This window comes from Methanococcus maripaludis (assembly GCF_002945325.1).
Taxonomy (GTDB): Archaea; AGJL01; Methanococci; order Methanococcales; family Methanococcaceae; genus Methanococcus; species Methanococcus maripaludis.
On record NZ_CP026606.1, the window covers coordinates 344,801 to 402,471 of the forward strand.

64 protein-coding genes (2 of these 64 running past the window's edge) are annotated in these 57,671 nt (G+C 32.4%); 39 read left to right on the top strand and 25 right to left on the bottom strand.

Annotation, left to right across the window (positions count from 1 at the left end):
* On the bottom strand, positions 1-659 hold the 5' portion of the coding sequence (locus tag MMJJ_RS01795; protein WP_104837416.1) for a TIGR00266 family protein. It extends 10 nt beyond the left edge of the window; only the first 659 of its 669 coding nucleotides appear in the window; its start codon is at positions 657-659; its stop codon lies beyond the left edge, outside the window.
* Between the two features lie 64 nt (positions 660-723).
* A complete protein-coding gene (locus MMJJ_RS01800) occupies positions 724-1,632 on the bottom strand; it encodes an ADP-ribosylglycohydrolase family protein (RefSeq protein WP_104837417.1) in 909 nt (302 codons plus the stop codon).
* A gap of 46 nt (positions 1,633-1,678) precedes the next feature.
* On the opposite strand from MMJJ_RS01800, the gene MMJJ_RS01805 reads away from it, so the two are divergent.
* Positions 1,679-2,488, top strand: a complete 810-nt coding sequence (locus tag MMJJ_RS01805; RefSeq protein ID WP_104837418.1) for a sugar phosphate isomerase/epimerase family protein — start codon at positions 1,679-1,681, stop codon at positions 2,486-2,488.
* 19 nt (positions 2,489-2,507) lie between these two features.
* On the opposite strand, the gene atwA is transcribed toward MMJJ_RS01805, so the two are convergent.
* The 5 genes from atwA to MMJJ_RS01830 all read right to left on the bottom strand — a co-directional run bounded on the left by atwA (position 2,508) and on the right by MMJJ_RS01830 (position 6,938).
* Positions 2,508-4,103: a methyl coenzyme M reductase system, component A2 gene (atwA, locus tag MMJJ_RS01810; RefSeq protein WP_011170564.1), complete on the bottom strand. Its 1,596-nt coding sequence runs from the start codon at positions 4,101-4,103 to the stop codon at positions 2,508-2,510.
* A gap of 22 nt (positions 4,104-4,125) precedes the next feature.
* Positions 4,126-4,521 (bottom strand): DUF134 domain-containing protein, encoded by a 396-nt coding sequence (locus MMJJ_RS01815; protein WP_011170563.1) that lies wholly within the window; start codon positions 4,519-4,521, stop codon positions 4,126-4,128.
* Between the two features lie 10 nt (positions 4,522-4,531).
* Complete coding sequence (locus MMJJ_RS01820; protein ID WP_011170562.1) at positions 4,532-4,861, bottom strand: MJ1244 family protein; 330 nt, start codon at positions 4,859-4,861, stop codon at positions 4,532-4,534.
* A gap of 105 nt (positions 4,862-4,966) precedes the next feature.
* The gene (gene radB / locus MMJJ_RS01825; protein ID WP_011170561.1) at positions 4,967-5,617 is read right to left on the bottom strand and encodes a DNA repair and recombination protein RadB; all 651 of its coding nucleotides are present in this window, start codon (positions 5,615-5,617) and stop codon (positions 4,967-4,969) included.
* Between the two features lie 46 nt (positions 5,618-5,663).
* Positions 5,664-6,938: a tRNA(Ile)(2)-agmatinylcytidine synthase gene (locus MMJJ_RS01830; RefSeq protein ID WP_104837419.1), complete on the bottom strand. Its 1,275-nt coding sequence runs from the start codon at positions 6,936-6,938 to the stop codon at positions 5,664-5,666.
* Between the two features lie 128 nt (positions 6,939-7,066).
* Between MMJJ_RS01830 and truD the strand changes: the two genes are divergently transcribed.
* The gene (gene truD, locus MMJJ_RS01835) at positions 7,067-8,359 is read left to right on the top strand and encodes a tRNA pseudouridine(13) synthase TruD (protein WP_104837420.1); all 1,293 of its coding nucleotides are present in this window, start codon (positions 7,067-7,069) and stop codon (positions 8,357-8,359) included.
* A 213-nt stretch (positions 8,360-8,572) separates the two neighbouring features.
* Here truD and MMJJ_RS01840 read toward each other — a convergent pair whose 3' ends face one another.
* Together MMJJ_RS01840 and budA are read right to left on the bottom strand one after the other, a co-directional pair.
* The gene (locus tag MMJJ_RS01840) at positions 8,573-9,148 is read right to left on the bottom strand and encodes a flavodoxin family protein (protein ID WP_104837421.1); all 576 of its coding nucleotides are present in this window, start codon (positions 9,146-9,148) and stop codon (positions 8,573-8,575) included.
* A 96-nt stretch (positions 9,149-9,244) separates the two neighbouring features.
* Positions 9,245-10,045, bottom strand: a complete 801-nt coding sequence (gene budA, locus MMJJ_RS01845) for an acetolactate decarboxylase (RefSeq protein ID WP_104837422.1) — start codon at positions 10,043-10,045, stop codon at positions 9,245-9,247.
* Between the two features lie 80 nt (positions 10,046-10,125).
* Between budA and MMJJ_RS09265 the strand changes: the two genes are divergently transcribed.
* Both MMJJ_RS09265 and thpR read left to right on the top strand, forming a co-directional pair.
* Positions 10,126-10,272 (top strand): Trm112 family protein, encoded by a 147-nt coding sequence (locus tag MMJJ_RS09265; RefSeq protein ID WP_158658956.1) that lies wholly within the window; start codon positions 10,126-10,128, stop codon positions 10,270-10,272.
* 8 nt (positions 10,273-10,280) lie between these two features.
* Positions 10,281-10,805 (top strand): RNA 2',3'-cyclic phosphodiesterase, encoded by a 525-nt coding sequence (thpR, locus tag MMJJ_RS01850; RefSeq protein WP_104837423.1) that lies wholly within the window; start codon positions 10,281-10,283, stop codon positions 10,803-10,805.
* Position 10,806: 1 nt separating this feature from the next.
* On the opposite strand, the gene MMJJ_RS01855 is transcribed toward thpR, so the two are convergent.
* Both MMJJ_RS01855 and tgtA read right to left on the bottom strand, forming a co-directional pair.
* Positions 10,807-11,358, bottom strand: coding sequence for an MBL fold metallo-hydrolase (locus MMJJ_RS01855; RefSeq protein WP_374057622.1), 552 nt, complete (start codon positions 11,356-11,358; stop codon positions 10,807-10,809).
* Positions 11,359-11,402: 44 nt separating this feature from the next.
* Complete coding sequence (tgtA, locus tag MMJJ_RS01860; protein ID WP_104837425.1) at positions 11,403-13,352, bottom strand: tRNA guanosine(15) transglycosylase TgtA; 1,950 nt, start codon at positions 13,350-13,352, stop codon at positions 11,403-11,405.
* 147 nt (positions 13,353-13,499) lie between these two features.
* On the opposite strand from tgtA, the gene pth2 reads away from it, so the two are divergent.
* The 4 genes from pth2 (at position 13,500) to MMJJ_RS01880 (ending at position 17,667) form a co-directional block, all read left to right on the top strand.
* Positions 13,500-13,850 (top strand): peptidyl-tRNA hydrolase Pth2, encoded by a 351-nt coding sequence (pth2, locus tag MMJJ_RS01865; protein ID WP_012193083.1) that lies wholly within the window; start codon positions 13,500-13,502, stop codon positions 13,848-13,850.
* Between the two features lie 135 nt (positions 13,851-13,985).
* The gene (locus MMJJ_RS01870) at positions 13,986-15,221 is read left to right on the top strand and encodes a methanogenesis marker 15 protein (RefSeq protein WP_104837426.1); all 1,236 of its coding nucleotides are present in this window, start codon (positions 13,986-13,988) and stop codon (positions 15,219-15,221) included.
* A 36-nt stretch (positions 15,222-15,257) separates the two neighbouring features.
* On the top strand, positions 15,258-16,868 hold the full coding sequence (nrpR, locus tag MMJJ_RS01875) for a global nitrogen regulator NrpR (RefSeq protein ID WP_104837427.1): 1,611 nt from the start codon (positions 15,258-15,260) through the stop codon (positions 16,866-16,868).
* 22 nt (positions 16,869-16,890) lie between these two features.
* Positions 16,891-17,667, top strand: a complete 777-nt coding sequence (locus MMJJ_RS01880; protein WP_104837428.1) for an RlmE family RNA methyltransferase — start codon at positions 16,891-16,893, stop codon at positions 17,665-17,667.
* Between the two features lie 52 nt (positions 17,668-17,719).
* On the opposite strand, the gene MMJJ_RS01885 is transcribed toward MMJJ_RS01880, so the two are convergent.
* The 3 genes from MMJJ_RS01885 to eif1A all read right to left on the bottom strand — a co-directional run bounded on the left by MMJJ_RS01885 (position 17,720) and on the right by eif1A (position 19,499).
* A complete protein-coding gene (locus MMJJ_RS01885; RefSeq protein ID WP_104837429.1) occupies positions 17,720-18,274 on the bottom strand; it encodes a KH domain-containing protein in 555 nt (184 codons plus the stop codon).
* Between the two features lie 80 nt (positions 18,275-18,354).
* The gene (locus tag MMJJ_RS01890) at positions 18,355-19,176 is read right to left on the bottom strand and encodes a serine protein kinase RIO (protein ID WP_104837430.1); all 822 of its coding nucleotides are present in this window, start codon (positions 19,174-19,176) and stop codon (positions 18,355-18,357) included.
* Positions 19,177-19,184: 8 nt separating this feature from the next.
* The gene (gene eif1A / locus MMJJ_RS01895; RefSeq protein WP_011170547.1) at positions 19,185-19,499 is read right to left on the bottom strand and encodes a translation initiation factor eIF-1A; all 315 of its coding nucleotides are present in this window, start codon (positions 19,497-19,499) and stop codon (positions 19,185-19,187) included.
* 144 nt (positions 19,500-19,643) lie between these two features.
* Here eif1A and pyrF point away from each other — a divergent pair, with 144 nt between their 5' ends.
* The 4 genes from pyrF (at position 19,644) to cobK (ending at position 22,599) form a co-directional block, all read left to right on the top strand.
* Positions 19,644-20,297 carry an orotidine-5'-phosphate decarboxylase gene (pyrF, locus tag MMJJ_RS01900; protein ID WP_181505062.1) on the top strand — a complete coding sequence of 218 codons (654 nt, stop codon included), beginning with the start codon at positions 19,644-19,646 and terminating at the stop codon, positions 20,295-20,297.
* A 120-nt stretch (positions 20,298-20,417) separates the two neighbouring features.
* Entirely contained in the window at positions 20,418-21,041 is a 624-nt protein-coding gene (locus tag MMJJ_RS09420; RefSeq protein WP_244901545.1) for a class III signal peptide-containing protein, read from the top strand.
* 93 nt (positions 21,042-21,134) lie between these two features.
* The gene (locus MMJJ_RS01910) at positions 21,135-21,818 is read left to right on the top strand and encodes a class III signal peptide-containing protein (protein WP_104837432.1); all 684 of its coding nucleotides are present in this window, start codon (positions 21,135-21,137) and stop codon (positions 21,816-21,818) included.
* A gap of 34 nt (positions 21,819-21,852) precedes the next feature.
* Complete coding sequence (gene cobK / locus MMJJ_RS01915) at positions 21,853-22,599, top strand: precorrin-6A reductase (RefSeq protein WP_104837433.1); 747 nt, start codon at positions 21,853-21,855, stop codon at positions 22,597-22,599.
* A gap of 4 nt (positions 22,600-22,603) precedes the next feature.
* Here the strand turns inward: cobK and MMJJ_RS01920 are convergent, their stop codons facing one another.
* From MMJJ_RS01920 to MMJJ_RS01930, 3 genes are all read right to left on the bottom strand, one after another.
* The gene (locus tag MMJJ_RS01920; RefSeq protein WP_104837434.1) at positions 22,604-23,890 is read right to left on the bottom strand and encodes an alkaline phosphatase family protein; all 1,287 of its coding nucleotides are present in this window, start codon (positions 23,888-23,890) and stop codon (positions 22,604-22,606) included.
* Positions 23,891-24,047: 157 nt separating this feature from the next.
* Entirely contained in the window at positions 24,048-24,740 is a 693-nt protein-coding gene (locus MMJJ_RS01925; RefSeq protein ID WP_013999053.1) for a fibrillarin-like rRNA/tRNA 2'-O-methyltransferase, read from the bottom strand.
* Between the two features lie 17 nt (positions 24,741-24,757).
* The gene (locus MMJJ_RS01930; RefSeq protein ID WP_104837435.1) at positions 24,758-26,188 is read right to left on the bottom strand and encodes a Pre-mRNA processing ribonucleoprotein; all 1,431 of its coding nucleotides are present in this window, start codon (positions 26,186-26,188) and stop codon (positions 24,758-24,760) included.
* Positions 26,189-26,381: 193 nt separating this feature from the next.
* On the opposite strand from MMJJ_RS01930, the gene spcS reads away from it, so the two are divergent.
* The 6 genes from spcS (at position 26,382) to MMJJ_RS01960 (ending at position 30,716) form a co-directional block, all read left to right on the top strand.
* A complete protein-coding gene (gene spcS, locus MMJJ_RS01935) occupies positions 26,382-27,692 on the top strand; it encodes an O-phosphoseryl-tRNA(Sec) selenium transferase (protein WP_104837436.1) in 1,311 nt (436 codons plus the stop codon).
* Positions 27,693-27,709: 17 nt separating this feature from the next.
* Positions 27,710-28,276 (top strand): hypothetical protein, encoded by a 567-nt coding sequence (locus tag MMJJ_RS01940; protein WP_104837437.1) that lies wholly within the window; start codon positions 27,710-27,712, stop codon positions 28,274-28,276.
* A gap of 76 nt (positions 28,277-28,352) precedes the next feature.
* Positions 28,353-29,138: a cell division ATPase MinD gene (gene minD / locus MMJJ_RS01945; protein WP_011170537.1), complete on the top strand. Its 786-nt coding sequence runs from the start codon at positions 28,353-28,355 to the stop codon at positions 29,136-29,138.
* Positions 29,135-29,317 (top strand): hypothetical protein, encoded by a 183-nt coding sequence (locus tag MMJJ_RS01950; RefSeq protein WP_104837438.1) that lies wholly within the window; start codon positions 29,135-29,137, stop codon positions 29,315-29,317. The genes minD and MMJJ_RS01950 overlap by 4 nt, the downstream gene beginning before the upstream one ends.
* 10 nt (positions 29,318-29,327) lie before the next feature.
* Complete coding sequence (locus tag MMJJ_RS01955; RefSeq protein ID WP_104837439.1) at positions 29,328-29,984, top strand: hypothetical protein; 657 nt, start codon at positions 29,328-29,330, stop codon at positions 29,982-29,984.
* A 36-nt stretch (positions 29,985-30,020) separates the two neighbouring features.
* Positions 30,021-30,716 (top strand): glycosyltransferase family 2 protein, encoded by a 696-nt coding sequence (locus tag MMJJ_RS01960; RefSeq protein ID WP_104838573.1) that lies wholly within the window; start codon positions 30,021-30,023, stop codon positions 30,714-30,716.
* Between the two features lie 4 nt (positions 30,717-30,720).
* Here MMJJ_RS01960 and MMJJ_RS01965 read toward each other — a convergent pair whose 3' ends face one another.
* Entirely contained in the window at positions 30,721-32,253 is a 1,533-nt protein-coding gene (locus tag MMJJ_RS01965; RefSeq protein WP_104837440.1) for a radical SAM protein, read from the bottom strand.
* Between the two features lie 252 nt (positions 32,254-32,505).
* Between MMJJ_RS01965 and MMJJ_RS01970 the strand changes: the two genes are divergently transcribed.
* Positions 32,506-32,715: a hypothetical protein gene (locus MMJJ_RS01970; RefSeq protein WP_244901546.1), complete on the top strand. Its 210-nt coding sequence runs from the start codon at positions 32,506-32,508 to the stop codon at positions 32,713-32,715.
* Between the two features lie 5 nt (positions 32,716-32,720).
* Here MMJJ_RS01970 and dph5 read toward each other — a convergent pair whose 3' ends face one another.
* The gene (gene dph5, locus MMJJ_RS01975) at positions 32,721-33,488 is read right to left on the bottom strand and encodes a diphthine synthase (protein ID WP_104837442.1); all 768 of its coding nucleotides are present in this window, start codon (positions 33,486-33,488) and stop codon (positions 32,721-32,723) included.
* A 116-nt stretch (positions 33,489-33,604) separates the two neighbouring features.
* Here dph5 and MMJJ_RS01980 point away from each other — a divergent pair, with 116 nt between their 5' ends.
* Together MMJJ_RS01980 and MMJJ_RS01985 are read left to right on the top strand one after the other, a co-directional pair.
* Positions 33,605-34,774: a cation:proton antiporter gene (locus MMJJ_RS01980; protein WP_104837443.1), complete on the top strand. Its 1,170-nt coding sequence runs from the start codon at positions 33,605-33,607 to the stop codon at positions 34,772-34,774.
* Between the two features lie 26 nt (positions 34,775-34,800).
* The gene (locus MMJJ_RS01985; protein ID WP_104837444.1) at positions 34,801-35,499 is read left to right on the top strand and encodes an endonuclease III domain-containing protein; all 699 of its coding nucleotides are present in this window, start codon (positions 34,801-34,803) and stop codon (positions 35,497-35,499) included.
* A 4-nt stretch (positions 35,500-35,503) separates the two neighbouring features.
* Here the strand turns inward: MMJJ_RS01985 and MMJJ_RS01990 are convergent, their stop codons facing one another.
* Complete coding sequence (locus MMJJ_RS01990; RefSeq protein ID WP_104837445.1) at positions 35,504-35,941, bottom strand: universal stress protein; 438 nt, start codon at positions 35,939-35,941, stop codon at positions 35,504-35,506.
* Between the two features lie 422 nt (positions 35,942-36,363).
* On the opposite strand from MMJJ_RS01990, the gene MMJJ_RS01995 reads away from it, so the two are divergent.
* Complete coding sequence (locus MMJJ_RS01995) at positions 36,364-39,024, top strand: valine--tRNA ligase (protein WP_104837446.1); 2,661 nt, start codon at positions 36,364-36,366, stop codon at positions 39,022-39,024.
* A 76-nt stretch (positions 39,025-39,100) separates the two neighbouring features.
* Here MMJJ_RS01995 and MMJJ_RS02000 read toward each other — a convergent pair whose 3' ends face one another.
* The 3 genes from MMJJ_RS02000 to MMJJ_RS02010 all read right to left on the bottom strand — a co-directional run bounded on the left by MMJJ_RS02000 (position 39,101) and on the right by MMJJ_RS02010 (position 41,046).
* The gene (locus MMJJ_RS02000) at positions 39,101-39,409 is read right to left on the bottom strand and encodes an AzlD domain-containing protein (RefSeq protein WP_104837447.1); all 309 of its coding nucleotides are present in this window, start codon (positions 39,407-39,409) and stop codon (positions 39,101-39,103) included.
* Positions 39,402-40,118, bottom strand: coding sequence for an AzlC family ABC transporter permease (locus tag MMJJ_RS02005; RefSeq protein ID WP_104837448.1), 717 nt, complete (start codon positions 40,116-40,118; stop codon positions 39,402-39,404). The genes MMJJ_RS02000 and MMJJ_RS02005 overlap by 8 nt, the downstream gene beginning before the upstream one ends.
* Before the next feature lie 145 nt (positions 40,119-40,263).
* On the bottom strand, positions 40,264-41,046 hold the full coding sequence (locus tag MMJJ_RS02010) for an MBL fold metallo-hydrolase (RefSeq protein ID WP_104837449.1): 783 nt from the start codon (positions 41,044-41,046) through the stop codon (positions 40,264-40,266).
* 94 nt (positions 41,047-41,140) lie between these two features.
* Here MMJJ_RS02010 and MMJJ_RS02015 point away from each other — a divergent pair, with 94 nt between their 5' ends.
* From MMJJ_RS02015 to gatC, 6 genes are all read left to right on the top strand, one after another.
* Entirely contained in the window at positions 41,141-41,851 is a 711-nt protein-coding gene (locus MMJJ_RS02015) for an anaerobic ribonucleoside-triphosphate reductase activating protein (protein WP_244901547.1), read from the top strand.
* Positions 41,852-41,860: 9 nt separating this feature from the next.
* Positions 41,861-42,577: a 6-hydroxymethylpterin diphosphokinase MptE-like protein gene (locus MMJJ_RS02020; RefSeq protein WP_104837451.1), complete on the top strand. Its 717-nt coding sequence runs from the start codon at positions 41,861-41,863 to the stop codon at positions 42,575-42,577.
* A gap of 99 nt (positions 42,578-42,676) precedes the next feature.
* A complete protein-coding gene (locus tag MMJJ_RS02025; RefSeq protein ID WP_104837452.1) occupies positions 42,677-42,967 on the top strand; it encodes a chorismate mutase in 291 nt (96 codons plus the stop codon).
* Between the two features lie 80 nt (positions 42,968-43,047).
* Positions 43,048-43,239 carry a 30S ribosomal protein S17e gene (locus tag MMJJ_RS02030; RefSeq protein ID WP_011170521.1) on the top strand — a complete coding sequence of 64 codons (192 nt, stop codon included), beginning with the start codon at positions 43,048-43,050 and terminating at the stop codon, positions 43,237-43,239.
* Between the two features lie 9 nt (positions 43,240-43,248).
* Positions 43,249-44,118 (top strand): 4-hydroxy-tetrahydrodipicolinate synthase, encoded by an 870-nt coding sequence (gene dapA / locus MMJJ_RS02035; protein ID WP_104837453.1) that lies wholly within the window; start codon positions 43,249-43,251, stop codon positions 44,116-44,118.
* A 17-nt stretch (positions 44,119-44,135) separates the two neighbouring features.
* Positions 44,136-44,375, top strand: a complete 240-nt coding sequence (gatC, locus tag MMJJ_RS02040; protein WP_104837454.1) for an Asp-tRNA(Asn) amidotransferase subunit GatC — start codon at positions 44,136-44,138, stop codon at positions 44,373-44,375.
* Positions 44,376-44,917: 542 nt separating this feature from the next.
* Here gatC and MMJJ_RS02045 read toward each other — a convergent pair.
* Positions 44,918-45,562, bottom strand: coding sequence for a molybdenum cofactor guanylyltransferase (locus tag MMJJ_RS02045; RefSeq protein WP_013999072.1), 645 nt, complete (start codon positions 45,560-45,562; stop codon positions 44,918-44,920).
* A 110-nt stretch (positions 45,563-45,672) separates the two neighbouring features.
* Here MMJJ_RS02045 and MMJJ_RS02050 point away from each other — a divergent pair, with 110 nt between their 5' ends.
* The 11 genes from MMJJ_RS02050 to MMJJ_RS02100 all read left to right on the top strand — a co-directional run bounded on the left by MMJJ_RS02050 (position 45,673) and on the right by MMJJ_RS02100 (position 55,265).
* A complete protein-coding gene (locus MMJJ_RS02050; RefSeq protein ID WP_104837455.1) occupies positions 45,673-46,359 on the top strand; it encodes a peptidylprolyl isomerase in 687 nt (228 codons plus the stop codon).
* A 132-nt stretch (positions 46,360-46,491) separates the two neighbouring features.
* Positions 46,492-47,385, top strand: coding sequence for a GTP 3',8-cyclase MoaA (moaA, locus tag MMJJ_RS02055; RefSeq protein ID WP_104837456.1), 894 nt, complete (start codon positions 46,492-46,494; stop codon positions 47,383-47,385).
* A gap of 8 nt (positions 47,386-47,393) precedes the next feature.
* Positions 47,394-47,894, top strand: coding sequence for a cupin domain-containing protein (locus tag MMJJ_RS02060; RefSeq protein WP_104837457.1), 501 nt, complete (start codon positions 47,394-47,396; stop codon positions 47,892-47,894).
* A gap of 73 nt (positions 47,895-47,967) precedes the next feature.
* Positions 47,968-49,554, top strand: a complete 1,587-nt coding sequence (locus MMJJ_RS02065) for an S-layer protein (RefSeq protein WP_104837458.1) — start codon at positions 47,968-47,970, stop codon at positions 49,552-49,554.
* Positions 49,555-49,704: 150 nt separating this feature from the next.
* Entirely contained in the window at positions 49,705-50,283 is a 579-nt protein-coding gene (locus MMJJ_RS02070) for a helix-turn-helix domain-containing protein (protein WP_104837459.1), read from the top strand.
* Positions 50,284-50,305: 22 nt separating this feature from the next.
* On the top strand, positions 50,306-50,713 hold the full coding sequence (locus MMJJ_RS02075) for an acyl-CoA thioesterase (RefSeq protein WP_104837460.1): 408 nt from the start codon (positions 50,306-50,308) through the stop codon (positions 50,711-50,713).
* A gap of 20 nt (positions 50,714-50,733) precedes the next feature.
* Complete coding sequence (locus MMJJ_RS02080) at positions 50,734-52,383, top strand: AMP-binding protein (protein WP_104837461.1); 1,650 nt, start codon at positions 50,734-50,736, stop codon at positions 52,381-52,383.
* 41 nt (positions 52,384-52,424) lie between these two features.
* Positions 52,425-53,348, top strand: coding sequence for a hypothetical protein (locus MMJJ_RS02085; RefSeq protein WP_104837462.1), 924 nt, complete (start codon positions 52,425-52,427; stop codon positions 53,346-53,348).
* A 19-nt stretch (positions 53,349-53,367) separates the two neighbouring features.
* The gene (gene mfnD, locus MMJJ_RS02090) at positions 53,368-54,276 is read left to right on the top strand and encodes a tyramine--L-glutamate ligase (protein ID WP_104837463.1); all 909 of its coding nucleotides are present in this window, start codon (positions 53,368-53,370) and stop codon (positions 54,274-54,276) included.
* A 64-nt stretch (positions 54,277-54,340) separates the two neighbouring features.
* On the top strand, positions 54,341-54,823 hold the full coding sequence (locus MMJJ_RS02095; RefSeq protein WP_104837464.1) for a DUF2124 family protein: 483 nt from the start codon (positions 54,341-54,343) through the stop codon (positions 54,821-54,823).
* 151 nt (positions 54,824-54,974) lie between these two features.
* On the top strand, positions 54,975-55,265 hold the full coding sequence (locus MMJJ_RS02100) for a hypothetical protein (protein WP_104837465.1): 291 nt from the start codon (positions 54,975-54,977) through the stop codon (positions 55,263-55,265).
* A gap of 59 nt (positions 55,266-55,324) precedes the next feature.
* Here MMJJ_RS02100 and MMJJ_RS02105 read toward each other — a convergent pair whose 3' ends face one another.
* On the bottom strand, positions 55,325-57,671 hold the 3' portion of the coding sequence (locus tag MMJJ_RS02105; protein WP_104837466.1) for a NosD domain-containing protein. The gene runs 806 nt beyond the window's last position; only the last 2,347 of its 3,153 coding nucleotides appear in the window; the start codon falls outside the window, past its right edge — the gene reads right to left on this strand; it ends in the stop codon at positions 55,325-55,327.

Below are 57,671 nucleotides of genomic sequence, written 5' to 3' on the forward strand. Positions count from 1 at the left end.
TTTGGCGTTGGAAGGTAAGGTGTTATAAAATCGATGAAACTTTCGATATTTCTAGTTTGAATATAAATTTTACCAGTTCCGCTGAAGTTGTAGACTAAACCTTCACCACCAAGAAGTGTTGATTTTAAACCGCCAACTTTTCCAAGATTATAACTTAAATCTCCAGTAAATGCAACCAAGTTTCCGTTGTCAACCATTATTGATTCGTTATTTAAGTCTATTTCTTCAACTGCGCCATATGATGATAAAAATACATCTCCAGAACCTTCAATTTTCATTAAAAATAGACCTTTTCCACCGAAAAATGTTTTACCGCCACCAAATTTGGTATCAATTGATAAATCTGATGAAGATGCTAAATATGCACCGCTACTTGCATATAATGTTCCATTGAGTTCGTGGTGAACAATATCTCCAGAATAACCGGGTGCAAGTGCAATTTTTCCTGAACCGCTTAATTTATTCATGAATATGCTTTCCCCAACAACAGCTCTTTTTAAAACTCCTAAAACTCCCCCCTTAGCAGAAGTTTCGATATTTACACCATTATCTTTATAAACCATCGAACCTGTTTCAGTCATTATTTCCTGATCTTTCAAGTTTATTTTTAAAAGAGAGTATGAAGGCCTGCTCGTTATTTCAAAATCGTAGTCTGCCATGATTTTCACCAATCTAGTTCTTTATATTAATATAAAAAGTATATTTTATATATCTTCGCTTTATTTATTTTTTAAATCTTAATTTGTAGAGTTTTTTAGATAAATCTACCAATAAATCTTTATTTTGAAGACCTGCTATCCAAAGTTCAGGAATATTCGATACCCCATAATAAGCTCCTGCAATTGCACCATACATGCTTCCCATGCTGTCAGTGTCCCCTCCAGCATTTACACATGAAATCATTCCATCTTTAAACGTATCAGTTCTTAAAAATGTTGCAATTGCTGATGGAACACATTCAATTGCAGGAAGGCCAGTATCAAATAACTCATAAGCATCATTTGCTGAATTTAAATCATTTATAAGAAGTATCTTTTCTGAAAAGTCGTAAGAAACATCTTCAATAAATTTTGCACATCTTTTGATGGATTTTTCCGATTTTACATTGTTTACAGATTCTGCAACAAAAAATGCAATCGAAAGAGCACCTGCAATTGCTTCATCATTATTGTGGGTTAATTTTGTAGCTTTAATTGTAATTTCTTTTAATTTATCATATTCTCCAAAATAAAAAAGTCCTAAAGGCCCAACTCTCATTGAAGAGCCACATGTTCTCGAATCACACCCCGTAGTGTCCCCATTAATTAATTTTTCGATTGCCTTTGTACTCGTTGGCCCCATTCCAACTGGATTATTGTTGTACCATTTTATAAGTTCTTTAATAAAAATATCGTTATTAAATCCCCTTACATCAAAAGAATTTAGTATTGCAATTGTTTGATCCGTATCGTCAGTATATTGTCCTGCTTTTAAAATTCCGTTAAATTTATTTTTGGGATCTACAAAATTGTCGATTAAACCATATTTTTCTGCGATTTCTTCTTTTGTAAACCATTCTGTTGGCATGCCGAGCGCATCGCCTATTGAAAGCCCCAAAATGCTTCCCTCAAACTTTTCAAGCATTTTGTCCATAATATCCCTCAAAACATTTATAATTAAAAATAACTATATTTAAATCATGGTAAAAATAGGTTGCTCATCGCTGTTTTTTTGGGAATATGATATTGGAGAAATTGTAGATATATTCTTAGAAATCGGCTTAAAAAATATGGAATTTTTTCCAGAAAATCCCGAATTTTGGAAAAAAAGAAATGATTTAGATTATATAAATAATGTTAAGACTGAACTATCAAAATTAGATGTAACTATCCATGCCCCATATATCGAGCTAAATTCCTCTTCGACAAACGAAAATATAAGGCTCGTTACGTTAATGGAAACATTTTGGGCAATTGATCTCTCAAAAAAATTTAAATCAGAACTTTTGACAATACATCCTGGAAAAAGACCCACAGCAAGAATTCCGACAGATGAAGAGTACAATAATTTCGATGATTATTTAGAAAAATCGATAAATTATGCATTAAAAAATGAAATAACCCTTTGTCTTGAAAATTCTCCTGAAAAAATAAACAATATCTGCCACAACATTGAATCGATGAAAAAAACGCTTGATAAATTTGAAAAACTGTACATGACTCTCGATATTGCGCATGCACGTGAAAATTCACTTGATTTTATCAAAAATTTCCACAAAAAAATTAAAAATATGCATATTTCAGGTGTAAATTCAAAAGACCACTACCCATTGAGTGAATCCAGAATAAATTTCGATGAAACACTAAATTCACTTTTAAATGAATATAATTACCAAGGGGCCTTGAATTTTGAATTAAACGATTTAATATATGATAAAACTCTTTTAAAACAGGAAAAAATAGATATTATAATTAATGAAGTTCAATACCTTGAAAAAATAATTGAATAAACTAAAAATTAAAATATTTTTAATGGCCGATCATTTCATCTTTTTCTTCTTCGGACAATATTTTTACGATTTCGTCAGGCTTTCCGGTTTTAATTATTTTTCCGCCCCTTACCAAAGCTGCCCGATCGCACACATTTAAAACAAAGTCCATATCGTGCGATACTATAACATATGTTTGATCGAGTTCACTTCTTGATTTTTGGATAGATTCTGCAACCTGATTTCTCGTTATTGGATCCATTGTTCCAGTTGGCTCGTCCAATAAAATCAGGTGAGGTTCACGGATTAAAACTTGTGCAAGAGCAACCCTGTGTTTTTCACCGACACTAAGTTCTGAAGGGTGTTTCTCAAGCATGTTTTCAGCTTCTTCTTCAGTAAATCCAACAGAAACTAAAGTGTGTTCTGCTTTCATTTTCGCAAATTCACCAGGCATTTCAAGTCCTATTGATTCTGTAAGGTTGTAAAGAATCGTTCTGTGCGGATAAAGACTGTATTCTTGGAATAACATTCCAATGTATCTTTTTGCACGTCCCCGATAAAGTGGACCTACTTTTGTCATGTCAACCCATTCATCCGCGAGCCTGAACTCGTAGTTTCCTTTTGATGGAGGAATTACTGCTGCAATTATTTTTGAAAGCGTGGTTTTACCAGCACCACTCACACCAACAAGCCCGAAAATTTCTTTTTCATTGATTGAAACGTCAATTCCGTCAACAGCTTTTACAATACCCCTGTCAACTGAAACATATCTTTTTTCAACATTTTCGAGTTTTAGAAGTTCATCTTTTACCTCAACTTTTTCAAATTCTTTCATTGAAGTAACAGTTTTCATAAATTCTTCTACAACATGTTTACTTTCGCCTACAAGCCTCATTTCTCCTTTATCGAGCCATATTGCTTTCTGACAAAGTTCTTCAATAACTTCTGGCCAGTGTGATGTAATAACCATTGCAATATTGTGTTTTATGACTGCCTCAGTAAGTGCATTGTGAACGAATTTTGCAGTTTTTGGGTCAAGTGTTCCGGTTGGTTCATCGGCAAGGAATATAACAGGATTTTTCGCAATTTGTCTTGCAAGAACAACTCTCTGTTTCTCACCACCACTCAAATCCCTTGAAATGTGTGCAACCCTGTGCTCAAGTTTTACCATTTTGATAAGATTTAATGCCCACTCAGTTGCATCTTTTCCTTCATATCCTGCGGCAGTTAAAGCTTCCATGATGTTTTCTGCAACAGTTTTTTCACCGTAAAGTGCAAATGTTCTTTGGAGCATTATCGCAATTTTTTTCTTTAATGCATAGGTAATTTCATTATTATTCCAAAAATCAACAGATTTTGCAACATATTCGGTTTCACATTCACATTTTTTTCCAACCTGAGATGGAGCTTCAACATTTTCACAATGTGGGCAGTATGCAACGTGATAAATTATCTGTCCAGAGGTAGGTTCATATCCTTCCATACCCCTTAACATGTGCAAAAGTACGGATTTTCCGGCACCACTCCTGCCCAGAACTCCCATAACGTCCCCTTCATTTAATTCAAAACTTACGTTTTTTAGTACTTCTGTGTCCCCATAACTCTTTGAAACATTTTTCACTTCCAAAAGTAACATTAATACCACCTAAGCGATGCAATTATTCACTATCTCTATTTTTTAATCTTAAACAGTTGGATACCCCGTATTTACAAAATTTACCCCTTTGACATTCGTCTTCATAGTTACAATCCCTTATTTTATAGTACCCGCCGCCAATATCAATCATTTTTCCATTTATTAATGCATCTGCAACTTTTTTTCTTGCAGATTTTAAAATATTCCAAAATACTCGTCTTGATATACCCATTTCGTCAGCAGCATCTTCATGAGGATGATTTAAATAATCTACAAGCCTAATGGACTCTAATTCTTCAAAAGTCAATACTTCCGATTCAAGATCAGTCCGGGGTATTCCAACAGGCTTAAATAATTTAAACTGCGGTTCTTCAGAGATAAGACGAAGTATTTTTGGTCTTCCTTTTCTAAATTTCATTTAAAATCACTTATTCTGGTGAATTGACTTCCATTCCTAGAACTGGGAGTTCAACTAATGTATATCTATCATTTTCAAGCTTTTTTCTAACAAGCTCTTTTATTTTTCCGAGGCATTCGATATTTACTATCGAATTTATAACCACTGTGTCCTGAGATAACTCATTAACTATTTTTATTGCCATTTCAGGTTCTTCTGCAAGCAAAAAACCTTTCCAATCATCGGGTGACATCCCCTGGTACTCCTTTAAGTAAAAACCAGAAATTCCACCTTCCGAAAGTGCATTAATGGCTTTTCCAAGATTTTGGCTTTCTACAAACAGCTTTAAAAGTATTCTCATGCGATTCCCCCCTTATAAAATGACTACTTACACATATGTGTGAAACATGATATATATAGTTTTTTTATAAAGCACAGGTTTAAATTAATATAATTAGAAAAAAGTTTATTGATAGGACTTATTTATTATTTCAAGACCATTCTGAAGTATTTTGAACCTTAAATTCTCACCTTCTTTTGCGTGTCGGTGTTTTTCTAAGGTAAGTTTTCTAATGGATTCACTTTTTTCAATCTTTATGATTGATTTACTCCAATACTCTAAAAGCCTCCCTCCAGCAGGTTCGATACCATTTATCGAGTCTTTCACCTGGTTCGTAATCAAAATTCCAGAATTTTTCTGTCGGGATACTTTTAAAAGATTTGAAATCTGTTTTCCAAGCATTCTATTTAATTTAGTATTTTCATTGATTTTGTCACAGAGTTCGAGCCTATAAAGCGAAACAATACCGTCAATTATAATAAGTCCAACGTTTTCAAGAAGAAATATCTTTTCTAAAGCTTCGGATTGTTCTTCAAATGAAGACGGTTCGTAAATTATTATATTTTTAAGTAATTCATCACAATCCTTTCCAGACAGCTGTTTTATTCTTTCAATAGATAAACTCCCTTCCGTATCGATGTAAACCACATTTTTGCCATTTTCAATTGCTTTTAACATTGAAATTATACAAATATTTGTCTTTCCAACACCAGGGGGCCCATAAATTTGAGTTATCGTCTTTTTTTCGATATTTCCATTCAAAAGTTCTTCAAGCATAAAATCACATTGATATAATGAAATGTATAATTATATAATAAATAATTTACTTTATATTTTCCAGATCAAAGTCATATAACACGATAGGTTTACTTAAATGCCTCCTTGCAGAAGGTGGAACTTCGTAGAATCCTTCTTTGATGCCCCGTTTTACTTCATTTAGTTTTATTTGATTATAATTAACTCTTTTACCACAAATATTACATTTATACCCGCTTTTTAACCCTTTAGCTTTCAGGGTTCCGCCACATTCACAAAATTTATTTTTTTCATATATTTTTTGAAGTGTTACTATTTTTAATTTCTCAATATTTATTTCAAACGGATCCTCTCGAACTGTCCCATAAACTCCAACAAGGTCGCCACAATTGAGTTTTCTGACAATATTTCTAAATTCCTTGGTTGGTTCATAGGCAATACAGTCAATTTCGCCGGTATCATCTTTCAGTTTAAATAAAACATGTCCGCCAGTTATTTCTTTTGGATTTTCAACGATTTTACCGTAAGAAATAACTCCAGTATCTGGATAAATATCGTTTATTTTAGAAAATTTTAAATGAACGTCAGTTCCCTGATTTGTGATATACAGCTGGCATTTATCAACTTCATCCGATTTTACAGTATTTTTAGCTTTTTCTAAAATTTCTCTTGAAATTCCTCTTATCCCGTAAAGAACAGGGCATGGCGTGTGGGGAGTAATTATCGATTTTTTTCCGTCAATATTGTTAAATGTAAAAGGAAATGTATCAGTATCCATTTTTATTATTGAATCAATATCAATTTCTCGCTCTGTTCCCCATTTTTCACTTTTTCGGTATGCCAAAAGTTCGTAAGTAAATGGCGGTTTTGAAGCAATTGCACCAAGAGCTCCAATTATCCCGTGTCCTTTTTTGTATTTTATATATTCTGCACCGATTTCATTGAGTATTTTTTCAGAATCATTTACTTTTAAAATATCGTATAAAACCGAATTATAGTAATTTAAAAGTGTTTTTTGGTTTTTTTGATAATTTTCTTCGCTTAAAAAAACAATTCCAGGGTTTGTGTTTTCACAATCAAAATCGCTGAACTTTTCAACTGTTTCAATCACTAATTTTTTAATGGATTCAATTTCTGATTCATTTAATTTTTTTTCATCTTCAATGATTCTTAAACAAACTCCGCCATTTCCCCTAGTTTTATATTTAACCATCGGGTTCATCCTAATTAACTTTGGAGTATCCATAAGATACGTTTTTTGAAGTTCTTCCTGAAGAATAGTTCCAACATAGGTCGTGCAGTAGTGTTCTCTACTGTCTGTGTCATCAATTCCAATATACATAATTACCACTTAAATCCAGGTAAAATTTAAATTAAATTTAGATTTAGAAATTTTTATTCGCTAAAAACATATTTATGTAAACATCGCTATCAAATTATATAAAACTAATTTTTAAATGGAGATTTACCATGCAACCCCTATTTATTCAGAATGCGAGAAAAAAAGAAAGTGAAGACATAATTAAACAGTTTAGAAAAGAAAAACAGTTTAAATTTAGAAATAATAAAATAAGGCAGAAATTAAACGAAATGCCGATAAACATTGATAAATTCATTCTAGATATGGAAAGATTTGATGGAACCCTTAAAAAATATCCTGAAGATTTCATTGTTGAAGAAATAACTCCAAAAGGAACAGTTTTAGAAGTTGGAAAGGAAATCGGTTTTGAAGATGTTGAAAAGTGGCACGGCTCATTTATCCATTTTACAGTTGAAAAAACGAACTGGAACACGATGGATGCATTAAAACAGATCGTAAGAGCAACGAAAACAAAAAGGAAAAATTTTGGATTTGCAGGAACAAAGGATAAATTTGCAGTAACTACCCAAAGATTTGGGTGTTTTGGACTTAAAAAAGAACAGCTTGAAAATATTAACATTAAAGATATTGTCATTCGCGATGTTCAAAAATCAAACAAAAAACTCAGAATGGGGGACCTCTGGGGAAACAAGTTTACGATAAAAATTAGAGACTTAAATCTTTCAAAAGACGAAATTAAAAGAATTTCCGATTTAAAATTAGATTATGTATTAAATTACTATGGAATACAGAGATTTGGACTTGTTAGGCCAATCACACATATCGTTGGAAAATTTATCTATGAAAGAGACTTTGAAAGTGCATTTTACACATACTGTGGAACTCCAATAAGTGAAACCGGCGATTCGCTTGAAGCAAGAAAACTCGTTGATATGGGTGAATTTAAAAAAGCTTTAAAATTATTTAATAGAAACCACGACTACGAAAAAAGATTAATTCAGCAGTATTTAAAATATAAAGACTTTAAAATGGCTTTTACTGCATTACCGCCACAGTTGAACAGCATGTTTGTAAATGCTTATCAAGCATACCTATTCAATGAAATGATAAACAAAAGATTTGATTACGGGTTTGATGCATTAGAAGGTGATATATTGGAAGACAATACTCCAACAGGAACGTTAATTGGATATGATACTAAATTTAGCGGTGGAATTCAGGGTGAAATTGAAAAAGAAATTGTTGAAAGGGAAAATCTTGATTTGAAGAAATTCAAAATTGAAGACTTTGGAAATTTCTACGGAACTAGAAGAAAAATGGTAACTCCAATTTATGACTTTAAAAGCAGGTTTGAGAATGAAATTTTTGAACTGAGCTTTAAACTTGAGCGCGGAAATTACGCTACAATCGTTACAAGAGAATTTACCGGAAATTTGAGTTAAATCAAGTATATATAATAAAAAATACAACATTACTTGGCAGTTGATTTCGTGATACTGCCAATAGCAGTTCTACCTACAAGGCGGCCATCTTGAGTATCTGTTGAGAGTCAATGAAAACATGGTTTTCCAAAGGTAGATACATTAATCCTGCTTTTTTAAAAAATTTAAAAAAAGATTTAAACGATTTTTAAGATTATTTTGTATTTATTAGTATTATTCGTTAATTTTTTTCAAAATCCACGCCATATTTTGTCCAAGTAGTTCCATTGTACGTAATCCTTCGGCATCTTTTTGAACATCACCAATATCAAGACCCATTCCTAAATTCCAGTAGTCTGATCCAACACCTATCATCTGATTTATTGAAAAGAAGTGATTTATTGTGTCAAAAACATGAATTCCCCCAGCCCGCCTTACAGAAACAACTGCTGCTCCGACTTTTCTTTTTAAAATATCATCGTTTGCTTTTGCTACAAAGCCAGCTCTATCAATTAATGCTTTCATTTCAGCAGTAACGTCTGTAAAATAAGTTGGAGATCCCAAAATTATTCCATCAGCTTCAATCATCTTTTCTATGCAGTTATTTATTATATCACATTCAATTATGCATTTATTGTTTAATGTTTCAAAACACTTGTAGCATGCAGTACATCCCCTAAGCTTTCCGCCAGCAATGTGTATGTGTTCTGTAGTAATTCCTTCTTTTTTTAATTCATTTAAAACTTTATCAATTAAAATAGACGTATTTCCGTCCCTTCTTGGACTCCCGTTAAATGCAACTACTTTCAATATCCCACCTTCAAAAATAATCCATGTTTGATTTTATGATTTTGAGAAGTGATATATTTTTGCATGGATTTAATAAAAAAAAGTTTAAAAAAAGATTTATTGTTTTTCTACAGCTTTTAAGTCATTTTCAAGATTATCTGAAAATTCCATACTGTAAAATTCTCCAGAAGTTGGGAGAACCATATAAAATTCTGGTGTCGTATCAAATGAAGCTTCAACAGACTCGATTTCAAAATCAAGAATGTGTCCTCCTGCCAATTTATCATCAGTTATGAAGTGTAAGTGGTATAACGGAACGTTTAAACCAGACATGAATTCAGGAACCCAGAATCCGACAACAGTTCCAGAAACGTTTTCAAATTCAAATACTGACTGATTTTTTACAGCATCTACCAGTTTTTTATAGGGTTTTTCTTGTGCTGGAACACTTCTTGTTTTCATTTTTGAGAAAGTCCCAGTTAATTTTACTGCATAAACCATATTTTTTGAAGGGAATTTCGATTCAAAATATGATTCAAATTCTGAAATATTCATATCATTTAAAAAATACGTTTCATCGTTTTCAAATGAAGTAACTGTTGCAAAAGGAGTTGTTACATTTTCAACCTTGTATGCTACACCATCTGATTTAACCTGGTAGCATATTCCATCCAAAACAACCATTTCACCATCGAGTTTATCAAAAGTACCTATTCCAAAATCCCCGTGGGTTACAAGTTCATTTACAGGTACAAATCCATCATAAATGCTTTCCATCAACGCGTTTATCGTGGATACCTGATATAAAACATCTGAAACCTGTTCTGACCTGAATTCTGAAACAGAACTGTCATTTGTAGAAATACAGCCAGAAAATAACACCATTATAACTACCAAAAATTTTACAAACCTATCCATATTATCCTCCCATTTTAAATGAAAAATACATATAATTAAAAGGGTATAAATAATAAATGATTTGGTTTTAGGTGTAATTTATGAAATGGCTTGAAGAATTGACTGAATTATTGGAATGTCCAATCTGTAAAGGAAATTTAAAGCTTTTAGGCAATAAATTATGCTGTAAAAAATGTAAAAAAGTTTATTTCATTAAAGATAAAATCCCGGTACTCCTTGACGAATAGGTGATTTTATGAGATGTTTCCTTGCTATTGAATTAAAAACTGACTTAAAAGAAAATTTAGAAACTTTTAAAAAGCAGTTTGATTTAAAAGGCATAAAAACAGTTGAAAATGAGAATTTACACATAACTGTGAAGTTTTTAGGGGATATTGATGATAAAAAACTTGAAGAAATAGTTAATTCAGATTTAAAAATTAAAAAAGTTATTTCTGAAATAAAAGGAGTTGGAACGTTTCCAAATGAAGAATATATCCGTGTAATATGGATTGGAACGACACATCTTGAAGAAACTTTTAAAAATATTGATGAAAAACTCTTTAAATTGGGTTTTAAAAAAGAAAAAAGTTACGATCCGCACATCACACTTGGAAGAGTTAAATTTATCGAAAATGATTCAAAAGAAACCTTAAAAAAATTAATTGAAAAAAATAAACATATTAATTTTGGAAAAATAGAAATAAATTCAGTTTCACTTATGAAAAGTACATTAACTAAGGACGGTCCAGTTTATGAAACCGTCAAACGTTGGGAATAAATTAAAGATATTCTGAAACATATAAAATTCCATCGTGTCCAGTTATAACGTGTTTTTTCAAAGCTACTATTCTTTGGATTGATTTTTTTGAAATTTCAAGGTCTATTGCAATGGGAATATCATAATTTTGTAAAATATTTTTTTTAAGGTGAACTGCGGCAGGTGCAACAACATAATCCCCATGAATTACAGAAATACTGTCAAATGTGTGCCCCGGAGTCCACATGATTTCTACTTCTGGATCTTTAAAATCATTTATGGATCCATCAGAATATTTAACAATTTCAGCATTTCTAAAAAGCCCGTTATTTCCATTGTGGTTATTGTGGTTGTGTGAACTTATAATATAGTCTATTTCTTTTAATTTAACATCTAATTTATTCAAATTTGAAATTATAATCTTTTTTTTATCTTTTGAAGAAGTATCCACAATTATTTTATTTTCCGAGGTTTCTATATACGTACAAGATGAGCTGGGGGCTACAAATACGTTATTTTTCTCATCAAGATACGTAACCGAACCACTATACAATACTTTTAACAAAAAAATCACGTCCAAAATAAACAATATTTTATTTAAAGTTTAAGTTAATAAACTTATTTCTTTAATCCTCCACGAAGGGTTGCTGCAACGCCATAATCAAATTCCATCAATTCTCGACCATTTAGTATTGTTGTACCGTATGCCAATAATTCGTCATCAGAATTTACAATCAAAACTTCTTCAAATGGCCTTAATTCTGGATCACAGTCTTTAACGAATTTAGAATAAACGGATTTTCCAGCCCTTGCAAATTCTTCGACACTGCTGTCGATTATTATTCTATATTTTGGAAACTCGAGTTTTTCATGTAAAAGTTCAGCACCTGATTTTGCAGGAATCAAGAAGTTGTCATTTGCCCGTAATGTAAACAAAACCTCTTTTTCAAGTAAAAGATTTCTAATTCTGCCAGTATTTTTACTTCTTCTTGATTTTACTTTTCCCATTAATTCATCGTCGAGTATTTTAGCACCATACTGGTATTCAAGCATTTTTCCAATTCTAAAAATATCGGGATTAACTTTGTCGCACTCTTTTTTCTTGCCGTAGTGATTTATGTAGTAGTTGTATGTACTTATATCGAGTATTTTTTCAGCGTGTTTTTCCTTAAATTCGCTTATAAATTCATTATTATATTTTTTTTCAAAATCATACAAATCTGGAACTTCATTTTGAGCTAATGGATACATTGTATCAATATTTAGTGGAACTAACCCAAATACGCTGTCTTTTATGAGTACATCAACATCGCAAGGTACATTGTCTAAATTTTCATGGTAGGGTTTTGAAGTATGTTCTGAAACGCTTGTTACGTAGATTTTATCGTACTGAATTCTTTCAAGCCTTTGTTTGTGCCTGTAAATTTCAGGCCTATTCATACTTTCATATCCCGTGTAGAAAAATCCGGACTTTTTAGAGACAGGATCATGTTTTTCGATGAAATCCATATATTTTGAAATAACTCTCAAACCGTTCAAAAGTTTAGGGTGGCTTCTGCACCTTTCTTCAACGAGTTCCCAGAGGTTTCCTTCTTTTATTGCATTTTTAATTCTATCAATTTCTTCAAAAGTAACGTATAAATTGTGTTCTGCAAGTAATCTCGTTTTTTCCTTTTCATTTAAGTTGTAGAGCTGTTTTGGAGTGTATTCACTGCATACTTTACAGGTGCAAGGGAAACTTTTCAAATCTTTCATGTCTTTGAGGTGGAGAGTTCCGTCTGCTGTTAAATATCTTCCATTTTTAGCGTAAAGGGCATATGCGGCACTATCAAATAAATCACATCCAAGTGCAACTGAAAGTGCAAATAACATCGGGTGTCCGCATCCAAAAAGATGAACAGGCTTGTTTGTTGGAAGATGCATTTTTGAATTTAAAATAACTTCTGCAACTTCCCTGTATCGATAATCTTCCATTAAAGGAACTACTGCACCAATTGGGTAGATATCAAAGTCCATTTTACCCATAACTTCAGCACTTTTCTGCCTTAAATCGAGGTATTTTGAACCCTGAATTGTTCCATTCAGTGCAAGTTTATAGCCCATTTCACTTCTTCTTTTAATTGAATCTTCTGCTCTTTTAAATGTTTCAATTAGATCACTTTCAGCTTTTTCTCTTGAAACATCCGGGGCAGTTGGAATATCAAGTATTGTTCCAACATCTACTCCGATTTTTTCCTGAAAATCGATTATTTCCATCGGGCCGACATTTACATCCCCATAAACGCTCAACTGAAATGAACCGCTATCCGTTACAACAACATTTTTAAAGTCGATTAATTCGTGAATTCCTTTTGTTTCCGCAATTTCTCTAAGTTCAGGGGTCGTGTAAGTTATATACGAATTTGTAATTACAACATCTGCCATTTTATTTATTAAATCCATTGAAACTGTCTGTTTTTTAGGATTTGGGTGAATTACAGGCATAATTGTTGGAGTTTCAATTTTTTTTCCGTTTATCGTGATTACACCAAGTCTACCCATTGCATCACGAGCTTTTATTTCAAACATGTTTCCACCATAAATTAAACTTTATAATCTGTAAAAATCGATAATTTTCAATAATAATCCCAAATGTTAAAATAGCAATTAACTATTAGATATATTACTTCATATAAAAAGAGATTCTTATTTAAAATATTTTTGGTTGGCGAGAAAATGTATGAACAGGCTATTGTTATTCGAAATGATCTAAAAATGGGAAAGGGGAAAATGGCGGCTCAAGCCTGTCATGCATCACTTCAAGCTTTTTTACATGCTCAAAAAATAAGTTCATCTGCGGTTAGTGGCTGGATGAATGAAGGGCAGAAGAAAGTTGTGTTAAAAGTAAATTCTGAAAAGGAACTTTTAGAGATATTTAAAAACGTCAATATCGAAGGACTTCCGTGCAGTTTAATAAGAGATGCAGGAAGGACGCAGATTGAACCTGGAAGTCTTACTGCTGTTGGAATTGGCCCTGAAAAAGAAGAAAAAATTTCAAAAGTTACGAAAGATTTAAAATTACTTTAAAACTTAAGTTTACAAGAGTTTTATAAAAATTTAAGCACTATTATAAATATTTGAAAACAGAATAATAACATACAAAATTTAAGTTTACCGATTCATTTTATTCTTTAAGATTTGGATTCTAATCTGGTGATAATTGTGGCTGTTAAAATAGCAGAACTTACCTGTGGAGCCGAATACAGCGGTGTTCAGGCTGAAATTGAAAAAGCTGCGAAGGAAGTTGGTGGAGAACTTATATATCCTGAAGTCGATTTAGAATATATCGATAAAGTTAACGACTATTTGGGATTTGAAGTCGCGTCTGCTAACTTAAAATTAATGTTTGCAAGAGCAATGTCCATTATTGAAGGAAATACTGATGCAGAAGCAGTCTTTATTTCAACCTGCTTTAGATGTGCTGAAGGGGCCCTTGTAAGAAACGAAGTTAGAAGATTAATACAACAAAACACGGATTTACCTGTTGTTATGTATTCATTTACCGAAAGAACAAAAGCTTCAGAATTACTTACGAGAATGGAAGCTTTAGTTACAATTGTGGATAAAAAAGCACTTCTTGCAAGGAAAAAGCAGGATGGCATAAGTTTAGGGCTTGACAGTGGTTCAACTACAACAAAAGCAGTTATCATGAAAAATAACGAGGTTGTTGGAACAGGCTGGGTTTATACTAAAGATGTTATCGAATCTGCACAGGAAGCACTTGATGCGGCTTTAAAAGAATCTGGACTTAAGATGGAAGATATTGAAACAATTGGAACTACAGGTTATGGTAGACACACCCTTGGGGACCACTACAAAGCTGATTTAGTACAGGAAGAATTAACTGTTAATTCAAAAGGTGCTGCATTCTTAGCAGGTGCTCAGAAAGGAGAAGCTACTGTAATAGATATTGGTGGAATGGATAACAAAGCAATTTCACTGAATAATGCAATTCCTGATGGTTTTACAATGGGAGGAATCTGTGCCGGTGCAAGCGGTAGATTCTTTGAAATTACTGCAAGAAGACTTGGAGTATCCATTCAGGAACTTGGTGATATTGCGGCAACCGGAGACTGGCGAAACGTCATGATGAACAGCTACTGTATTGTATTTGGGATTCAAGATTTAGTAACGGGTCTTGCAGGTGGTGCTACGCCAAATGATGTTGCAGCTGCGGCCGCCCACTCTGTTGCAGAACAAATTTACGAACAGCAACTCCAAGAAGTTGATGTAAGAGATCCTTTAATTTTGGTTGGCGGAAGCAGTCTTCTGAAAGGAATGGTTCTTGCACTTGAAGAAATACTCGGTAAAAAAATAATAGTTCCAAAATATTCTCAATATATCGGTGCAGTTGGTGCTGCATTGATCTCTTCAGGATATAGGAATCTTAAAAAATAACTTTTTTTAAGTTTTTAGGTTAATAGGTGTGGCATTATGGACAGTAATATTGATGTTGAAATTTTATCCATTTTATCTGAAGCATCTGCCCCAGTTGGTGCAAAAATAATTGCAGATTCACTAAAAGACAGGGGTTATGATATTGGAGAAAGGGCTGTTAGGTATCACTTAAAAGTACTTGATGAAAACAGTCTTACAAAAAAATTAGGTTATTCTGGAAGAGAAATTACTGAAAAAGGAATTGAAGAACTTGAAAAAGCGAACATTTCATTTAGAATTGGTTCAGTATTCTCGCAAGTTATTGAAAAACTTTATCTGTCAGATTTTCCTTCAAAAGTTCTTATAAATACTGCTAAATTCGAAGGAGAGTATAAAACAATAAAAGAAATGGTATTACGATCATTTGAAGCAGGTTATTCTGTAGGAGATTACCTAAATATCAAGAAAAAAGGAAATACAGTATCTGTAGAAACCCTTTGTAGCATTACGTTTGATAACTTTTTATTAAAAAACGGAATAATTCCAACCCCTGAATACGGTGGAATCGTTAAATTTGAAGATTACGAGCCAGTGAATTTTGAAGGAGTAATTGATTTTAAAAGTTCTTCAATTGACCCATTAGTTGCATTTATCATGCAGGGAAAAACTGATGTAATAGGAGTAATTGAAAACGGAGAAGGACTCGTTCCTGCAAACTTCCGAGTAATTCCAAAATCAAGTGAAAAACAGTTTGAAACTATCCTTAAAAAAGACATGCTAAATTCTGTTTTAGCATATGGAACTGAAAACGTACTTGGAATGAATTTAAACCCTGAACAGATTGGAGTAGTGTTGGTTGGTGGATTAACGCCACTTTGTATCCCTCACGAATCAGGATATACTGCAGACATAAGTGCTGCCACACAGCTTAAAGATATTTCATCAATGGAGAAAAAAACAAAAGGATTCCTTGAAGCAAAGAAAAAGAAAGGAAAATTTAAAGTAACTCCAGTTTTATCCAAAATGCTTTCAAAAATGCAGACCATAAATTATGATATTGAAGATAAAAAAGGCAACGTTGTTGTAAACACTGCAAAAATTCCTATTGAATACAAGGAAGAAGCAATAAATGCATTAAAAGACAGTTATGAAAATAAACTCGCAATTTCAGATCGATTGAAAGTAGAATGCGACGATAAATTCTTAAATGCATACACAATATGTTCATTAACTGTTGATGGAGTATTTTTGAAAAACAAAATTCCAGTAATTCCATACTATGGTGGAATTTTAGAAGTAAAAGCAGATAAAAAACGGTTTATTGAAGCAATTGACTACGAAGGGACTTCGCTTGACCCTCATGAGGTATTTTTCAATAAAGCTGATGGTAAAAACTACATTTTAGCAGGTATTCGGAAAGTTCCAATGTCTGCATCTGAAAAATTAATAGAACTTAACGAAAAACTCGGTTGGAATTCGATAATCGAAATAGGAAGGCCAAATAACGATATCTGCGGTGTTCGTGTTGAAAAATGTATGTTTGGAATCACCACAATTGGTGGAACAAACCCATTTGCAAATATACGCAAAAATAACATCCCTGTGGAAATGAAGACCCTCCACAAATCAATTGACTATTCAGAACTAACACATTACGACGATATTTAAATTTTAATATAAGGAGATAATTATGGGAAAAAAGGACAAAAGATGGGTTCTTCAAAGGAAAAACGACCATTACTATAATTTAGCAAAAAGAAGAAATTACAGATCACGAGCAACGTATAAATTATTCCAGTTGAATGAAAAATTCAATTTGATAAAAGAAAGAAACGTTGTTGTAGATTTAGGGTGTGCTCCAGGAGGATGGCTCCAAGCTGCAAGAGATATTGTTGGAGATAATGGATTTATCGTTGGAATTGATTTACAAACTGTAAAACCGCTCCCACATGACAACGTCATTGCAATTAAAGGCGATATGACAAAAGAAGAAATATTAAAACAAGCCCGAGACCTTTTACCAGAAAAACCCGATGTTATAATCTGCGATGCTTCCCCAAACATCAGTGGTGTCTGGGATGTGGATCACGTAAGATCCCTTGAACTTACAACAATGGCACTCATGACTGCAACCAAAATGCTGAAAAAAGGCGGAAATTTTGTTGTAAAAGTATTTCAGGGCGATTTGTTTGAAAAATATGTTCAACTCGTTTCAGAATACTTTGATAAAGCATTCACAACAAAACCAAGAGCTTCGAGAGATGAAAGTGCAGAAGTATATGTTATCGGAAAAAGATTTAACGGCAGAAAATTTGACATGAACTCAAAATCGCCAATTGTAAAACTTCTTGATACAAAACCTGTCGAAGAAGAAATTACAAGCCCGAGTTTGAGGAAAGAAATTTCCAAAGAAGATAGTGGACTCATGATCAAAAGAATAAAAGAAATGAGATCCAAAAAAGAATAATTTTTCCATTAATATAATTTTACTATTTTTAAAATTTAAAAAAAAGATAAATTTATTTCCAGAGTCTAAGTTCACTTCTTTTAACATCCTGTCTGTGTCTTTCTAAAAATTTGTACATTTTTGAGTGCGAAGTACCCCTTAAAAGCATCTCTATTGCATCTTTTGCAATTTTTGCAGTTTCGATTTCTCCGATAATTGAAACAGTTTTTCCGTAAACTGAAATGTGTGTTGAAGTTAATTCTTCAATATATCTTCTGGATTTTCCACTACTTCCAATAATCCTTCCTTTTAATCGTTGGAGAGCTTTATCAGAATTTCCATATTCTGAAATATCAATTACTTCGAAGGCATATTCATCAGAAACCAGCTTTAAAGCTTTTTCAGGATTAAATCCCCTTCCAATAGCTTTTACAATATCTCTCGCTTTCCAAAGTGCTAGCGGGTCTTTTTGTTCGTCCGTTGAATAAATATTAACTTCTCCTTCCGAATCAATCTCTAATTCAACTCCAAGATCACTTTCAAGCTTTTTTCTAACTTCTCCGTGAGTTCCAATAAGGATACCTGTTCTCTCTTTTGGAATCTTCACTACTTCCACATTCTCGTACATAAAATCTCACCAATTACGCAGTTAAATTTCGTTAAATATTATATAAGTTATACTTAAAAAAAGATTTTGTAGAAATTTTATTAATATGTTTTTGCCATTTCTTCATCAATTAATGCAAGTTCTTCTCCAGAAACAAACTTGTAGAACTCCCTGTAGTCAGTATCAATCCCTTTTCTTTTAAAGAAATTACATACGTTTTTAACATCCCTAATTAGGAGTGTTTTTGAAAGAGGATGTTCTTTAACAACCCCTTGTGAAAAGTCAATATATACTGGCTCTTCTTCGTGTACTAAGATATTATATTCAGAAAGATCCCCGTGAACTAACTGGGCATCCTGATACAATACCTTCATATCTTCTTTTATCATTTCATAAAATTCGGAATAATCGACTTCAGTATCTTTCAATCTTGGAGCTGGAACTCCATCTTCATGAACCATATCCATTAAAAGAATATTTTCTCGCTTTAATAGTGGTTCTGGCGTGTTTATATAATCTCCTGCCCTTAAAAGGTTTCTAAATTCTTTTTCCACCCATGCAGTTATTATCTGTCGAGTACTGCTTCTTCTAAGGTGGAATCGAGGATCACCCTGAATATATTTCCACATTGTTTTAAAATCACAAGTTGAAACACGGTAAACCTTTAATGCGTAGAGTTCATCCTCTTTATTCGCAGAAAATACCACTGCTTCTTTTCCGGAATTAACAACTCCTGAAATTTCGTCAATGTGTTTTGCAACAAGTAAATTATAAATATTTAAGAGAGTACGTTGATCAAAAACTTCATTTTCAGTTTTTAATTCTTCCAAAAACTTCTTTTTTCGTTCAACTATCTTTTTTTGAAACTCCCTATCAAGCTGTTTTTCTTTTTTATCTAAATCCATTTTAAGGACATCTTTCATTAATATCCCTATCGCATGAAGTCTAAGTATCCTTTTCTATTTAACCAGTCAACCTGTCCTTTTGTGTATCTCCAAATTACGTCGCACTTCTCATCAGATTGAACTTCCCAAGGGGTAACAATTACAACATCGTCTTCCCTTACCCAGATTTTTCTTTTTAACTTTCCAGGAATTCTGCCCATTCTAAGTTTTCCATCCATACATCTTACTCTAACTCTGCTTGCACCAAGCATTTGTTCGATTACTCCCAGAACTTCATTTTCATTTTCTCGCGGAGTCCTAACTCTTGTTGGTTGTTGTGGGGGTGTTTGTTGTCCTCGCATAGTTTTCACCTTTTTTTGATAATTTTAAAAAATTAGTTAATCGATAGTTTTAAGAAATCAAAAGAAAAACGTAAAACGAAGGTTATTCGTTTATTTTTAAATCTTTTTATAGTAATGAAGTATTAATCATTTATATACTTAATTATGTATGGTGAGAGTTTGGTAAAATTAATGCTTGCACTTGATGTAATGGATGAAAAAAAAGCAGTTTTGATTGCTAAAGAAACTTCAGAGTACGTTGATTCTATAAAAATAGGATACCCGTTAGTTTTAGCTACAGGATTAAATATAATCGACAAAATAAAGGAATCTACCAACAAAGAAGTAATCTGCGATTTTAAAGTTGCAGACATTCCTTCAACAAATGAAAAAATTGCAGAAATAACACTAAATCATGCTGACGGAATAATATGTCAGGGTTTTGTTGGATCAGACAGTGTTTCTGCAATTTTAAACGTTGCGAGAGCTAAAAATAAAAAAGTAATAATGGTAACAGAAATGTCTCATCCTGGAGCTACAGAATACTTACAAAACGTAGCTGAGGATATGGCAAAAATGGCTGACAGATTAAAAGTTGATGGAATAGTTGCACCATCAACACGGCCTGAACGATTAAAAGAAATTAAATCAATTGCAAAAGATGCTTTTGTGATATCTCCAGGAGTTGGTGCTCAAGGCGGAAATTTAAGCGACGTTTTGAACGTTTTGAACGAAAATGACTACGTGATTATTGGAAGAGCAATCTACGAAAATGAAAATCCGAAAAATGCTGCAAAAAAATATAAAATACAAATGTAAGTTGTAATTAAAAGTTTATAGTGTCAGCAAAAGGTATTTATAAATTTAAAGAGTATATATTATTAACTTAATTTTATTAATTATTTTTAACTACCGATTAAATATTGTTAGGCGATAGTTATGTTATTAAACTCTAAACGAGGACAGCTTTCAATTGAAATGGTAATACTAGTTCTTGCAGTATTACTTTCTGGAACAGTACTTGCTGCCCACATGACAAAAGATACCAACAATGCGGGCGAAGTCCAAGAACTCAAAAAACTTACGCTTGGAGCTTTTTCGAGCAGTGCCGTTGAATCAGGAGCGTCTGTGATTCCAGAAGAAGAGGAAGAAACTGAGCCAGAAGAAGAGGAAGAAACTCCTGCAGGCGGGGTCAATGAAATTCAAAACATTAGAATAAACCCTGGAAATGGACACCCTGTTGAATTTTTAATAAAATATAATGGTGTAACCTCACTAACTCGTTCAAATATCCATGCAACAGCAGGATACGCAACATTCATTCAAGTCAAGGCAATTGGAAATACGGGCATTACAATAAATGGAACCACATACAACAATAAAGCTTTCATAATAGAATCAGTAGACCCTGATACCCCTATGACATATGAAATTACAAAAACACATGAAAAGGGATTATTTGGATGGATTTTCAAAAACCCCCAATATACTATAACCATTACTGCTCCGGATGGTGCAATAAAACTAACATATATTGGATCCAACTTCAATAATTATTACTAATTCAAAATTTCTTTTTTTAATTAAGTATTTATTCTGAAAAATCCTAATTTTTATACATAATATTTTTATTTTGTCGAATTGGGGTGGTTATATATGGCAAAATTTTCAAAAGGCCAGATTTCAATAGAATTAATACTTTTAATGATGGCAGTACTTCTTGCAGGTATTTTGGTATCATTTCACATGACAAAATTTACATTTGAAGGGGACATATTATCAGACGTTAGGGAAGGCACATATCAAGTATTTGCTATATCAATATATGAGCCCCCGATATATTACTCATTAAATTTTTCTGACGTGAAAATAAGCCCTTCAACAAATTTAGAGAACGCATGGCTTCAAATAAACGATACTGGAAACGATACATATCTTTGGTATTATTCAGATGGGACATTTAAAGGTCTGGCAAACACCAGTGATCCAGGGGAAAGTGTTACAGAAGACAATCTCGTTTTATTACCCCATGAAGGGTATGCATCAGATATAATCTTCAGATCGAATATCCCCACAGCAATGTCATGGAATTCTTATGAACTTGATTTTAATGATATTAAAAAATTTGAAATAATTGCAAATGATGTTGAAAATAATCCCATAAGCTACAGTTTGACCCACGGGGATAGTCCTGAAACGTCAAATCAGGCATATTTAAATATTAAAGCAAATGATGTAACAATAATTGTTACAAAAGCCAATAATAAAGTTTTTGAAGTTATAGCAAATACGACTTCGGGGACTATAGAGCTGTTACCATATACTGAAACATCACCATAACCATATTATTTATTATTTTGAAAATCGTGAAAAAATGAACATATGGATTCGTGGCGGAACTAGTGACGCAAACAATATTTCAAAAGAAATTAAAAGAAATTTTAAAGACTCTTTTTTAATTTTAACCACCACAACAGACTTCGGTGGAAAAATTGCAGAAAATTTTGCAGATTTGGTAATTTCAGAAAAAATGACTTATGATAATTTAAAAAAAACACTACTCGATAAAAAAATAGATGTTTTTATTGACGCAACACATCCATTTGCCACGCATGCAAGTGAAACCGGCATAAAAATATCAAAAGAATTAAATATTCCATATATCCGGTACGAAAGGCCCTCTGAAAAATTTAAAAACGCTTTTTACGTTGAAAATTATGAAGAAGCTGCTAAATTAGCTTTAAAAATTTCTAAAAAAAATATATTTTACATGTCTGGAATTAAAAATTTAAAAAATGTTTCTGAAATTATTCCAATTGAAAAGCTGATTGTGAGGATACTTCCAACTTCCGTTCCAGAAGCTCTTAAAATACTTCCTTCAAAAAACATTGTTGCAATGCAAGGCGTATTTTCAGAAAATTTAAATAAAGAACTAATAATTGATTATAACTGTGATGTAATTATTACAAAAGACAGTGGTAAAAGCGGAGGACTCTATGAGAAAGTTTCTGGTGCGACTTTGGCCGGTGCAAAACCAATAATTATAAAGCGTCCAGAAATAAATTACCCGTTAAAATTTGAAAAAATAGTTGAAATAGTAAATTATCTAAAAAATGTATAAATATTTATTTTAAGTGTTCTATATCCTCATCATTAGGAATATAGTCCAACAGGTAACCTCCAGGCCTTAAACCATATAATAATGCTTTATCCATGTAATTTAATATTAAATTCAATATTTCATCGTGTTCTAATCTCAATGGCCCGATATAACAATTTTTTTCAGTAAATTCCGATATATCATCTTTTCTAACATTTTTTCCAGACACTATCAGTGAATACTCATTTCCCGAATTTACAAACGCGCCCATCATTTTAGAAAGCTTTTTTGAAGTGATTACTAAAAGTACATCTTCTAAATCAGTAAGTTTATCGAGACATGCATCCATTTCTTCTATTACGGCGGCCTTTTCCACAGGATCCTTTATCTGACCTTCAGAAATCCTACAGCATTTCACATACATTAAATCGTAGTTATCAAGATACTTTATCGAAGAATTTACTGACTCAGATAAATCTTTTGTAAGTAAATAGTCTACTTTTACAAATCTGGAAAATCCTTTCGCAAGCCTACAATTCGAAATCGATAGTGCTTTTAAACCGTATTTCTCATAAAATGTAGAAATATCAATGTTTTTACCAGGAAATCGAGTTATTAAAAAATTTATTGGATATTTACCCTTCCTTTTTCTTTTAATATTGATCTCGTGGTTCTCCAAAATTTTATGGCACCTTAATAAAAACTTGTTTAACGCCTCGGCAGTACTTTTAGCACGCTTACACTCCCCTGGAGAGTCACATAATTCATAAACAGGCGATATTTTATTTACATGCCTTCCAGGATAATAAGGATCAGAATCAGAAATTTTATCAGATATCCAACCGTTTTTATCAGTCATTGACAAAACACAGCCGTAATCAGCACAAGTTTTCAAATTAAATTCATAACCCTCAAAATTCGTTGGGATAAGTGACATTAACTGGTTCAGTTCTTTATCTGTTAAATCGCAAGATGCCCTATCTACGACCCTGTGGCCATAGTTGTCTTCTATCGTTGAAACAAAAGTGCATTCAATGTAAACTGCATTATCACTAAGTTCCAGATCTTCCCCAAGTGCCCTTAAAACACTTATTCCTGGAAATTCATCCCGAGAATATCCGAGCATTAAAAATAGATCCATTACTGAATACGTTGGAACTCCTTTTTTATAAGGTGATAACAACCCGCAAGAACCTTTTTGAACCAATTTATCAAAATTTGGAGTTTTTGCATATTCTAATGGAGTTTTATTATCTAAAATTTCATAAGAGTCATCCAAAAGTCCGTCAAAATCTAAAACGATTGTTTTCATGTGCCACCGCCCTATCTACTAAACTTCTTAAGCCATATAAAAATATATTATGAGGCATATATAAAGTTAAAAATACGCAACAATTTCGATCAATATATATTTTATAAAAAAAGAAATATTTTAAGTTTATTTAAAAGTAAGAAAATATTATATGATTTTAGTTTCCTTTCCAGATTCCAACCATCATCATGTGGTCTTTTTCGAAAGGTTCGATGTTTACTTCATCAACAATTTCAAATCCGCCTTCAATCAATATTTTCTTTTGTTCAGCAAATATTTCTCTTGGATTTTTTGTAACATCGACACTTCTTGCTTTTATAGATATCATTGCATATCCATTTTCTTTTAAAAACCATTTTGCATTTTTTACAAGAATTTCTGCCTGGTTTGGCTGTGCAACATCTTCAAAAATGACATCCACTTTTTCAACGATATTTGAATAATCCTGAGGCCTGTTTGCATCCCCTAAAACAGGAATTAAATTTTTCCTTTCATTGCATGAATCAATAAATTCTCTCATGATTCTTGGTGCAAACTCAAGAGCATAAACGAGGGAATTTTCTGCAATATCTGCAACGTGTGAAGGAGTAGTTCCAGCAGATGCTCCAAGGTAGAGAACTTTCTCTCCTTTTTTGATAGGCAACTTTTTCAAGCCGTTTATGATTGCAGCTCCAAGTTTACTCTTGTTTGGATTCCATATTCTATACTCTATACTGTCAGAATATACTAATTTTTCCCCGTAAACTCTTTTTCCAGGAACTAATGATTTTGTAGCAATTCTTTTAAGTCCGTCTCCAAAATCTACTGAATATACGTTATCAAAAATTTCTTTTACCCTAATTTTTTCCATTTAACTCACCATATGGCTTAATTCTGTGAGGAAGTTTTTCCGATTACTTTTCGCTCAGCTTTAACTTTTTTTGTCGAATCTCTTCTTTTTTCGCCAGATTTTTCCTTTGGAGGCTGATTTCCGCTATTTTTTGGTTTTCCACCAAATGGTTTCCTATCGCCTTTCCTGTTATCTCGTCTGTCGTCTTTTCCAGCAGGTTTTTTACCAAACGGCTTTCCACCTTTTTTAGAGTCGCCCCGTTTACCCTGTGGTTTTCTGTCACCTTGTGACCTTCTATCCCTATCTTGGCCGCCTTTATTGCCAAAACTTCTCGTATCAGGTCTTGGTCTTCTTTTTCTCGTTGGTTCAGGGAATTTTTCTTTTATTTGGGCTACTTTTTTATTCATGTCTTCAATTAACATGTCAGAAATATCATTTCCAAAAGCATCTGCCCTTATCGCAATTGAAATTTTACAAGAAATTGCTCTTGCAATTTTTCCGTGTATCCACCAAGGACTTCCCTGTATAAGCGGGTGCTGGAATATAACCCCGTGTTTTGGAGGTAATGCTCTTTCTCTTAAGTGTGCAAATAATGCTTTTTCTGCACCGATAACCTGAATTGTTGATGCAGGAAGTCTTAAAAGTCTTTCAATTCCACCTGCAAGGCTTATCAATCTTGCACCAAGTGATGCACCTGCAACTTTCGTTAAATTTGGAGCAATTTCATTCATTGAAGTTTCCAAATATTCTTGCAAGCTTTCCCTGTATTCATACATGCTCTTTATTTCATCTGCAAGGTTTTTCATGATTTTTAAATCAAATTCGGATACATCTGCACCCATTGATTCTTTTGCAGCAAGCGAAATTGTTCTTGCAACGTTTGAAGGCATCGTTTTTTTAAGTTTTGTTCGAGTATATTCTTCCCTGTCCCCGTATTCGGAAACTAAACTCACATAAATATCGTGTTTCTTAACAATATTGTCCATTTCAGGAAAGTATAGTGAATACCATTCTCTAAGTCTTTCTGAAAACAAGTTTAGAGTTTCATCAAGGTTATCGAGGGCATTTACGGTTTGAACTATCAATTTATCTTTCTGTTCTGATGATTTTTTCATCATCGATTTTGTGAAAGCAGTTGCCCAAACGTTCATTTTCGAAACAAAATCGGATTCATCTTCAAAAACTTCGTATTTTTGGCCTAATTCATATAAATTATCTCGAATAAGTTCTCCAAGTGGATTTTTAGAAGTAGTATACTCAAAACTAACATCTTCTTCTTCAATTTCCCATTCGTTTTTCAATTCAGCGATTATTTCAAAATCGCCCTGTCTCAGCGCATACATTATTTTTGGGATATCCTCGTTTTCAAATATTTTGTAATATTTGATGTCGTCTAATGAATATCCGTCGTTTTTCGAGTTCGCTTCAAGTGCAAATGCTCCAAACGGTGCAAAGGCAATGAATAACATAAAATCACCTAAAAATTTATAAATCCATGAAAAATGTACTCTTAACTTCTAATCAATCTGAAACTATTTAATCATTCGGGTATTTAATACTACGTAAAACCCGATAAAAAAGATTATAAATAATCGCAATTAAATAACTTTAAAAGGATTTTATTGAAGATACTGGATATTTTAATTTTATCAACGTGATATAATGCTCGATTTTAATATTGAAGGGTTAATTCCAAAAAATATGGAAAAAAGGGGAGAATTAGTACTTAACGAATATTTAAAAGAAATTGAAGACGTATTCAACCATCGGAAAATTCCTGAAAACGGAATTGATGACGAAAAAATAAAGCTTTTTTTAAAATTTCTATCGATGATGGATACAGATAAAGACCCAAAATCTGTGAGAATAGGGGAAAGGGAAGCAAGAACATACTCTAAAATTCATGAAGAACTTTCATCAGGATTTTGCCACGGGATTGGAAGAAGTGGAAATTTAGTTGACCCTCAACCAAAAGCATCCGGGGCTAGTATCATGTACGCCCTTACAAACAAGATACTTGAGAGCTTTTTTAAACAATTGGGGCTAAATGTTCACGCAATTGCAACGCCAATATCAACAGGAATGTCCATATCATTATGTTTAAGCGCTGCAAGGAAAAAATACGGATCAAACATTGTAATTTACCCTTATGCATCCCACAAAAGCCCAATAAAAGCTGTGTCATTTGTCGGAATGAATATGAGGCTTGTTGAAACAGTTTTAGATTGCGACCGTGTATACGTTCCAGTTGAAGATATTGAAAATGCGATAAAAAAAGAAATTGAACTTGGGAACCGCCCTTGTGTTTTGAGCACTTTGACGTTTTTTCCGCCAAGAAACAGCGATGATATTGTAGAAATTGCAAAAATTTGTGAGAATTATGATATTCCACATATTATTAATGGAGCTTATGCAATTCAAAACAATTACTATCTTGAAAAGTTAAAAAAAGCGTTTAAATACAGAGTAGATGCCGTTGTAAGTTCAAGTGACAAAAATTTATTAACTCCAATTGGTGGCGGATTGGTATATTCAACAGATGCGGAATTTATAAAAGAAATATCACTTTCATACCCTGGAAGGGCGAGTGCAACACCTGTGGTGAATACATTAGTGTCACTTTTATCCATAGGATCTAAAAACTATCTCGAACTGGTAAAAAACCAGAAAAACAGCAAAAAATTGCTTGATGAACTTTTAAATGACTTATCTAAAAAAACTGGCGGAAAATTTTTAGATGTTGAAAGCCCGATTGCATCCTGCATTTCTGTAAATTCAGATCCCGTTGAAATTGCCGCAAAACTCTACAATTTAAGAGTAACGGGCCCAAGAGGAATTAAAAAAACAGATCATTTTGGAAACTGTTACTTGGGAACATATACTCATGACTATATTGTAATGAACGCTGCAATTGGCGTTAGAACTGAAGATATTGTAAATTCAGTATCCAAACTTGAAAAGATTCTTTTATAATTTTTTAAGGTGTTTTGATGATAGGCGTTTCTAAAATGTATTCTGAAATCGTAGAGCTTTCAGGGATTACGGATTTTAAAATTGTAAATCCTTATAAGTCCTACTGTAACTGCGAATATCTTCTTATTTCGAAAGGATATCTCGATAAAGTCCATAAATTAAACCCAAATTCCAAAATAATAGAAATAAACTCTGCTACGTTTTTAGACCTGATTGAAAGTCTTGAAAAGTTAAAAAATGAAAATATTGGAAATATTGAGTTTATAAACAATTCAATTGAACATTTGAAAAAACTCGATTTTAAAATAAAAAACGATAATTCTGAATTTGTAAAAAATTTTGAATATAACATCGACTCTGATTCAAAATTTGTAAAAAAAATACTTGATGATTTGGGATTTGAACATAAAAATGGCAGTACAATTAAAATTATTCCAGATTATAATTTAAAAGAAGATTTGGATTTAAATGATATTATCATTTTAAAAACACACAGATATGATCTCAAACTTGTTGAACGAATTGAAAATAGATATATGTCGATATTAAATTCGTTAAATAATATAATCCTCGGAAAAACATAAAAAAGTTATATACTATTTCGTTCATATTCTTCTAAGATATATAACTGTAATTAAAATATCAAAAGGTTGTGAGAACATGGCTATAACAATTGCAGTAGCCTCTGGTAAGGGGGGCACTGGAAAAACAACAACCTGTGCTAACTTGGCGGTTGCACTATCCCAATTTGGTAAAGATGTAACTGTAATCGATGCAGATATTGCAATGGCAAATCTGGAACTTATCATGGGGATTGAGGGAAAACCAATAACATTAAATGATGTCTTATCGGGGAATGCGGACATTAAAAGTGCAATATACGAAGGACCTGCGGGGGTAAAAGTAGTTCCGGCAGGAGTTTCGCTTGACAGCTTTAAAAAAGCACGACCTGAAAGACTTCTTGAAGTTCTGAGCAAACTCGATGAACAAAGCGAAGTTCTGCTTATTGACTGTCCTGCAGGAATAGGTAAAGAAGCACTTACTGCAATTTCAGCCGCAGAACATTTATTAGTTGTTGTAAACCCTGAAATATCATCAATATCTGATGCTTTAAAAGTTGTATCTATTGCAAACAGGGTAGAAACCAATGTACTCGGTGCAATTATTAACAGGGTGACTGAAGACAGCTCTGAATTAAGTTCAAGGTCCATTGAAACCATTTTAGAAATACCTATTGTCGGAATTGTTCCTGAAGACACAAACGTTAGGAGAAGTTCCGCTTTTGGCGTTCCTATTGTTCTTAAACATAGCGACTCTCCAGCTGCGCAATCAATTATGGAACTTGGTGCAAAATTAGTCGGCAAACAATACATTCCTAAAGAAAAAACAAAAGACTCGTTTGTTAAAAAATTCTTTAAAGGAATATTTGGGGGTAAGAAAAAATGAATCTGGATCCGGGCGTACTTACAGTATTAGTCCTAATAAGCATTGTTTTAAACATATTTTTGTTCATGAAACTCGTTGTTCTCAAAGGCGAACTTGAAGGCATTAAACAATCTACAAGGCTAACTAGCGATGAAGTTAACAAATTGAATGAAAGGCTAAAAAATATTAAACTGAGATAAGGTGAAACTTATGAAAAAAATACACTACTTATTTTTTTTAAGTTTACTACTTATCCCAGCAATTAATGCAGCTGAACTTGCCCCTGACGCAGTTATGGTAAATGACAGCGTTTACCTCGTATTTGACTGGACTGCACCGGAAAACATTGAAAATCTTAGTTTATCAATCGATGCAGACGATAATATTATCTTTGAAGAATACGAGTATAATGTAAGTGAAATCAGTGCAAATGAATCCGTATTTAAAATGTTTAAAGGAACGGCTACAGAGATTGGAAATTACAAAATTAAGCTTTTAAAAAGATACTTCCAAAATGGAACTTTGATCGGGTCTGTTGAATTCTTTGAACTTTCAGTAGTTCCAGATGCAGGCGTCAGGATTGTTGAAAAGGTAGTTACTCCTGAAAATTATGAACCTGTGGAAATTTTAGAAACGGAAAATGATACTAAAGAGGAAATTTCAAATACTTCAGAAAATACAACAGTAATTAGTTTAGAAGATAAAGATTTAAATAAATCCGAAATTACTGATAAAAATACAACTTCAACAGAAATAGTAACAGAAACCAAAAATGGATTAATTGGCCCAGGAGGTATATACTATATACTTGGAGGGTTAATCTTAGGTATATTACTCGGTGCAGTTATTGCATACGCAAAAGAATAATTTACATTTCTTTACTTTTTTAATGTGATAATGATGATGGTTGCGGTCATTCCGGCATATAACGAAGAAAAAAATATTATCTCTGTTTTAAAGGACTTGAGCGACATAAACATTGATGTTGTTGTCGTAGACGATGGAAGTACCGATAAAACAAAAACGATAATTAATGAATTTTTGGAAAAGAACGAATTTAAAAACAAAATATTTCCAATTTTCAAAGAAAAAAACGAAGGAAAATCAAAAGCACTTGAAGATGGCACAAATTATGCAGTAAATCTAAATTACGATGCCATTGTGTATCTTGATGGCGATTACCAACACAAACCATCGGATATTATACCGATGTACGAAAAAATGAAATCTGAAAATGCAGATGCCGTTTTTGGAATTAGAAAATACAAACATATTCCATTCCACAGGCAGTTTTCAAACTTTCTTGCAAGTGTTATAATGTCGATAACCGTTTCAGTGTTCTCGGGAAATTTCCACATATTTAGAGACATACAGTGCGGATTTAGAATTATAAAATCTGAATTTTTAAAAAATTCGTATTTTGGCGATGGATACAGTGTTGAACACCTAATCGCACTTCAGTTAGCGAAAAAAAATGCGAAAATAACCGAAGAATATGTAACAATTGACTACCACAACGATGCAATTTCATATATTACTACAAAAAAGATACTGGATGTTGTAAAAGAAGTTGCGAAATATGTTTTATCAAAACACTAACTCGTTATTTTACTATTTTTCCAGTTATGGACCTTCTTCCATAGCCCGTTACTTTTATATCAACAAATTTTCCAATTTCAACGTTTTTCTCAGCAATTCCTATCAATATCGGGTAGCTTCCAAACTGCCTTCCAAAATAAAGATCATTTTTCTCCTTAACTTCAACTAGCACATTTTTTAATATCGTTTCTGTTGGAAGCATCCTTTTTAACATCGGGTTATCTATTTGGGTTCTTATTTTTTCCTTAAACTTCAAAAATAAATTTTTTCGTTTTTTTGCTTTTTCAACATCTTTAACTGTTATATCGGTTCCAAAAAATGGAACTACCTGCCGTATATTTATCCGTCTAAGAATATTTTCTGAATCATATATCTCTTTTAAATAATCGTAATTTATCTCAAAAGTATCGTTTGATTCCCCTTTTAACCCTGAAAGTAAATTTATCCCTGGAAGAAGATGTGGCATTCCATTTTCCCCCCTTTTTCCGCCAATTTCATTTAAAATATTAACAGCTTTTAAAACATCTTCTGGTTCAGTTAAAAGGCAGTTTTTTGAAATTACTTTTTCATCAAAACTTTCCACCCCAAAAGCTGCAACGTTTCCAGGAGTACAGTGTCTTACAAGTATTTTTGCAATTTCTCGCCCCTCTTTTTCATGTCTTGCAATAACAGAAGGGTTTGCATTGTCAATATGTAAAACGTCAGGTTTTGAAACTGAAGTTATTCCTTTAAAGAGTTTTTCTATCTCTAAAACATTAGGTACTGGAACATCTGTGTTTTCCACATCTTTTGCCATATATGAAAACATGCAGGGCTGTCTTCCAATTCTAAAATATTTAATTCCGTTTTCATAGAGATTTCTTACTTCTTCAATTATATCTCTCGAATTTCTAAATTTTGGAGAACCATATCGTCTTGGTTCCGTACAAAAACTACATCCTCCACTAAATGCCCTTGCACAGCCCCGGTATGTCTCAATTTCTGCAATAATATTTGGATAGTTTGGATGGAGTTTTACAATTTTTGCCCCAATTTTAGCAAACTCATCGAGTTCATCGTAAGTTCTAAGCCTTGTTCCATCTGTTTTTTCAGGGTTTAGATTGTTTTTTAAAAGATCGTGTAAAACAGCATCTAAATCGCCTTCAGAAATCACGTCAAAGAAATATTTCAAATTTGATTCATCTTTTATTTTTCCGCCCTCAAGGGATGAACCAAATTTAGTTGCAACAGGGCCACCCAATATCTTTAAACCTTTAAAATTATACAAAATCGATACAAATTCTCTCAATGTTGCAGGGTTTGCATTTAAGTACTTTCCAGGGGTGTGAAACCCACATATCGCAATAACTACATCGTATCTATTAAAATCATATCCTTTTTTAAGTTCTTCTCGCAATTTATCGATTGTGATATAATCAACGTCGTGTTTAAATTTGTAAAGAACTCCCGCCGCATATCTTGGATACATTCCAATATATGGCGGAACTCCAAGTCCTGCGGGTTCATCCGTATATCCATCAAGAATTAAAAATTTCATAAAATTCCCTTTTTTAAAATTGAGATTTGAGATATAATGCATATGTTTAAATTAGATATATAAAAGATGTTTAAAAAATCTTTTTTAAGTTACGGTCTGTGATGAAAATAACCAGCTCTGAATTAAACTTTCGTTTAATAATGAAGAACCGTATGAGCTCTGAGACCAAAATATAATTTATTTTTTATTTTTATACGTTTAAAAAACAGTTATTTTTATTAACATTAAAAGTTAAAAAATTAAATATATGGGGTGGGAGCTTTGGTAGACGATATCAAAATCATATATTTAATGATGATCGGATTTACAATTTTGGGTGTTGGCTTATCTTTTAAATATTATTCAAGCCTTGATCCTGCTGTAAGATACATTATGCACGTTTTTTACGTCTTTGCACTCATTACTGCAACTTATTTACTTGCAAAGTCGTCAATGCCTGTAGAACAGCTTGAAGAAGCTTAATAATTTTAAATATTTTCAAATAAGTATTTTAAAGCATCTTCTTCCATGAAGTGAAGTTTTCCAGGAATTATCACACAGTGAAGCGGGCTTTTAAAATCATAATTTAAAAGATCTTTTATTTTTCCATAGTACAGCCCGGGATTAATACTTCCAGCCCTTGCTACAACTGCAACTTTTGTTTCACCCGAAATTACGTTTTCTTTTCTTTTTTCTTCAATTTTTAAAAGTGCATCCAATCCTTCATTTGCAGTCATGAATCTTTCCTTATCTGCCTGAATATCTAAAAGGCAGAGTGTGTGGTACCCTAATTTTAAATTATCTTTTATAACGTCGTAAGGGGTTTCCGGGAAATAATTTGGTTCAGGAAATACTATTGACGTTGTTTTTCCAAATTTGTATAATTGAAGTCCAGTAATTCCTATTGCCGAGTAAATTGAAGGAGCATTTATAATTACAACTTCGATTCCTTTTTTTCTGGCCTCAACTGCTATATCAACGTGCGTTGTTGCAACCATTGGGTCTCCTGCAGTTAAAAACATTATATCGTTATCTTTTGCTTCATCAATTAATTTATTCGTTTCATACTCTACTTTTTCTCGATCCAAAACAGTTATTGGTTTTTGAAGCGTACTTTCAATTTTTTCCATTGTTGTTCCGGTAAGTATTGCCGTGTAAAATTCAGCGTAAATTTTATCAACTTTTTTTGCAAAGTCAAGCGTTTTTAGTGTAACGTCTCTTTCATCGTAAAGTCCAAGTCCTGCCATTACAAGCATTGTGTTTCACCCGATTTAATAAATAGAAATAATATCAATAATACTATATAGCTCATAAACTTAATTGTAAAATTAAAAATCATAACGTAAATTCTAACTGCTAACGGTGTAATCTAATGGACACTTATTTTTTATTTTTTATCATTCTAACTTCGATATTCATCGTACCTCAAATCCTGAAAAGGTTCAATGTCCCGACAATTACTGCCACAATGCTTGCAGGAATACTTATCGGACCGTTTGGATTAAATATAATTCAGACCAGCACAACTCTTGACACTTTCGCAGCATTTGGAGTAATATTTTTGATGTTTTTGGCGGGGCTGGAAGTCGATAATGAAACACTTAAAGATGAATTTAAAAATTCCTTAGTTTTAAGCTTATTTTCCATGTTAATCCCCTCAATTGGAGGATATTTAATCGGACAGTATTTTGGACTTGATTTTATTGGTTCATTACTTTATGCAGTAATATTTTCTTCACACTCAGTTGGAATCGTCTACGCACTCATGGATGAACTTGGACTCATAAAATCTCGATTCGGAACGACCGTAATTAGTGCATCTGTTGTAATCGACCTTATAAGTTTAATTGTTATTTCAATATTAATTAAAATGGGTGGAAGCGGGATAACTTCTGATATTATTCCATTTGTAGTTCTTATTGCGGCATATATCATTGCACTTCTCATAATAATTCCATTAATTTCAAAATTAATATTAAAAGAGCTTAAAAAGTTTCACGTACAAAAAATCCACTTTATATTGCTTATAATACTAATTTCAATTATTGTTGGAGAACATATTGGAATTCACCCGATAATTGGCGCATTTATCATCGGAATTGCAGTTTCAGAAGAACTTACAAAAGAAGAACACGATCAGGTATTAAATGAAAACTTAAATGCAATTGGTTATGGAATATTTATCCCATTATTCTTCTTAAATTTAGGAATGACTACAGATATCAGCGTAATCTTTAATTTTGACAATATAAGCCTTATAATTGTATCAGTTGTAACATTAATAGGCCTTAAAATTAGTTCAGGATATTTTTCACTTAGAATTTTAGATTATGACAAATTAAAAAGTTTTTGTGGGGGCCTTTTGACCGTTCCATCCCTTACTGCCTCACTTGTTGGTGCAACCCTTGGAAGAGACCTTGGGATACTTCCTGAAAAATTCTTTGTCTCTGTTGTGGTCATAGCACTTTTAACTTCAACAGTTGCTCCAATATACGTTAAAAGCTTGGTTTCTAAAAATTACGACAAATTAAAATTAAATTAAGATAAAATTCAAAATAAGGGAAAAATATGGAATATAAAGAAACTTTCCAAAAAATTTACGACCATTTATTTAATTTATACGGGCCACAAGGCTGGTGGCCACTTTTGGAAGTAAATGGATGTAATCCAACAAAAACTGGCTCGGTAAATGGATACCATCCAAATAATTATGATTATCCAAAAACAAAAAATCAGTGTTTTGAAATCTGCGTCGGTGCAATTTTAACCCAGAACACGTCTTGGCCATCTGTTGAAAAATCATTGAAAAATTTAAGGAACTTAATAGAAATAACTCCTGAAAATATACATAATTTGGATATTGAACAGTTAAAAGAAGCAATTAAACCAAGTGGATACTACAATCAAAAATCGATACGTTTAAAAAGTTTTTCAGAATTTTTTACAAAATTAAATAATGTTCCAACGCGAGAAGAACTGCTAAAATTAAACGGGGTTGGCCCTGAAACTGCAGATTCAATGCTTTTGTATGCATTTAAAGTTCCCAGTTTTGTAGTTGATACATATACAAAAAGAATACTGATTAACTTAAATTTAATTGAAGGTAGCGAAAAATACGATAAAATTAAAGGATTATTCGAAGAAAATATTCCAAAAAACCTTGAAATATATCAAGAATATCACGCACTGATTGTTGAGCATGCTAAAAATTACTACCGAAAAAAAGAAAATTATTGCAAATGTCCACTTCTAAAAATAATAAGATAAGTTATTATTCAGAAGATTTCACTAAAAGTACCGGGCAGTGTGATTTTTTCAAAACCCTCTCTGCAACGCTTCCAAGTAATAATTTATCGAGTCCTGTTTTTCCAGTTGTACCCATGACAATTAAATCTGCGTTCTTAGCTTCTGCATATTCAACAATTTCTTTTGATGGAGTTCCTTCCAAAATTTCAGTCTTTATTTCAACGCCTTTTTCTCTCGCAATGTCTGTTAAAGTTCTAAGCGCGGTGTGACCTTCTTTTTCTAAAACTTCCTTCATGCTTTCCCAAAGCCCTTCGGTAGGGAGTCCTACGAATGGAACGATGTCGATTACATAAATTCCGTAAACCCTTCCATCAGTAGCTTTTGCCAAATCAATTGCCTGCTCTGCAGCTTCTATTGATATTTTTGATCCGTCTGTGGGCATAATAATTTTTTTATAAGCCATAAATTCACCCCGTTCTAATTAATTTAATATTAATTTTTAAAATATATATTACTATTTATTTAAATCGATTAAAACAGCTAAAATAAGATGTTTTGACTGATTTACTATCCTTAAGCATTCAACCAAAAACTAATATATAAACAATATTTAAATAGGTTAAATAAATCATTTATACATCTTATTGATATTATTTAAAAACAGATGATGATGAAAAGAGGGTTATCTGATTAATCGTGATGATATCTTTCATATAGCTGAATCTGTTATTTTTTATTATTCAAGAGATTACAAATATAAATTCAAAAACACAAGTTCATGATAACATATTCGTATTACTCATATTCATATCATCAATATTATGTTGAAATTTTTATAAACTTTTATCGCTTTTAACGTTAATTTACCGCAAATTGAGGGAAATAATGGAAATAAAAGAAGAATATTCAGTAGAACTTGAAAAAAAAGTTCAGGAAAAATGGGAAGATGAAAAAACGTTCAAATTTTTAGATGATGAAAAAAGACCTCCTTACATCATCGATACTCCACCACCATACCCAACAGGTAGAATGCACCTTGGACACGGCCTTAACTGGACATACATGGACATTATTGCGAGATTTAAAAGAATGAATGGATACGACGTGCTTTTTCCCCAAGGTTGGGATTGCCACGGACTTCCAACAGAAGTTAAAGTTGAAGAATTGAACAATATCACAAAGTCCGACATAGACAGACATGAATTTAGAAGACTCTGTGTAGAATTAACCGATGAAAACGTAGAAAAAATGAGAGGCCAAGTCAGATCCCTTGGAATCTCAATTGACTGGGATAGAGAATACATTACAATGAATCCAGACTACGTTAGAAAATCACAGACTGCATTTTTAAAAATGTACGAAAAAGGTTTAATCTACAGGGGAAAACACCCTGTAAACTGGTGTCCTAGATGTGAAACAGCGATTGCATTTGCTGAAGTGGAATATCAAGGAAGAACTTCAAAATTAAACTACATAAAATTCCCATATGCAGAAAATAGTGAAAAATACCTTGAAATTGCAACTTCAAGACCTGAATTAATGGCTGCATGTGTTGGAATTGTAGTTCATCCTGAAGATGAAAGATACAGCGACGTTGTTGGAAAAACCGTAAAAGTACCATTATTTAATCAGGAAGTTAATGTGTACCCAGATTCCGATGTTGAAAAAGAATTCGGTACTGGAGTTGTAATGGTCTGTACGTTTGGTGACAAAACTGACGTTACATGGGTAAACAGGCACAAATTAGAAGTTAAAAAAGCAATTAACGAAAAAGGACAATTAACGGAAATCTGCGGAAAATACGCCGGTAAAAAGTCAGATGATGCGAGAAAAGAAATTATTTCTGATTTAATTTCTGAAAATTACATGATAAAACAGGAACCTCTCGAACAAAACGTTGGTTCATGCTGGAGATGTAAAACACCTATCGAAATCATTGTTGGGGACCAGTGGTTTGTAAACGTTACAAAATTATTAAATGAAGTAGAAAACGCTGCAAACGAAATATCTTGGGTTCCCGAACACATGAAAGCAAGGCTCATGAAATGGATTGAAGATATGGGCTGGGACTGGTGTATTTCAAGACAGAGATTGTTTGCAACCCCTATTCCAGTATGGTACTGTAAAGACTGTGGAGAAGTTATTGTAGCTAAACCTGAAGATTTACCAATAGATCCAACAAAAGAAAGTCCATACACCTGCAAATGCGGAAACTCAGACCTTGTTGCAGAAACTGATGTATTAGATACATGGATGGATTCATCAATTACTCCATTAGTTATAGCAGGATGGCTTGAAGATGAAGAATTTTTCAAAAAACACTACCCTGTTCAATTGAGACCTCAAGGCCACGATATCATCAGAACTTGGGCATTTTACACAATGGTTAGATCACTTGCAATTACTGGAGAAAAACCATGGGATGAAATCGTAATTAACGGAATGGTTTTCGGTGAAGATGGATTTAAGATGAGTAAAAGTAGGGGAAACGTTGTAGAACCTGGAGAAATTACTAAAACTTACGGTGCAGATGCTTTAAGGTTATGGGCTTCAAACAGCACTATTGGAAAAGATGTTCCATTTGCCTGGAAAGAAGTTGAATATGGCGGAAGATTTTTGCGAAAAATATGGAATGCGTGTAAATTTGCAAAAATGAACATTTCAGATGAAACAATTTCCAAATTAAAATCATTAAAAAGTATTTCAATTGAAAATCCAGTTGATTTATGGATTTTGAGTAAGTTGAATAATTTAATTTCAAAAGTTTCCGAGGACCTTGGAAATTACAAAATAAACACAGTTGTAGAAATTCAGAAATTTTTATGGCACGAATTCTGCGACAACTACATTGAAATGGTAAAACACAGGCTCTATAATAAGGAAGAATCTGAAAGCGCCCAACAAGAAAAATTAATGGCCCAACACACGCTTTACAAAGTAATTACAGAATCTGTAAAATTACTTACGCCATTTACACCACACTTTGCAGAAATCGTTGGAGAAATCTATGAAATTGATGATTTGCATACATCATGGCCATTTGCAGATGAAAGCTTGATAAGTTTAGAAAACGAATTTGTCGGAGAAGTTGCAAAAAATACAGTTGCATCAATTAGAAGATATAAATCAAACAAAGGAATGCCACTTAATTCAGAATTAAACAAAGTTGAAATGTACGTAAGCGATAAAAAAGACTTTGATGCTCTTTCAAAAGTTTCCAAAGATGTTAAAAAATCTTTAAAAATTAAAGAACTTGAACTAAATCTTGGAAAACCGCTCCTGGAACAAAAAATTTCAGAAGTAACCCCTAACAAATCCAAAATCGGTCCAGAATTTAAAAAAGATGCTGGAAAAGTAACTGCATTTATTAAAGAAGCAGATGCAGAAACAATTGAAAAAATCCTTTCAGAAGGAATTGAAACCGAATTTGGTGCTTTAAACAAAGAACACATCAAAGAAGTAAAAAGAGCGATATATAACAAAGGAGAAATTGTTGAAACTGCAGATATCGACAGTTTAATTGATACCATTGCAATAATTCAATAATTTTAACTTAATTTTTTTCAAAATTTTAATATTTTTTTAATATTTTTATTTTTTTAGTCAGTTTCATTTTTAAAATTTAAATCAACATTTGTGCCAGATATGCACCAATTATCCCGCCAAATACAACAATTATCACGTTTAATCGATAGTATGCGAGGATTAAAGAAACAATTCCTCCAAAAACTGCTGAATAGATATTTCCGGTTGAATAGATTATCCCAGGAAAGATTAAAGATGCAAGAGCCGCGTAAGGGATGTAGCTAAAAAATGCCCTCCAAAAATGTGGCAGTTTTGCATCTTTAAACAGCACGATCGGAAGCATTCTTGGAATATACGTTACAATTGCCATGAATATTACTAATAATACCATTTCTTCCCTACTCATCGCCATCACCATGTATAAACTTAGCTCCGATAAATGACGCCACAATAGTCGTAATAATAATTATCCAGCCTGTTGAAATAAATTTAAACACTGGAACCCATGTCAGAGCTGAACTGATAAATATTGCAACTAAAACGATTTTTAAAACCTTGGTCGAACGCCTGACTGCAGGGATTAAAAGCCCGATGAACATTACATAAAGAGAAATTCCCATACTACTCTGTATTTCTTTTGGAATGCTTTCTGCTAAAAAAATTCCAAGAAAGGTTCCAAAATTCCAGGCAAAAAACGCAGTGAAATTCAATCCAAACAAAAATTCAGGGCTTAATTTTAGTTCTTCTTTTAATGAAGCTACTGCAAAAGTTTCGTCAGTTACTCCAAAAGAGATTAAACTTAAAAATTTTTTAGATTTTGTATAATCAATCCTCTGCGAAAGTGAAGAAGACATTAAAAAGTGCCTTAAATTTAATATAAACGTGGTTAAAACTATTTCAAAAGACGAAGTTCCAATAGCAATTAAATTGACCCCTACAAACTGGCTTGCGCCTGCAAATATGATCAATGACATCAAAATTGAAATTTCGTAAGGAATCCCCATCGATTTTGCCAAAACCCCGAAAGCTATCCCAATCGGAAGATAACCTATAGATATAGGAATTGCATCTTTTATTCCTTCAAAATACAGTTTATTAAAGGATAACTGTTTCATAATTTCTCCAAATTCATAATTAGTTTCTTAAATTATTTAAAATTCTGTTTACAAAACTTAAAAGTATTCCTGATAATATATATGTTCAGTATATAATACTTTTTGTATGGTATATAATACATTACATAAAAAAAATAGTAAAATTTTAAATTTCAAAAACACTGCCAACGTGTCCAAATTTAAATCCTGATATGTCACTTAATTCTTTTGTTGCATTAAAGCCAGTGCAGTGCACGGGTGAAATTAATTTAAAGTTTTGAGTCATTAAATAATTTTTAACCTGATTTATGTAAGTTTCAGATGCAGTTCCCATGTGAAAACCGCCGATAATTCCATTTACTTTTTTTAGGGTTTTTGCATGATTAATACAATTAATTAATCCGCTGTGGGTGCATCCTGAAAGAATTATATCTTTTACGATAACAAACATGTCATCAATTATGATATCATCCACTCTTTGACCATTTTCAATCATTTCAAAGTCTTCTCTTTCGTAAAAGTTAGTTCGGGGAATAGTTCCTGAAATTATTAAATTTTCTGAAATTTTAAATGGATCTTCGATGAGTTTTAAATTTTTGTAATCTTTCAAGAAATTTTTTATACTCTCATCGATTCCGATGTATCTTTCTCCGTGGTACCTATCAACAAATGCGGATTTGTGAATATAAATTGGAACATCTAAATTTTCCCCATATTTTTCAATAAAATAATTAAATCCATCAGTATGGTCGTAGTGGCCGTGGCTAAAGATTACTGCATCAAAAATATCATCTTCACCCATTAATTTTAAATTATTTTCAAAAACCTGAGCGTTTTGGCCACAATCAAACAATATCTTCGAATCTTCATCTTTTATAATTGCTGAAAATCCTGACTGTGCTAAAAACTTTCCTTTCGCAGTATTGTCTACAAGTATTTTTATTTCCATGAAAAACCACCTTAAGAAATATTTAAATCATCTGTTTTTATATATTATAGGAGTAACTGTTTTATATAAAACACATATGGGCATTGGTGAAATTTTGAAAATATCAGGAATCGTAGAACTCTCAACAATTGATTACCCAAAACATGCATCTGCTGTTGTTTTTTTATCCGGATGCAACATGAAATGTGGTTACTGTCAAAATTACGAGTACATTACAACAAATGTATCTGAAATGACTGCTGAAGAAGTTTTTAACAGTATGGATTTGATGTTTGCAGAAGCACTCGTTATAAGTGGCGGAGAACCAACCCTTCAGCCAGAAGCAGTTTTAGAACTTGCAAAAATTGCAAAAGGAAAGAATTTTCCTGTAAAACTCGATACAAATGGAACAAACCCGAATTTAGTTGAAAAACTTATTTCAAATAACTTTTTAAATTACATTGCAATAGACGTAAAAGCAGGATTTAATAATTACGAGAAAGTTACAGGATACAAAAAAGAAATTAAGGAAAACATTTTAAAAATAATAAATATCTGTAAACAGGAAGAAATATTTGTAGAATGCAGAACTACGTTTATTCCAGAATTAATGGATGAATCAGACATTGAAGAAATTGCAAAAACCGTTAAAAACTGCGATTTATACACTATTCAACAGTTTGACCGTGAACATTCATATGATAAAGAATTATGCAAAGTAAAACGGATTAGTGAAGACGATTTAATTGCACTTGGAAAGATTGCAAAAAAATACATTGAAAATGTGAAAATTAAGACCCTTTCAAGTGAAATACCAATCAACTAGAGCGATAATATGGATTTAGACTCTTGGGAAGATTATTATAACCAGATACTCGATGATTTTGGATACGGAAGTGCTGAAGACTTAAAAAGTGCAGAAATTCTTAAAGAAATGATCAAAAAATTCAAAAATAATGTAGATTTGAACGAAATTTCCAAAAAAATCTTTGGAAAAGAAGTTTACATTTTTGGTGCGGGCCCGTCACTTAAAAAACATGTTTTGAAATTGAAAGAAATTATTGATTCAGATATCGCAATTATTGCAGCAGATGGTGCTACTAAAGCACTTTTAGAAGAAGATATAGTTCCAGATATTATTGTTTCAGACTTAGACGGCGATATTGATTCGATTTTAAAAAGCAATGATCTTGGTTCAATCGTTGTAGCTCATGCTCACGGGGACAATATCGATAAACTTGAAAAATACATTGAATTATTAAAAAATATTGTTGGAAGTACCCAATTTCCAAAAAAATTTGAATTTTTGATAAACTATGGGGGATTTACTGACGGAGATAGGTGCTGTTTTTTAGCCGAAGAATTTGGCGCTAAAAAAATCATACTCTGCGGAATGGACTTTGGAATATATGTAACGAAATATTCACGTCCAAACATTGAAAAGGACATTGAACTTGCCGATGAAATTAAAGTGAAAAAACTAAAATATGCGGAAATGTTTGTAAATTGGCTCATCACCAATGGAAAAAGCCCCATTGAGTTCATGCCCTAATCTCATTTCTTAGATGTTTTAAAAAACCATAGTTAAGTTTAAATAATATACATTTCAATACTTCTTCTGATAATTCTATTTATTGCTCGTGGAGATACTATGTCAAATTCTTCGGAAAAAAGACTCGAAGAAATTAGAAAACGAATTAACGAAATTGACGAACAGTTAATCGAATTGATTGCTGAAAGAACCAGTTTCGCACCCGAAATTGCTGCACTGAAAAAGTCACTCGGAACCTGTGTCTTCGATCCTAAAAGAGAAGATGCAATCTGCGAAAAAACACGTTTGATGTGTGAAAAGCACCATATAGAACCCGAAGTGGCCCTAAAAGTTATGAAAATTCTCATGACATACAATAAAGAAGTTCAAAAAGACAGCATTGAAGGGTAAACTTTAGCTAAATATATAAATCATAATTACAAATGTATTATAAAATGAAACAAGATTATCTAAGTTAATAAGGTGATAACTTGGGAAGAATAAGGCAAACATTCATCAAAAGAACCGGTGAAGAACTCATTGAGAAATTTGCAGACAAGTTCACAAGCGATTTTGAAGAAAACAAAAAAGCTGTTGAAGAAGTTGCAATGATCTCAACAAAACCATTGAGAAACAGAATAGCAGGTTATGTTACTGCTAAAGTAAAAAAAATGAACGCATAAGGTGTAATTATGCAAGGTGTATATCCTGCGATTATTACTCCATTAAAAGAAAATAAAGTAGACTATGATGGTTTACGAAACAATATTGACTTTTTAATTGAAAATGGAGTTAGTGGAGTTATTCCTGTTGGAACTACTGGTGAATCACCAACATTAACGCCATTAGAGCACGAAAAAGTCGTTGAAAAGGTTGTTGAATTCGTAGACGGTAGAGTTGAAGTAATTGCAGGTACAGGTTCTAATTCAACTTCTGAAGCACTGGAATTTTCGCAATATGCAGAAGATGTCGGTGTTGATGGAGTTTTGTTGATAACTCCATATTATAACAAACCACCTCAGGAAGGTTTGAAAAGGCATTTTGGAGAGATTGCAAATTCCATCAATGTGCCAATAGTTCTATACAATGTTCCCTCAAGAACTGCGCTAAACATAGAACCAGAAACAATTAAATATTTATTTAACGAATATAGTAATATATCAGCTGTAAAAGAAGCTAATCCAAATTTATCTCAGGTTTCTGAAGTACTGGATTCTTGCGACATTGACATATTATCTGGAAATGATGAATTGACTTTACCAATAATTTCCCTTGGTGGAAAAGGTGTTGTCAGCGTTATTGCAAATATCGCACCAAAAGAATTCGTTCAGATGGTTGATTTTGCAAATGCAGGCAAATTTGATAAGGCAAAAGAAATTCATTACAAATTGTTTCCGCTAATGAAGTTAATGTTTGTTGAGACAAATCCAATACCTATCAAAACTGCGATGAATATGCTTGGAATGCCTTCGGGCGAGTTAAGATTGCCACTTTGCGAAATGGCAGAAAGCAATAAATTAAAATTGCAGAATGCTCTTAACAATTTAGGCCTCTTAAAATAATCACGGTTCGTGATACTATGATAGATGTTGAAAAAATTCAAAAACAAGCTGATGAAATCGTTGCTCAACTTTCAGAAGTTTTGGAAAATTTTGATCTTGAAACTGAAGAAGAGTACCATATTCTCGAAACGAAAAACGTACTCAGAGATGACGATGAAGCTATACTTGATGAATCATTTAAAATCGACGCATTAAATGTGGCACCTAAAGTAAAAGACGGTTCAATCGTCGTTGAAAAAAGTAAATGGAGCCATTAATCATTAAAAAATAAAAATGGAGCGTGAGACTATAAAGAGAAGTTCAAGAAGATGGAAAAAGAAAGGACAGATGAGATGGAAACACTACAAAAAAAGAATTAGAAGAATGAAAAGAGAAAAAAGAGAAAACAAATAATTAAGTAATTAATTATTTACCCTTTTTTAAATTTTGAGGTATATGTAGTATTTTTTTTACATCTATTTTTAATTTAAAAATTTAATAAATGAGTTTTAATAAAAAAAAGTTTTTTTGGGGAGAATTTCTATTTTTAAATATATAGTTATTCAGGGGAATTTTTCTATAACTATGAATTTAAATTGTATTTTGTAAAGTGCTTTTCGTTGGTTTAAACTACACTTTCTATCGATCAGGGAATCCCCTTTTCGACATGTTACTCTTCTTTTTGGATCATATTTATCCTTTTCCCAAAATAAAGGTTAATAAGAGCTATTTATATTCTCAATGGTTATTTTTAAATATTAAAAAAATTATCCGAAACTACTAAGTTCTACATGAAATGAAAAATTATTAAAAAAATAAATTATCTGTCAAAACATGCGTTTTCGAGTTCTTTTAAAGTGTTTAAATTTATAAATATGTCACAAGTTTTGTCTATTTTGTCAACATCAACATAAAGAGGGTTTAATTCATCTATCAACCGTCTTATTGGAAATGATCTATTTTGTTCAAGCATTTCTTCGACAACCATTCCAAGTACATTTACTGAAGAAATATGGTAAAGTGAAAAAAGTGGCTCAATAAATCCGTTTTTATGTTTTGGAACGATACAGTCCTGACCATTTAATTCTGCTTCTTTTATAAATGAAAGCAAGTTTATTATTGACTCTTCGGTAATAAACGGCATGTCGCAGGGAACCAAAAAAACCCATTGAGATTTTGTATTCAACATTCCAGAAAGCATTCCAATTAACGGACCCATTCCAGGCACAAAATCCCAAGTAATAGTCTGATGATATTTTTTATAGTAATAGAGCTGTTTTTCAATTTCTTCTTCGGGTTTTTCCATAAATCGAGGGTTTTTAAACACCGTAACGAATGGAATTTCCATTTCAATTAACATGTCTGCAATATTTTCTATTAAATATTTGTTACCCGATTTTCTAAAGGATTTTTCGCCACCCATACGCTCTGCCTTTCCACCGGATAAAATAATTGCTGATATCATAATTGTCCCAATTTTAATTAGTGATTTTGACAAGATTTATATACTCTTTTATTTATACTTGTTGTGATAATCTTTGCGATTGGATGTATTGAAACAAATTTGGTGAAACAATGGAAAAAGGAAAACTCGTAAAAATTTCATACGAAGGATATGTCGATGAAAACTTGTTTGATACGACAAACGAAGAATTAGCTAAAGAAAAAGGAATTTTCAACCCAAACATGGTTTATGGCCCTGTTACAATTTCCGCTGGAGAAAAAATGTTAATCCCTGGACTCGACGGCGCTATTATGGAAATGAACGTTGGAGAAGAAAGAGAACTTGATTTAACAGCTGAAAATGCTTTTGGTAAAAGAGATCCTTCACAAGTAAAAATCGTTCCAATGAAAGAGTTTAAAAAACATAAAGTAAACCCAATCCCAGGAATGCCTGTAAATATCGACAACAAAATTGGAAAAGTTGTAAGTGCAAACGGTGGAAGAATATTAGTTGACTTCAACCACGAACTCGCAGGAAAAGACTTGAAATACAAATTAAAAATAGAAGAAGTTGTAGAAGCTCCTGAAGCTGTTGCTTTAGAAGTTGCAAAATTATTCATCCCAAGAATTTCAGAAGCAGATTTAAAAATAACCATTGACGGAGAAAATGTAACATTAGATCTCCCTGAAAACACAGCATTTATGCAAAACCTTCAAATGGTTAAAATGGGAATTTCAAACGAATTGATCAAAAGATTAGAAGCTAAAAAAGTTTCATTTATTGACAACTTCGTTAAAAAAGCAGAAAAAACAGAATAATTAAAATTAAATAATATCTTCTTTTTTTAAATTATTATCAGCGTCATTTCAAATAGTAACTTTTTTAAATTACGGTATCCATAGATAATGTAAACGTTGCCCCTTAACCACAATTAAAACTTCGTGATAACCATGGAAGACCGATACGGAAGACAGATACGCTCTTTTAGACTTTCAGTAACCCCTAAATGTAATTTAAAATGTTTTTACTGCCATAAAGAAGGTAGAAATGAAGAACACGGCAAATTAATGAGTGCCGATGAAATTGGAAAAATTGTAAATTCTTCATTAGAATTTGGAGTTAGAAAAATCAAAATTTCTGGTGGAGAACCGCTTTTAAGAACAGATTTGCCCGAAATTATATCTTATATCAAAAATGAACAGATAAAAGACATTTCATTAACTACAAATGGAATTCTACTTGAAAAATATGCGCAAAAATTAAAAGATGCAGGACTTGATAGAGTAAACGTGAGTTTAGATACTCTGGATCCTGAACAGTACAAAAAAATTACTGCTGGCGGAAATATCGAAAGCGTGAAAAAAGGAATAGAAAAAGCTATTGAAGTAGGTTTAACTCCATTAAAAGTTAATTTTTTAGCGATGGACTGTACGGTAAACCAACTTCCCTCAATTATGGATTACTGCAGAAAAGTTGGTGCAATACTCCAAATAATTGAATTTATTCCAATGGAAACTGAATTAAAACACCACCATGTAGATGTTGTTCCAATTGAAGAAGAATTTGCAAAAAATGCAGATAATGTATTTACAAGAAAGTTCATGCAGAACAGGAAAAAATATGTTATTGATGGATTAGAAGTTGAATTTGTTCGACCAATGGACAATACTGAATTTTGCAATCACTGTACAAGAATAAGGCTTACTTATGACGGTTATTTAAAACCCTGCCTTTTAAGAGATGATAATTTAGTAGATGTCGCAAATCCTGTTAGAAATGGAGAAGATATTAGAAAATATTTCATAAAATGTATAAACGAAAGGGAACCGTTTTGCAAACCTTAAGTGAAATAATGAAAAATGCAGAGTATTTTATTAAAAAACTCGATTTAGAAAAACACCCTGAAGGAGGGTACTTCCGACGAATCTACCAATCAGACGAAATGGTTAACAAAAGTAATCTACCTGAAAGGTATAATTCAGACCGGTTTTATTCTACTTCAATTTATTACCTTTTAAATGGAAACGATGTTTCAAAATTTCACCGCTTAAAATCTGATGAAATATGGCACTACTATTTTGGAAATTCAGTAATTATTCATATTATCGATAATTTCGGAAATTATAGCTTAAAAAAATTAGGGTCTAATCTTGAAAAAAATGAAAATTTTCAAGTAATCATTCCTAAAAATTCATATTTTGCAGCAGAAATTACTGAAAAAAACTCATTCGTAATCGTTGGATGCACGGTATCCCCAGGTTTTGATTTTGAAGATTTTGAACTTGCTTCAAAAAACGAATTACTAAAAAAATATCCAAAACACCACAAATTGATTGAAAAATTCTCTGATTAAGTTTAAGCCACAATAGTAGAGTATTTATCGACAGAACTAAAATATATTATTATGAAGCGAATGGGTGAAAGCTATGAAATCAATTCTAAAAAAAATAGGATGTATTTTAGTTGGAAGTACAGTATTATCTGCCTCCATCACGGCAGCTTACGCCTTGGAAAAATACGGAAATATCAATGATTTTATAGATGATGATTTAATAAAGAATGGAAACCCTGAAGTTTATATTGTAGTTGGTGAAAACGCAGCTGCACTTGATGTAACCTCTGCAAACAAAATTTCTGCAAAAATAGGAACGCTTACATACTCTGAAACGATTATCGAGGATGAATCTACAGTAGAATATCAAATTATTGGGGAATCTGAAAGTATTGATTTACTGGATGGAACTGATAAATTAGACAGCGCAGGTACTGAAAAATCATGGATTCTTGTTACTTCCGCAGATGATGACTATGCAGACCATTTTGATGATGACGAAGGAAACTCTTTTTCGTATTCTGGATTTTCAGAAGCAGATCAAACCAAATCGTTAGGAAATTTTGGATATTTACTTGAAGTCGGGGATATAGATCCGGAAAATCATTTTGAATCTGATGACGATGCTGCAGAAATAGTTTTTGTAAGAATTACCGATTCAAACAAAAATGCGGGTTCCCAAAACTATGATATTGGAAAAGACATGGTTTATGCATCAATAGTATATCCAAACCAGGTTTCTGCTTTTAAACTAACTAAAGATTTAAAAGAAGGTTACGAAATCCCATTTTTAGGTAAAAAATACCGCATCGTGCAAATTAATGAAGATGATAATATAATATACCTTGGAACGGCATCATATGACGGAACGCTTGAACAGGGCAATTATATAAGTTCCGGAGATTACCAAATCGTTTTGGGGGAAATTTTAGAAAGTGGAGATGAATACAGCGTTGAAATTTCGATATTGAGAAATGGAAACATAATTGAAGAACATACTGAAATTTTACGTTCAGATAAATCATTTTCAGTTATTGCAGGAGACCTTGGAGTTACAGTTCATGACGTATGGACAAATGCAGCTGCAGATACTGGCTACGCAGATATCACAATATGTAGATCGTTGACTGAATTAGAACTTGGAGAAGAGTACGTGAATAACTGGGAAGTACGAGCAGTTACCAACACGGGCGGAACTATCGACTTTTTAAAAACTTATGAAGATAATACCGTTGGAATTGCACTTGTATACGCTGGAAGCGATATTGAAGGAATAAATGACGGCGACAGAATCAAAATTGCAGATTATGTAAATTTGGTATTTGATGACGAAGATGATCTTGATAAAATGGTTGCTGAATTTAAAGCAGAAAGAACAGTAACAACAGGATCAACCGGCGGAACTGTGATTTCAAAATCTGGAGAAGTTCCAAAAATAATTATGGATGACGAAATTAAACTTGATGAAGCGGATAAAAATTTAATATTGATCGGCGGCCCCGTTGCAAACAAACTAACAAAAGAATTACAAAACGAAGGTAAAATTTATATCGACAATGAGAGCCCTGCAACAGCCTCATTAATTGAAGGTGCTGCAAATGGAAATAATGTCCTTGTAATTGCAGGTGGCGACAGATACAGTACGGAAAGTGCAGTATTATCTCTCATAAATCTTATTTAAAACATTTTTAATTTTTGCTGTTTTTAACTTTTTTAAATTATAAATTTTTTCCATTCAACGATAATTTTTTAAAACTTAAATCCATAATTATGATGAAAAGTATGGGGTGTAACACCCGTACTTCTTAAAAAATATTAAATAGGGGATAAAATAACTGAAAAAAACCACGTTGGCATTAAAATTAAACAGATGCGAGAAGGACAGAACATGTCCATCGAAGAACTTGCACAAGAGAGTAATAGTAGCGTAAAACTCATCGAAAACCTTGAAAATGGAGATTTAATTCCGTCATTAACCCCTCTTTTCAAAATTGCAAGAGCTCTTGGAGTTAGACTCGGTACATTTTTAGACGATGCTCCTCAGAACGGACCCGTATTAACCAGATCTGGAAGTTCAGATAGTATCGTCAGATTTTCAGGAAAATTAGATGGAACCAAAGATAGTAAATTAGATTTTTATGCACTTGCTGCTGAAAAACAAGATAGGCATATGGAACCATTCCTAATAGACGTTTATCCAATCGAATCTAATGAATACAAACTTTCTTCGCATGAAGGAGAAGAATTCATATATGTAATGGATGGAGAAATCGAAGTTATGTATGGTCAGGAAAAATACATGCTTAAAAAGGGCGACAGCATATACTATGATTCAATAGTTCCACATGACTTACATGCATTTGGAAAAGATGTTGCAAAAATTCTTGCAGTAATATACTCACCATTCTAATCTTTAAAAATCGTGATAAAAAATGTTTAAAACAACTGTAACCCCCCGATTTGGCGATGTTGATGGGTTAAAACATGTAAACAACATCGTGCCTGCAATTTGGTTTGAACAGGCTAGAAATCCATTATTTGAAATATTCGTACCAGATTTCGATTTAAGCTACGAAAAATGGAATTTAATTATGGTAAGAACAGAATTCGACTTCGTAGGACAGATGTACCTTGGAATGGATGTTGAAATTAGATCTTACATTTCAAAAATTGGAAACTCGTCATTTACAATGTACCAAGAAGCATGGCAGAATGGCAAATTGGCAGTAAAAGGAAAAGCGGTTGCTGTTCACTATGATTTTGTAAATCAAAAATCAGTCCCAATACCAGATTCCATCAAAGAAAAGTTAAAAGAACATTTCATCGAAGGAATCGATTAATTGTACGTGCGAGGTAAATTATGCTTTTTACAAATAATACTATCGGAGAATTCTTTGAAAAGCAAGCTCAAAAAGATCCAGACAGGGAATTTCTAGTATATCCTGATAGAAATCTCAGATTTACATACAAAGAATTCGACGAAAGAACAGATCTCCTTGCAAAAGGCCTCTTAGAAATAGGAATTAAAAAAGGAGATCATATCGGAATATGGGCGAGAAATGTTCCAGACTGGCTTACATTCATGTTTGCAACTGCAAAAATAGGCGTTGTTTTAGTAACAGTAAACACTGCATATAAAAGCCACGAGCTTGCATACGTTATGAAACAGTCTGATATGAAAGCCCTTGCAATTATTGATAGTTTTAGGGATGTAAATTACCTCGAGATACTCTATGAACTCGTTCCAGAATTAAAAACGAGTCAAAGAGGAAAATTAAATAGTGAAGAATTCCCATACCTAAAAAACGTAATCTACGTTGGGCAAGAAAAACACCGCGGAATGTACAATACAAATGAACTCATGCTTTTAGGAAAGTACGTTTCTGATGAAAAGCTGATTGAAGCTAAAAAAGGTCTGGATTCTGATGATGTAATAAATATGCAGTATACTTCTGGAACCACGGGTTTTCCAAAAGGTGTGATGCTTACACATAAAAATATACTAAATAACGGGTATTACATCGGCGAAAAACAGAAATTTACAGAAGAAGAGCGATTATGTTTACCAGTACCTCTTTTTCACTGTTTTGGAATAGTTTTGGGCGTACTTGCACTTTTAACTCATGGTGGAACTCTTGTAATGCTTGAAATATTTGATCCATTACTTGTACTTGCAGCAATACAAAAAGAAAAATGTACTGCAGTTTATGGAGTTCCTACAATGTTTATTGCTGAATTTTCACACCCAATGTTTGAAATGTTTGATCTTTCATCACTTAGAACGGGTATTATGGCTGGATCAACCTGCCCGATTGAAGCAATGAAAAAAGTAATGTCTGACATGTACATGCATGAAATTACTATTTCTTATGGCCTTACAGAAGCGTCACCAGTGTTTACAATGACCAGTGTTGACGATCCCTTTGAAAAACGGGTTGAATCAGTTGGAAAAGCAATGCCGCACTGTGAAGTAAAAATAATAGATCCTGAAACTGGAAAAACACTTGCTCCTGGAAACGTTGGAGAAATCTGCTGTAGGGGCTATAATGTAATGAAAGGATATTACAAAATGCCTGAAAAAACTGCTGAAGTCATTGAAAAAGATGGATGGCTTCACAGCGGAGATTTAGCGGTTGAAGACGAAGATGGATACTATAAAATCGTTGGAAGAATAAAAGACATGATTATTCGTGGTGGAGAAAATATATACCCTCGAGAAATTGAGGAATTTTTATATACCCTGCCTGGAATTAATGATGCACAAGTTGTTGGAATCCCTGATGAAAAATACGGTGAAATTGTTGGTGCATTTGTAATCCCTAAAGAAGGATACGAAATTAAAGAAGAAGATGTCAGGGACTTTGCACTTGAAAAAATTGCAAGATATAAAGTTCCAAAACACGTGTTCGTGGTAGAAGAATTCCCAATGACCGCGAGCGGCAAAATACAGAAGTTTAAATTAACTGAACTTGCAGTTGAACTCTTGAAAAAGGAAAAAGAAGACTTATAATTTATATCTTTTTTATTAATTTTAGATTTATGGTTAAGATTATGCAGTATGTCGATAAATCAAAAGAAGAATTTTTATCAGAAATTTACAGAATAGTTGCAAAAATAAGATTGGAACTTGAACTTACTACCTCAGAAATCACCATTTCAGACTTTGAATTTAAAATGGATTCAGAAAATAGTAAAAATTTAATTTTAATGATATATACACCCACGAGAACAGATAAATCGTTATTAATAGGGCCTGGCGGATGGGTCGTTGGAAAATTAAGGGAAAAATTGAACGGTTCTTTTAAAGAAAATTTAATTATTCGAGTAGAAAGTTATATCGATAGAAAAAAAGAACTCGACGCTATTGAAAACTCAATATCCCATTTAAGAGAAAAAGGTTTGGATATTTCGTCCAAAAAAGATGCTTTAGTAATTATACAATGTGAATATGATCTTTCATCGATTGATTTTATAAATGAATATTTTAACCCAATTTTCATAACTTTTGACCTTGGAACTGCACTATTGCCTCATAAAAATAGAAACAGAATTGAACGGGTTTTTAAAGATAAAAATCTAAAATATGAATTTTTAAGCCCTTATCAATTAAATGGTGAACAGATAACTGATGCAATATCAAAAAACCCCTGTGAAATCATATGCAATGATTTAATTTCTGAAATGGTTAATTATGCAAAAAATAAAAATATTGAAGTTGTACTATTCAATCATTTAAGCAGTGATTATGAATTTAGGAATGGTATTCACATACTAAATTTTTTAAAAATGTTTCCAATTAAGTTAAACTCGTTGATACACAAAGGTAGAAGTTTAGATTGTCCACTGTTGATACAATCATGTAAACGAAACAAAATAACGAAAACATTTAAAATAAAACAGATCGTTTCAGGTGTTTACAGCGGTCTTGTAGAACCTACTGAAGGTGCAGAAGAAATTATAAAATATTTGAAATAAATTTTAAAGAGTGAAAAACTTGAACAACAAAAAAATATTTCTCTTTGAATTTACGGTTGGAACAGGTCTCGTACCCGATGAACTCCTTGCTGAAGGTAAATTAATGTTTGATATTTTATTAAATCAATTTTTGGATGAGAAATATACTGTTAAAACAGTCCTGTGTGAAAAAATAGCTAAGAAATATCCAAAATACAATGAAATAAACAATTTAGAAATAATTGTATCTAACAATTACATAAATTCGTTTAAGGAAGGCCTAAATGATTCAGATTTTGCACTTGCAATTGCTCCAGAAGAAGACCTCATATTATACAATTTAACCGAATTAATCGAAGAAAGCGGTTGTTTAAATTTAGGTTGCGAAAAATCAGGCGTAAAAATTGCAGGAGACAAATTTCTAACATACGAAGCGATTAAAAATGCAGTAAATACTCCAAAAACATTTCCTGTTAAAAAATACGTTATCAAAAACAGGCTTGGATGCGACAGTACTCACGACACTTTTGATGAAAACTACATTGTTCAGGAATTTATTGAAGGCGAACCATATTCAGTCATTTTTATTGCAAAAAATAAAAAATTTTACCCGGTATGCATGAATAAGCAGTACATTGAAGAGAGATACTGCGGGGGAGAAATAAATATTGAACATACCTTAAAAGAAAAAGCAATTATTGAGTGCAAAAAAACCCTTAAAAAAATCGAAGGGATTAATGGATACGTTGGCGTAGATTTAATGATTAAGGGGGAAGAAATATCAATTCTAGAAGTAAATCCAAGAATTACAACCTCGATCTGCGGAATTAAATCAAAACCATCAATTGGAAAGCTTTTGATAGATAATGCGCTTGAAAAAGATATAAAATTTGAAGTGGAATCCTGTTTAAAATTTAAAAGAAATGATTTTGGATTTGAATTTTTATAAATTTTTTTAAATTCTAAAAATTTAACTATTTTAAAATACAGATATTTTTTTTGAGGGATAACTCATGAAAACAGTAAACTCTGGAAAATGTCTTTCATTTTTTGTTGGAGAATTTAAATTAGAAGTTGAGTCTAAAAAGGCTGAAAAAATAGTTTATCTTGGTTCAAGGGGAGTTTGTTTTTCAATGGCCCAACTTTTTGGATATTCAATTAGAGATACCGTAAAAAATCAGTACTTTATACCTGATGCTGAAATTGAAAATTCTGTAGAATATGAACTTACAGATATTGGATACCGGTTTTTTGGACTCGAAAATAAAAAAAATCTAGATAATCCGGATATTTTAGTAATACTGGGCGGAATTGCAACAAAGCATTCAAAAGCCACGATTGAAGAAATAACTGGATTAATTAAGAATTTGAATCCCAAAATGGTTATAGGCATAAGTATTTGCAACGTATTTGATAAATCCGGATGGTTAGGAAAAATTAACTTTGATAGCTTAATAGATGGAACTCTTGAACCCGTAGTGCTGCTGAAAAAATAAATAGGCTTTTTCAATATTTATCCCCGATATAACTGTTTTTAGGAAATTGCCCCGTTAAAATCGTTGTTTTTTTAAATATTCCCGTAATATGTATATATTATTTAAAAAAAAATAATTATATGTCAAAATTAAAATTATGCCGGGGTAAATTATGGGGGCACTATCAGAATATCTTGAATTAAAAAATGAATCATACCTTATAAGTGAAGAAGTTTCAAGAGTTTTAAAAGATCGAAAAAGAACCAACTCTGAAAAACGAGAAATTGTAGAGAAATTGCAAAAGAAATTAAGGTCGAAAAAACAGAAAATTAAGATCTTGCATGATCGAGTAGTTGAATACTACGTGTTTCCAGGAACGCTTATTATTTTAGCGTATTTAGCGTTTCAATTTTCAGAATACATTACGGAAACGCTGATTGAAATTTTAATGAAATTTATTTAAATTTTTTTTAAATTCAATTTAAAAATCAGAAAAAAAGAAATTTTATTTTTTTTAATAAGTTATTCAACAACTTTATGTCCATTTTCTGTCCATTCGACCATGATTGGTCCTTCTGGCAACTCATCCAAAGTTTTAAAGTATTCTAAAGCAGCTTGTGTTCCAAGTCTATCACTTCCTGCAATATATACAATTGTGTAGCTTTGAACAATTTTTCCAGTGTTGTCTTGAACTTTTAATACCTGAATTATTCCTTTATTTTCTCCAGGGTAGTCATTTGAAATTGGCATTTCAAACTGGTCGTTGTATTCTCTAGCAAAGCCGTTTGATAACGGTCCACCAACAATTACTGCATTTCCAGAAATTTTGTAACCGTTTGCATTTTGTATTTTTTCTCTTAATTCTTCAGCATATTGCTGATCGATTTCGTTTCCATATATAACAGATGCACTTGAAACGAAGTTTTTAATTACTTTTGATTCGATTTCATCTGAAATGTCTGAATCGTAGCTTCTTCCGCCACTGCCACCGGATGATCTTGATGTTGCAACGTAGTTTCCAATTTCGTTTCCATTCCACATGTCGATTAATGGGGCAGTATCATTTTCCAAATAATCGATATCATAATAATCTTCACCATAGGTTCTTTCATAGTCACATCCGTAAATGTAGTAAGTGTCCCCAATTCCGTTTCCATCCGTATCTGTTCCGCTGTAATCAGACCAGTAGTTTCCAAGGATGTTGCTGTAAGTATTTCCATTGTAATTATATTCAATTTCAAAAGGACTTACTAAACTGTTGTTTACAGTTGTGTTTGGCATTATTCCTGAAATATCTGTCGAATTTCCAGTGTGAATAAAGTTATTTAAGTAAATATTACATCCTGTGATATTATCTCCAATAATAATTGGGTAGTCGTCTGCATAAACCGTATTTTGGGTGATATTTGAATATCCTTCGCAGTAGTTGTCAAGCCATATTCCCACTTTACTTGCAAGAACGGTATTGTTAAATACTGTTGCATATGCATCTATTCCGTAATCATAGTCCCCATTAGGGTCAATTGCATAGTAGCTTGCATTTATCACAGTGTTTGAAGAAATTAACGTGTACTGTCCGCGGGTCCAGATATGATCTTGGACAATGTTTGAAGATATTGTGTTATAGCCCCCCCCTGCTGAGATATGATCTTGGACAATGTTTGAAGATATTGTGTTGTAATTTCCTTTTAGATATATCATATAATCTACATTATTGGATGAAATTGAATTATTATCCCCATAACTTTCAATACTATTATCGCCATGAGTTGATTCTGAACCTATAACGTTTGAAGAGATATTATTATTGTTTCCATAACTTGCTAGGGCATAATCTACGGCATTGGAATAAATTTTGGAGTCGTATCCCCAGTAAAGAATTAAATATGCAGTGTTATTAGAAATTGTATTATTCAATCCCCAAGGGAAATACCTATTAACATACATTGTGGATTTTACAATGTTTGAAGATATTGTGTTGTAATTACCGTTAATTTCGACATTGTATGCAGTATTTGAAGATACATTTGAATTTGAAGCTTTTATGTAAATACTGCTCAAAGTTATTACATTTTTAACAGTTACGTTTTCAAACATTTCAGTATTCGAATAAACTGCGTAACTTTCAGAATTAGTTATAAAATGGCCGTTTCCATCAAACGTCACATTGCTTGAATCGATTAAGATACTGCCGCCATTTGTTATATTTTCATCTAACACGTAAGTTCCAGGTTTTGTTATTACATATCCATTTTCACTATCAACATCATCCAAAGTTATGTGGATTATTCCATTTTCATCCACCATACTAAATGGTTTTGCAAGTGGATATGAATCGTTTACTGAATCTGTTATTATGTAAGGAATACTCCAGATTCCTTCATTAACGTTTGCGTTAGTTTCGTTGTAGTCGGACCAGTAGTTTCCAGCAATTGTACTGTAAGTTGTTCCATTGTAAGTGTATGAAACATTGAGAGGACTGTTTAATGTAATACTTTCATTTATACCCCTATTCCAACTACAATTTATAAAATTATTTAAATAAACGTAAGTTCCAGAACAGTTGTAATCAAAAGCCAGCGGTGCTAGAGATACATTTTCAAAAATATTCTTAAATATTCTTGAATTTGTAAAGTTTACCCCATATCCTGGCACAGCTATTCCTTCAAATTTATTTTTTGAAATAGTAATGTTGTCCACATCTAATGCAGAAATTCCGTAAACAAGACTACTTTCTGACACTTTGAAAGTATTTCCTGTAAATTCACAGTTTTCAGAATTGTAAATGGATACGTAATTCTCATAAATAATGTTCGGGTTTATTGTACAGTTCTCAACAAAAACTCCTGTTGAATCCGCAATACTAATC

Bases quoted from the DNA above. Each gene is read 5' to 3' on its own strand.
- MMJJ_RS01800 (WP_104837417.1), bottom strand. From the start codon at position 1,632: ATGGACAAAATGCTTGAAAAGTTTGAGGGAAGCATTTTGGGGCTTTCA.
- MMJJ_RS01805 (WP_104837418.1), top strand. From the start codon at position 1,679: ATGGTAAAAATAGGTTGCTCATCGCTGTTTTTTTGGGAATATGATATT.
- atwA (WP_011170564.1), bottom strand. From the start codon at position 4,103: ATGTTACTTTTGGAAGTGAAAAATGTTTCAAAGAGTTATGGGGACACA.
- MMJJ_RS01815 (WP_011170563.1), bottom strand. From the start codon at position 4,521: ATGAAATTTAGAAAAGGAAGACCAAAAATACTTCGTCTTATCTCTGAA.
- MMJJ_RS01820 (WP_011170562.1), bottom strand. From the start codon at position 4,861: ATGAGAATACTTTTAAAGCTGTTTGTAGAAAGCCAAAATCTTGGAAAA.
- radB (WP_011170561.1), bottom strand. From the start codon at position 5,617: ATGCTTGAAGAACTTTTGAATGGAAATATCGAAAAAAAGACGATAACT.
- MMJJ_RS01830 (WP_104837419.1), bottom strand. From the start codon at position 6,938: ATGTATATTGGAATTGATGACACAGACAGTAGAGAACACTACTGCACG.
- truD (WP_104837420.1), top strand. From the start codon at position 7,067: ATGCAACCCCTATTTATTCAGAATGCGAGAAAAAAAGAAAGTGAAGAC.
- budA (WP_104837422.1), bottom strand. From the start codon at position 10,045: ATGGATAGGTTTGTAAAATTTTTGGTAGTTATAATGGTGTTATTTTCT.
- MMJJ_RS09265 (WP_158658956.1), top strand. From the start codon at position 10,126: ATGAAATGGCTTGAAGAATTGACTGAATTATTGGAATGTCCAATCTGT.
- thpR (WP_104837423.1), top strand. From the start codon at position 10,281: ATGAGATGTTTCCTTGCTATTGAATTAAAAACTGACTTAAAAGAAAAT.
- tgtA (WP_104837425.1), bottom strand. From the start codon at position 13,352: ATGTTTGAAATAAAAGCTCGTGATGCAATGGGTAGACTTGGTGTAATC.
- pth2 (WP_012193083.1), top strand. From the start codon at position 13,500: ATGTATGAACAGGCTATTGTTATTCGAAATGATCTAAAAATGGGAAAG.
- nrpR (WP_104837427.1), top strand. From the start codon at position 15,258: ATGGACAGTAATATTGATGTTGAAATTTTATCCATTTTATCTGAAGCA.
- MMJJ_RS01880 (WP_104837428.1), top strand. From the start codon at position 16,891: ATGGGAAAAAAGGACAAAAGATGGGTTCTTCAAAGGAAAAACGACCAT.
- MMJJ_RS01885 (WP_104837429.1), bottom strand. From the start codon at position 18,274: ATGTACGAGAATGTGGAAGTAGTGAAGATTCCAAAAGAGAGAACAGGT.
- MMJJ_RS01890 (WP_104837430.1), bottom strand. From the start codon at position 19,176: ATGAAAGATGTCCTTAAAATGGATTTAGATAAAAAAGAAAAACAGCTT.
- eif1A (WP_011170547.1), bottom strand. From the start codon at position 19,499: ATGCGAGGACAACAAACACCCCCACAACAACCAACAAGAGTTAGGACT.
- pyrF (WP_181505062.1), top strand. From the start codon at position 19,644: ATGTATGGTGAGAGTTTGGTAAAATTAATGCTTGCACTTGATGTAATG.
- MMJJ_RS09420 (WP_244901545.1), top strand. From the start codon at position 20,418: ATGTTATTAAACTCTAAACGAGGACAGCTTTCAATTGAAATGGTAATA.
- MMJJ_RS01910 (WP_104837432.1), top strand. From the start codon at position 21,135: ATGGCAAAATTTTCAAAAGGCCAGATTTCAATAGAATTAATACTTTTA.
- cobK (WP_104837433.1), top strand. From the start codon at position 21,853: ATGAACATATGGATTCGTGGCGGAACTAGTGACGCAAACAATATTTCA.
- MMJJ_RS01920 (WP_104837434.1), bottom strand. From the start codon at position 23,890: ATGAAAACAATCGTTTTAGATTTTGACGGACTTTTGGATGACTCTTAT.
- MMJJ_RS01925 (WP_013999053.1), bottom strand. From the start codon at position 24,740: ATGGAAAAAATTAGGGTAAAAGAAATTTTTGATAACGTATATTCAGTA.
- MMJJ_RS01930 (WP_104837435.1), bottom strand. From the start codon at position 26,188: ATGTTATTCATTGCCTTTGCACCGTTTGGAGCATTTGCACTTGAAGCG.
- spcS (WP_104837436.1), top strand. From the start codon at position 26,382: ATGCTCGATTTTAATATTGAAGGGTTAATTCCAAAAAATATGGAAAAA.
- MMJJ_RS01940 (WP_104837437.1), top strand. From the start codon at position 27,710: ATGATAGGCGTTTCTAAAATGTATTCTGAAATCGTAGAGCTTTCAGGG.
- minD (WP_011170537.1), top strand. From the start codon at position 28,353: ATGGCTATAACAATTGCAGTAGCCTCTGGTAAGGGGGGCACTGGAAAA.
- MMJJ_RS01950 (WP_104837438.1), top strand. From the start codon at position 29,135: ATGAATCTGGATCCGGGCGTACTTACAGTATTAGTCCTAATAAGCATT.
- MMJJ_RS01955 (WP_104837439.1), top strand. From the start codon at position 29,328: ATGAAAAAAATACACTACTTATTTTTTTTAAGTTTACTACTTATCCCA.
- MMJJ_RS01960 (WP_104838573.1), top strand. From the start codon at position 30,021: ATGGTTGCGGTCATTCCGGCATATAACGAAGAAAAAAATATTATCTCT.
- MMJJ_RS01965 (WP_104837440.1), bottom strand. From the start codon at position 32,253: ATGAAATTTTTAATTCTTGATGGATATACGGATGAACCCGCAGGACTT.
- dph5 (WP_104837442.1), bottom strand. From the start codon at position 33,488: ATGCTTGTAATGGCAGGACTTGGACTTTACGATGAAAGAGACGTTACA.
- MMJJ_RS01980 (WP_104837443.1), top strand. From the start codon at position 33,605: ATGGACACTTATTTTTTATTTTTTATCATTCTAACTTCGATATTCATC.
- MMJJ_RS01985 (WP_104837444.1), top strand. From the start codon at position 34,801: ATGGAATATAAAGAAACTTTCCAAAAAATTTACGACCATTTATTTAAT.
- MMJJ_RS01990 (WP_104837445.1), bottom strand. From the start codon at position 35,941: ATGGCTTATAAAAAAATTATTATGCCCACAGACGGATCAAAAATATCA.
- MMJJ_RS01995 (WP_104837446.1), top strand. From the start codon at position 36,364: ATGGAAATAAAAGAAGAATATTCAGTAGAACTTGAAAAAAAAGTTCAG.
- MMJJ_RS02000 (WP_104837447.1), bottom strand. From the start codon at position 39,409: ATGAGTAGGGAAGAAATGGTATTATTAGTAATATTCATGGCAATTGTA.
- MMJJ_RS02005 (WP_104837448.1), bottom strand. From the start codon at position 40,118: ATGAAACAGTTATCCTTTAATAAACTGTATTTTGAAGGAATAAAAGAT.
- MMJJ_RS02010 (WP_104837449.1), bottom strand. From the start codon at position 41,046: ATGGAAATAAAAATACTTGTAGACAATACTGCGAAAGGAAAGTTTTTA.
- MMJJ_RS02020 (WP_104837451.1), top strand. From the start codon at position 41,861: ATGGATTTAGACTCTTGGGAAGATTATTATAACCAGATACTCGATGAT.
- MMJJ_RS02025 (WP_104837452.1), top strand. From the start codon at position 42,677: ATGTCAAATTCTTCGGAAAAAAGACTCGAAGAAATTAGAAAACGAATT.
- dapA (WP_104837453.1), top strand. From the start codon at position 43,249: ATGCAAGGTGTATATCCTGCGATTATTACTCCATTAAAAGAAAATAAA.
- gatC (WP_104837454.1), top strand. From the start codon at position 44,136: ATGATAGATGTTGAAAAAATTCAAAAACAAGCTGATGAAATCGTTGCT.
- MMJJ_RS02045 (WP_013999072.1), bottom strand. From the start codon at position 45,562: ATGATATCAGCAATTATTTTATCCGGTGGAAAGGCAGAGCGTATGGGT.
- MMJJ_RS02050 (WP_104837455.1), top strand. From the start codon at position 45,673: ATGGAAAAAGGAAAACTCGTAAAAATTTCATACGAAGGATATGTCGAT.
- moaA (WP_104837456.1), top strand. From the start codon at position 46,492: ATGGAAGACCGATACGGAAGACAGATACGCTCTTTTAGACTTTCAGTA.
- MMJJ_RS02060 (WP_104837457.1), top strand. From the start codon at position 47,394: ATGAAAAATGCAGAGTATTTTATTAAAAAACTCGATTTAGAAAAACAC.
- MMJJ_RS02065 (WP_104837458.1), top strand. From the start codon at position 47,968: ATGAAATCAATTCTAAAAAAAATAGGATGTATTTTAGTTGGAAGTACA.
- MMJJ_RS02075 (WP_104837460.1), top strand. From the start codon at position 50,306: ATGTTTAAAACAACTGTAACCCCCCGATTTGGCGATGTTGATGGGTTA.
- MMJJ_RS02080 (WP_104837461.1), top strand. From the start codon at position 50,734: ATGCTTTTTACAAATAATACTATCGGAGAATTCTTTGAAAAGCAAGCT.
- MMJJ_RS02085 (WP_104837462.1), top strand. From the start codon at position 52,425: ATGCAGTATGTCGATAAATCAAAAGAAGAATTTTTATCAGAAATTTAC.
- MMJJ_RS02095 (WP_104837464.1), top strand. From the start codon at position 54,341: ATGAAAACAGTAAACTCTGGAAAATGTCTTTCATTTTTTGTTGGAGAA.
- MMJJ_RS02100 (WP_104837465.1), top strand. From the start codon at position 54,975: ATGGGGGCACTATCAGAATATCTTGAATTAAAAAATGAATCATACCTT.